General features: G+C 43.3%; 50 protein-coding genes and 3 pseudogenes. 33 read left to right on the forward strand and 20 right to left on the reverse strand.

The genetic code is table 11. The features are described 5' to 3' along the window. The 8 genes and pseudogenes from H6G96_RS32565 to H6G96_RS32600 form a co-directional block, all read left to right on the forward strand. A pseudogene (locus H6G96_RS32565) lies at positions 1 to 220 on the forward strand (hypothetical protein); the annotation flags it as partial. After that, a complete protein-coding gene (locus H6G96_RS32570) occupies positions 217 to 681 on the forward strand; it encodes a hypothetical protein (RefSeq protein WP_190917380.1) in 465 nt (154 codons plus the stop codon). The pseudogene H6G96_RS32565 and the gene H6G96_RS32570, both read left to right, overlap by 4 nt. A gap of 544 nt (positions 682 to 1225) precedes the next feature. Then, on the forward strand, positions 1226 to 1546 hold the full coding sequence (locus H6G96_RS32575; RefSeq protein WP_190917382.1) for a hypothetical protein: 321 nt from the start codon (positions 1226 to 1228) through the stop codon (positions 1544 to 1546). 204 nt (positions 1547 to 1750) lie between these two features. Next, the gene (locus H6G96_RS32580) at positions 1751 to 4273 is read left to right on the forward strand and encodes a tetratricopeptide repeat protein (protein WP_190917383.1); all 2523 of its coding nucleotides are present in this window, start codon (positions 1751 to 1753) and stop codon (positions 4271 to 4273) included. A 66-nt stretch (positions 4274 to 4339) separates the two neighbouring features. Next, complete coding sequence (locus tag H6G96_RS32585) at positions 4340 to 4636, forward strand: DnaJ domain-containing protein (RefSeq protein ID WP_190917385.1); 297 nt, start codon at positions 4340 to 4342, stop codon at positions 4634 to 4636. Positions 4637 to 4747: 111 nt separating this feature from the next. Then, positions 4748 to 5515: a nucleotide exchange factor GrpE gene (gene grpE, locus H6G96_RS32590; protein WP_190917387.1), complete on the forward strand. Its 768-nt coding sequence runs from the start codon at positions 4748 to 4750 to the stop codon at positions 5513 to 5515. Positions 5516 to 5565: 50 nt separating this feature from the next. Then, positions 5566 to 7323: an Hsp70 family protein gene (locus tag H6G96_RS32595; protein WP_190917389.1), complete on the forward strand. Its 1758-nt coding sequence runs from the start codon at positions 5566 to 5568 to the stop codon at positions 7321 to 7323. Between the two features lie 19 nt (positions 7324 to 7342). Continuing rightward, positions 7343 to 7822, forward strand: coding sequence for a tetratricopeptide repeat protein (locus H6G96_RS32600; protein ID WP_190917391.1), 480 nt, complete (start codon positions 7343 to 7345; stop codon positions 7820 to 7822). Between the two features lie 64 nt (positions 7823 to 7886). Here the strand turns inward: H6G96_RS32600 and rpsU are convergent, their stop codons facing one another. Further along, a complete protein-coding gene (rpsU, locus tag H6G96_RS32605; protein ID WP_190917393.1) occupies positions 7887 to 8075 on the reverse strand; it encodes a 30S ribosomal protein S21 in 189 nt (62 codons plus the stop codon). A 131-nt stretch (positions 8076 to 8206) separates the two neighbouring features. After that, the gene (locus H6G96_RS32610; RefSeq protein ID WP_190917395.1) at positions 8207 to 8515 is read right to left on the reverse strand and encodes an RNA-binding protein; all 309 of its coding nucleotides are present in this window, start codon (positions 8513 to 8515) and stop codon (positions 8207 to 8209) included. Positions 8516 to 8926: 411 nt separating this feature from the next. Between H6G96_RS32610 and H6G96_RS32615 the strand changes: the two genes are divergently transcribed. The 5 genes from H6G96_RS32615 to H6G96_RS32635 all read left to right on the forward strand — a co-directional run bounded on the left by H6G96_RS32615 (position 8927) and on the right by H6G96_RS32635 (position 12351). Next, the gene (locus H6G96_RS32615) at positions 8927 to 9652 is read left to right on the forward strand and encodes a ParA family protein (protein WP_190917397.1); all 726 of its coding nucleotides are present in this window, start codon (positions 8927 to 8929) and stop codon (positions 9650 to 9652) included. Then, positions 9649 to 10074, forward strand: coding sequence for a hypothetical protein (locus H6G96_RS32620; protein WP_190917399.1), 426 nt, complete (start codon positions 9649 to 9651; stop codon positions 10072 to 10074). Before H6G96_RS32615 ends, H6G96_RS32620 begins: the two co-directional genes overlap by 4 nt. A 119-nt stretch (positions 10075 to 10193) precedes the next feature. Beyond that, entirely contained in the window at positions 10194 to 10439 is a 246-nt protein-coding gene (locus tag H6G96_RS32625; protein WP_190917402.1) for a UPF0175 family protein, read from the forward strand. Continuing rightward, a complete protein-coding gene (locus H6G96_RS42955; RefSeq protein WP_190917405.1) occupies positions 10436 to 10933 on the forward strand; it encodes a DUF3368 domain-containing protein in 498 nt (165 codons plus the stop codon). The genes H6G96_RS32625 and H6G96_RS42955 overlap by 4 nt, the downstream gene beginning before the upstream one ends. A 392-nt stretch (positions 10934 to 11325) precedes the next feature. After that, positions 11326 to 12351, forward strand: coding sequence for a tyrosine-type recombinase/integrase (locus tag H6G96_RS32635; protein ID WP_190917407.1), 1026 nt, complete (start codon positions 11326 to 11328; stop codon positions 12349 to 12351). 75 nt (positions 12352 to 12426) lie between these two features. On the opposite strand, the gene H6G96_RS32640 is transcribed toward H6G96_RS32635, so the two are convergent. Beyond that, on the reverse strand, positions 12427 to 13659 hold the full coding sequence (locus H6G96_RS32640; protein ID WP_190917409.1) for an alpha-1,2-fucosyltransferase: 1233 nt from the start codon (positions 13657 to 13659) through the stop codon (positions 12427 to 12429). A 33-nt stretch (positions 13660 to 13692) separates the two neighbouring features. Further along, entirely contained in the window at positions 13693 to 14991 is a 1299-nt protein-coding gene (locus H6G96_RS32645) for a glycosyltransferase (RefSeq protein ID WP_190917411.1), read from the reverse strand. A 75-nt stretch (positions 14992 to 15066) separates the two neighbouring features. Between H6G96_RS32645 and H6G96_RS42960 the strand changes: the two are divergent. Next, positions 15067 to 15240: pseudogene (locus tag H6G96_RS42960) on the forward strand (integrase); the annotation flags it as partial. Between the two features lie 134 nt (positions 15241 to 15374). Here H6G96_RS42960 and H6G96_RS41760 read toward each other — a convergent pair. From H6G96_RS41760 to H6G96_RS32680, 7 genes are all read right to left on the reverse strand, one after another. Beyond that, positions 15375 to 15695, reverse strand: coding sequence for a hypothetical protein (locus H6G96_RS41760; protein WP_242063488.1), 321 nt, complete (start codon positions 15693 to 15695; stop codon positions 15375 to 15377). A 400-nt stretch (positions 15696 to 16095) separates the two neighbouring features. Next, positions 16096 to 16938: an alpha/beta fold hydrolase gene (locus tag H6G96_RS32655; protein ID WP_190917413.1), complete on the reverse strand. Its 843-nt coding sequence runs from the start codon at positions 16936 to 16938 to the stop codon at positions 16096 to 16098. A gap of 321 nt (positions 16939 to 17259) precedes the next feature. After that, on the reverse strand, positions 17260 to 17931 hold the full coding sequence (locus H6G96_RS32660) for a response regulator transcription factor (RefSeq protein WP_190917415.1): 672 nt from the start codon (positions 17929 to 17931) through the stop codon (positions 17260 to 17262). A 208-nt stretch (positions 17932 to 18139) separates the two neighbouring features. After that, a complete protein-coding gene (locus H6G96_RS32665) occupies positions 18140 to 19963 on the reverse strand; it encodes a hypothetical protein (protein ID WP_190917417.1) in 1824 nt (607 codons plus the stop codon). Next, positions 19960 to 20538, reverse strand: a complete 579-nt coding sequence (locus tag H6G96_RS32670) for a hypothetical protein (RefSeq protein ID WP_190917419.1) — start codon at positions 20536 to 20538, stop codon at positions 19960 to 19962. Before H6G96_RS32670 ends, H6G96_RS32665 begins: the two co-directional genes overlap by 4 nt. 156 nt (positions 20539 to 20694) lie before the next feature. Further along, a complete protein-coding gene (locus H6G96_RS32675) occupies positions 20695 to 21366 on the reverse strand; it encodes a hypothetical protein (protein ID WP_190917421.1) in 672 nt (223 codons plus the stop codon). Between the two features lie 8 nt (positions 21367 to 21374). Then, entirely contained in the window at positions 21375 to 21818 is a 444-nt protein-coding gene (locus H6G96_RS32680; protein WP_190917423.1) for a hypothetical protein, read from the reverse strand. Here H6G96_RS32680 and H6G96_RS32685 point away from each other — a divergent pair. Then, positions 21817 to 21975, forward strand: a complete 159-nt coding sequence (locus H6G96_RS32685) for a hypothetical protein (RefSeq protein ID WP_190917425.1) — start codon at positions 21817 to 21819, stop codon at positions 21973 to 21975. The genes H6G96_RS32680 and H6G96_RS32685 overlap by 2 nt on opposite strands. 199 nt (positions 21976 to 22174) lie before the next feature. Here the strand turns inward: H6G96_RS32685 and H6G96_RS32690 are convergent, their stop codons facing one another. The 5 genes from H6G96_RS32690 to H6G96_RS32710 all read right to left on the reverse strand — a co-directional run bounded on the left by H6G96_RS32690 (position 22175) and on the right by H6G96_RS32710 (position 26368). After that, positions 22175 to 23743: a reverse transcriptase domain-containing protein gene (locus H6G96_RS32690; protein ID WP_190917427.1), complete on the reverse strand. Its 1569-nt coding sequence runs from the start codon at positions 23741 to 23743 to the stop codon at positions 22175 to 22177. 662 nt (positions 23744 to 24405) lie between these two features. Continuing rightward, entirely contained in the window at positions 24406 to 24681 is a 276-nt protein-coding gene (locus H6G96_RS32695) for a hypothetical protein (RefSeq protein WP_190917429.1), read from the reverse strand. Next, complete coding sequence (locus tag H6G96_RS32700; protein WP_190917431.1) at positions 24678 to 24923, reverse strand: hypothetical protein; 246 nt, start codon at positions 24921 to 24923, stop codon at positions 24678 to 24680. The genes H6G96_RS32695 and H6G96_RS32700 overlap by 4 nt, the downstream gene beginning before the upstream one ends. Then, positions 24920 to 25153, reverse strand: a complete 234-nt coding sequence (locus tag H6G96_RS32705; protein ID WP_190917433.1) for a hypothetical protein — start codon at positions 25151 to 25153, stop codon at positions 24920 to 24922. Before H6G96_RS32705 ends, H6G96_RS32700 begins: the two co-directional genes overlap by 4 nt. A 3-nt stretch (positions 25154 to 25156) precedes the next feature. Next, positions 25157 to 26368 carry a hypothetical protein gene (locus H6G96_RS32710; RefSeq protein WP_242063489.1) on the reverse strand — a complete coding sequence of 404 codons (1212 nt, stop codon included), beginning with the start codon at positions 26366 to 26368 and terminating at the stop codon, positions 25157 to 25159. A gap of 143 nt (positions 26369 to 26511) precedes the next feature. Between H6G96_RS32710 and H6G96_RS32715 the strand changes: the two genes are divergently transcribed. The 6 genes and pseudogenes from H6G96_RS32715 to H6G96_RS32735 all read left to right on the forward strand — a co-directional run bounded on the left by H6G96_RS32715 (position 26512) and on the right by H6G96_RS32735 (position 34705). After that, positions 26512 to 26691: a hypothetical protein gene (locus tag H6G96_RS32715; RefSeq protein WP_179076071.1), complete on the forward strand. Its 180-nt coding sequence runs from the start codon at positions 26512 to 26514 to the stop codon at positions 26689 to 26691. Between the two features lie 224 nt (positions 26692 to 26915). Further along, positions 26916 to 27638 carry a hypothetical protein gene (locus tag H6G96_RS32720; protein ID WP_190884685.1) on the forward strand — a complete coding sequence of 241 codons (723 nt, stop codon included), beginning with the start codon at positions 26916 to 26918 and terminating at the stop codon, positions 27636 to 27638. A gap of 277 nt (positions 27639 to 27915) precedes the next feature. Further along, on the forward strand, positions 27916 to 28155 hold the full coding sequence (locus tag H6G96_RS32725; RefSeq protein ID WP_190917435.1) for a hypothetical protein: 240 nt from the start codon (positions 27916 to 27918) through the stop codon (positions 28153 to 28155). Next, positions 28155 to 31322, forward strand: coding sequence for a primase-like DNA-binding domain-containing protein (locus H6G96_RS32730; protein ID WP_190917437.1), 3168 nt, complete (start codon positions 28155 to 28157; stop codon positions 31320 to 31322). Before H6G96_RS32725 ends, H6G96_RS32730 begins: the two co-directional genes overlap by 1 nt. A gap of 7 nt (positions 31323 to 31329) precedes the next feature. Then, positions 31330 to 31467, forward strand: a pseudogene (locus tag H6G96_RS41765) (efflux transporter periplasmic adaptor subunit); the annotation flags it as partial. 64 nt (positions 31468 to 31531) lie between these two features. Beyond that, a complete protein-coding gene (locus H6G96_RS32735) occupies positions 31532 to 34705 on the forward strand; it encodes an efflux RND transporter permease subunit (protein ID WP_190917439.1) in 3174 nt (1057 codons plus the stop codon). Between the two features lie 135 nt (positions 34706 to 34840). On the opposite strand, the gene H6G96_RS41770 is transcribed toward H6G96_RS32735, so the two are convergent. After that, positions 34841 to 35044 (reverse strand): HNH endonuclease signature motif containing protein, encoded by a 204-nt coding sequence (locus tag H6G96_RS41770; protein WP_347242304.1) that lies wholly within the window; start codon positions 35042 to 35044, stop codon positions 34841 to 34843. A 495-nt stretch (positions 35045 to 35539) separates the two neighbouring features. Here H6G96_RS41770 and H6G96_RS32745 point away from each other — a divergent pair, with 495 nt between their 5' ends. After that, positions 35540 to 35986 carry a cyclic nucleotide-binding domain-containing protein gene (locus H6G96_RS32745; protein WP_190917441.1) on the forward strand — a complete coding sequence of 149 codons (447 nt, stop codon included), beginning with the start codon at positions 35540 to 35542 and terminating at the stop codon, positions 35984 to 35986. A gap of 369 nt (positions 35987 to 36355) precedes the next feature. Here the strand turns inward: H6G96_RS32745 and H6G96_RS32755 are convergent, their stop codons facing one another. Next, positions 36356 to 36580 (reverse strand): hypothetical protein, encoded by a 225-nt coding sequence (locus H6G96_RS32755; protein ID WP_190917446.1) that lies wholly within the window; start codon positions 36578 to 36580, stop codon positions 36356 to 36358. A gap of 263 nt (positions 36581 to 36843) precedes the next feature. On the opposite strand from H6G96_RS32755, the gene H6G96_RS32760 reads away from it, so the two are divergent. From H6G96_RS32760 to H6G96_RS32775, 4 genes are all read left to right on the forward strand, one after another. After that, positions 36844 to 37005, forward strand: coding sequence for a hypothetical protein (locus H6G96_RS32760; RefSeq protein WP_190917448.1), 162 nt, complete (start codon positions 36844 to 36846; stop codon positions 37003 to 37005). 205 nt (positions 37006 to 37210) lie between these two features. After that, positions 37211 to 37633, forward strand: coding sequence for a hypothetical protein (locus H6G96_RS32765; protein ID WP_190917450.1), 423 nt, complete (start codon positions 37211 to 37213; stop codon positions 37631 to 37633). 322 nt (positions 37634 to 37955) lie between these two features. Further along, the gene (locus tag H6G96_RS32770) at positions 37956 to 38471 is read left to right on the forward strand and encodes a hypothetical protein (protein WP_190917452.1); all 516 of its coding nucleotides are present in this window, start codon (positions 37956 to 37958) and stop codon (positions 38469 to 38471) included. 862 nt (positions 38472 to 39333) lie between these two features. Beyond that, on the forward strand, positions 39334 to 39540 hold the full coding sequence (locus H6G96_RS32775; RefSeq protein WP_190917454.1) for a hypothetical protein: 207 nt from the start codon (positions 39334 to 39336) through the stop codon (positions 39538 to 39540). A 290-nt stretch (positions 39541 to 39830) separates the two neighbouring features. Here H6G96_RS32775 and H6G96_RS32780 read toward each other — a convergent pair whose 3' ends face one another. Continuing rightward, positions 39831 to 40001 carry a hypothetical protein gene (locus H6G96_RS32780; RefSeq protein WP_190917456.1) on the reverse strand — a complete coding sequence of 57 codons (171 nt, stop codon included), beginning with the start codon at positions 39999 to 40001 and terminating at the stop codon, positions 39831 to 39833. A 486-nt stretch (positions 40002 to 40487) separates the two neighbouring features. Between H6G96_RS32780 and H6G96_RS32785 the strand changes: the two genes are divergently transcribed. The 4 genes from H6G96_RS32785 to H6G96_RS32800 all read left to right on the forward strand — a co-directional run bounded on the left by H6G96_RS32785 (position 40488) and on the right by H6G96_RS32800 (position 42138). Next, entirely contained in the window at positions 40488 to 40703 is a 216-nt protein-coding gene (locus H6G96_RS32785) for a Nif11-like leader peptide family natural product precursor (RefSeq protein WP_190731390.1), read from the forward strand. Positions 40704 to 41000: 297 nt separating this feature from the next. Then, positions 41001 to 41231: a hypothetical protein gene (locus tag H6G96_RS32790; protein WP_190917458.1), complete on the forward strand. Its 231-nt coding sequence runs from the start codon at positions 41001 to 41003 to the stop codon at positions 41229 to 41231. A 320-nt stretch (positions 41232 to 41551) separates the two neighbouring features. Continuing rightward, entirely contained in the window at positions 41552 to 41743 is a 192-nt protein-coding gene (locus tag H6G96_RS32795) for a hypothetical protein (RefSeq protein WP_190917460.1), read from the forward strand. A gap of 188 nt (positions 41744 to 41931) precedes the next feature. Then, positions 41932 to 42138 (forward strand): DUF6009 family protein, encoded by a 207-nt coding sequence (locus tag H6G96_RS32800; RefSeq protein ID WP_190917462.1) that lies wholly within the window; start codon positions 41932 to 41934, stop codon positions 42136 to 42138. Positions 42139 to 42734: 596 nt separating this feature from the next. Here the strand turns inward: H6G96_RS32800 and mobV are convergent. Beyond that, positions 42735 to 44555: a MobV family relaxase gene (gene mobV, locus H6G96_RS32805; protein WP_190917464.1), complete on the reverse strand. Its 1821-nt coding sequence runs from the start codon at positions 44553 to 44555 to the stop codon at positions 42735 to 42737. A 67-nt stretch (positions 44556 to 44622) separates the two neighbouring features. Between mobV and H6G96_RS32810 the strand changes: the two genes are divergently transcribed. The 3 genes from H6G96_RS32810 to H6G96_RS32820 form a co-directional block, all read left to right on the forward strand. After that, a complete protein-coding gene (locus H6G96_RS32810) occupies positions 44623 to 44994 on the forward strand; it encodes a four helix bundle protein (RefSeq protein WP_190917466.1) in 372 nt (123 codons plus the stop codon). A gap of 33 nt (positions 44995 to 45027) precedes the next feature. Next, positions 45028 to 45228 (forward strand): hypothetical protein, encoded by a 201-nt coding sequence (locus H6G96_RS32815; protein ID WP_190917468.1) that lies wholly within the window; start codon positions 45028 to 45030, stop codon positions 45226 to 45228. Between the two features lie 171 nt (positions 45229 to 45399). Next, the coding region (locus H6G96_RS32820) for a ParM/StbA family protein (protein WP_190917471.1) at positions 45400 to 46575 on the forward strand (1176 nt) is incomplete at its 3' end.

Consider the following 46575-nt stretch of genomic DNA (forward strand, 5'->3'; position numbering starts at 1 on the left):
AGATACGTATAGCAGTGTTTACGAGAGAACTGGTCAATACATCCCCAAAGACGACAAATTGCCAATGATACCGATGGTTTGGGGTAGCGGTTTTATAACTCAGGTGCAAGAAACTTTTAATTTAGATTCAGAGCAAACGTATAGATATAGTACATCAGCGCGTCTGGTGGACTGCTTTGGGATGTTTGATTATTTGTTGGGGATGGAGACAAGTCAATGAACCAAAGCAAAAAGAAACGCAAGTCTCTGAGTTTGCGGCTTCAACCTTATGAGGGTGATGTTTTAGCGGAGGTGGTTGATTACTTGAACTCGTTGCCCAAGGATGAGGCACAGCGTAAGGTGGCTGATATTTTGGTGGCTGCTTTCTTGCCAGTGGCGCGATATTCAAGCGGTAATTTTACGCCAGAGCAGATCCGTTTTGCTTGTTGGGAAGCGCAGGACTCCTTGAATAAACACGGTAGTTATATGCGTTTGGCACTGTCGGTGGAACAACCGCAGTTTGTGGTGTCACAGCCAGCGTTGACTGCACCAGTTGTAGCGGTCAATGCCCCAAGTTACAAGAGTAATGCTTTAGAGTCGCCTGAGCTTGAGGCGGAAGCGGCTGATTCAATCAGACCTGCTTCAATAGTTCAAGGTCAGGCTTCGTCTCAAGAATTGGATGCGATTTTTGGAGGAGATTGAGCGAAGAATATCTCAACAATAGCCGCCGCAGTTGTAGCTGTTAACTGTTAGGCGGCTTTTGTAGTGGCTATGTATTTTTCAGTAGTATTTAAAGTTTATTCTTGCTTTTTTTAGTTTTGGCTCAAAAAAACTGGGCCAAACTTTTTTGCGTACTGTGCGTAAGTTTTGGTCAGGAATTTTTGGGGGAGAAATCAGAGAGGTAAATGAGGTTTTTGGGGTCTAAATCCTTATATTTACCTTATATTTACCTTGTAAATACCTTGGAGATGCCATTGCAGTACCTTATTTTGGGCAAAAAAGAAGGATTTTGTAAAAAACGGTGATTTTCAGTGTAAAAGGTGCAAATAAATCCTTATATTTACCATTGGTATGCCATTGAAATGCCATTGCCAGACCTTATATTTGCCTTTTTAAGAAAAATCCTTGTAAATACCTTATAAATACCTTTTGAGTTAAATAATGTTTAGTATGCGAAGTTTTTCTGAAGCCTTGATAAAATCAGGAGCGGGAAAAAAGTTCATTGATGATGAGCCAGGGGTAAGCGATGGAAGCCAAAAGCGAAGTGACAATAAAATTTAGCGGCTCACTGCCAACAGCTACACCAGCTGAGAACAAGAAAGTTGCAATCGAGTTCACTGACCAGAACGGTATAGTCTTCACTGCTCAAGTTAATGCAAAAAGCTGGCGGAAGGCTGAAACTAGCGCCTCGGAATTTGCAGACTGGGCTGGGGCTGTATCGGGCAAGCTTGGAGTGCGAACAGAAAACGGGTTTGAAGTGATTGACGCAGGAATCCAAATTTTCGAGAAAAAAGCAAAGGAAGTCAAACCAGATGTAGCGGCGGCTGAAGCTGGCGCAAGTTCATAGATGCGTGGTAGTAACATCTGAAGATGGTGACAATTGGCTGACAATTGGCGGCTTTAGCGAGGAGAACAGCATTCAGAGGAAAACGTTATAGAGGCTTGTAAAATTTCTGCTCCCCGGCCCACTAATATTGAAATTAAGAGAGTAGTTGGAGCCGCCCTTAACTATGAGGGTGAAAATAATAAAAACAATTAGGAAGAAAGCCCAGTGGCTAAACATCAATCCAAACAGCGCTCACAACAACACGTCTCTAACACAGGGACAAAAGTTGCTGAAAACTCTTTCCAGATGCAACTGCAAGAATTACTGAAGCAGAAAAAATATCGGCAGGCATTGGAAGAAATCAAAAAAAATCAGCGCTTGCATCCTGATATTGAATTCACTCCCAAAGAATCAGAGATTTGGTTGCTACGGGGTCAGCAAGAATTCCAAAAACAAGATTTTAAACAGGCAGAAAAATCCTTTGTCCGCGCTCTAGAATTTGGTTTGGTTGGAGAAGTTCATTATTGGCAAGCTAGATGTTTGCTGGAGTTGAAGCAATTAGATGCGGCGCTGAATTTGCTCAGAAATGCTTTTGAGGTAGGCACTCTATCGAAAGAGTACAGCATCTGTTACCTAAAACTCCTGTTACTCAAAGGAGATACCGCCACAGTTGAGCAGTTAATTAACGAACAATCCAAACGCTTTAGTGCTGCCCAACTCCACTGGGTACGAGGTGTTCTGGCGCTAAAAAATGGTCAACCAGAAGCAGCTTTGACATCTTTTCAGAAAATTAAGCAAGCCATCACCGATGGAGACTCGCCAATAGCTTGGATTGTTTACACTCAACAAGTCATCGGTCATTGGGATACTGCCGCTAATATTTTGGGGTTGAAATCATCTGGAAGGTCATCCGACTTGATGAACTATGGCGAACCAAAGTATTTGGAGCATCCAATTTTAAAGCGATTGGCGACTTTCCAGCAAGGAAAAACGGGACAACAACTTCTACAATCTAGGAATCCGCAAAAAACAGTAGATAAAATTACCCAAGAGGCATTAACGGCGTTGCGAATGCTGCAACTGATTGACCAAGGCGATCACCATGAGGCCGCACATCTGCTGTTGAAGATAGAGCAGCGTTCCACACGCTTTCTAGAAATAGAAAGTCTCCGTCCACTGCTGTTGACCCTAGCCGGACAACAAGCACTGAATCAAGGACAATTAAACTGTGCTGAACTATTCTGGCAGCTTTTGTTGACAGAGCAACCCTTTAACCCCCACTTGGCAATCAATCTCTTAGAAGTTTTGGATGCTAATGATTCCGATCAAGAACGCCCACGTCTGTTGACCCGTTTTTTGAAGTGGTTAGAGCAGGAAGCAAAACAAAAACCTCAAGAATGGCCTTCACAACGATTGAAACCGACCCAAGCACATCTCCACTGCTGGATGGCAGATGCTTACATGGCAATAGGTCGGGAACGCGCCGCTTTAGGATCTTTGCAACAAGCAGAACGCATCTGTCCCACATCACCAGAGTTACTGGGGCGTAAGGGACTAGTTGCGGCAATGGAGGAAAATTATACTGAAGCGATCGCACTGCTTACCCAAGCATTAGAAGGTGGATGTCGGTATAACGAAGTTTACGGCATTTTGTTGCGATGTTACGAGGAAATAGGAGATAAACTTGCACGTAATGAAGCTCGGCGTAAATTTGGCAAGCACTTTGGCGACCTGAGCATTGAAACTGAGGTGGAAACAGTACCTTGGATAGATGCTTTATCTACGTTAAGTTATCCCTTATTTAGCCGTTTAGTACAGACAGCAGATAAAAAAGATCCTGCTATAGGTGCTTGTCAGGGATTCGTGAATTCAGTGCAGAGTCAGCCCAATTCCGGCGGACGAGTTTCATTACACCAAAAAGCAGCAGTTGAAAGATGGGACGCTCTCCTGAAAAAATTATCTGGTGAAGAACAAATTCCTGTATTGCAGGCGATCGCTCTTTCTATCCACCTCTTCGCCAAACGTGAAAAAGGCATCGCCGCTTTAACAAGCCAGTATCTACAAAAATTATTCAACTTATCAACAGAATACCCAGAAGCTAGAGTTGCTCATTTAGTTGTCTTAGCTGTCAAAGAAAGTAGTTCCCAAAAACTAGAAGTTCCTCTACGTACCTACCTCGACACCATGCCACAGCCAGGAAATGCTCTGGCAAATATTCAACTTCAAGTGCGCCGTTTTGGTGAGATTACAACCCTTGTACCTGTGCTGGAGTCAGCACTGCGTCGGGAACCTCAGAATCCTTTATTACTATTAGCTAGAGCCACTACCTACCATGTTGATCACCCAAACTATGAACAATTAAAGCAACAGGGATTTGAATTAGCCCGTCGCTTACAAGATGCCAAAGCATTACAAGCATTTCGGGAAGAACAGGCTTTTCTCTCTGCTCAAGAAACGACTAGCATAATGCCAGACCCAGAGGAATTTGACAACCTGGATATGTCAAATATTGATGACTTCTTATCAGGGATGCTTCAAAAATTACTTGGCAACAAAATGCCCAAAGCTGAGTTTGAACGGATGCTTCCAGAACTCAAGCAAAAGATGTTAAACAGTATGCCTAACTTCGATGAAGATGATGAGTCAGAAGAGTCAGACTTAGACTTGATCTTTGGAAACTTACCGCCTATGCGTAAGAAACGAAAGGGTAGAAGAAAAGGTGGTTTTCAGGAATTGTTTAAAAGTTAGTTTTGAGTAAGTTGTACTTAATAGTGACAAACAATAAATAGTAAATTTTTAATTTGGAATTATTTGATGACTGACCACTACGAACGCTTAGGTATTTCTCCAGGAGCTACTGCCGCCGAAATTAAAGCGGCCTATCATGCCAAACTGCGGGAATTTCCCGCTCATACTTATCCAGAAGAGTTTAAGAAAATTCGAGGAGCTTACGAGGCAATTCGCAAAGGAGAAACAACTCAGCATGAGGATTTCTTAAAATTTCGTCCACTAGAAGCAGAACTGAACCCAGAGATATTAAAACAGGTGCGAGAAAAAGCGCTTGCTCAACTAGAAGTTAGCCTGGATGATTTAATTCGTGCCACATTTTAAATAATTCGTAATGGGCTACGCTCTAAGCAAAGCTATGCCGCAGGCTTTACGTAATTCGTAATCGTTAGTTACTGATTTTTCTAATGTCCGCTAACTATTGACAAATGACAAATGACTAATAACAAAGAAGCTTTATTTGCCAAACTTCTAGATTATTTACACTCAGAACAACCAATCCCTGAATATCTGGGTGAACCACCAGAATCCGCTAATTCCTTTGACCCCTATCAAATGGTGGCAGAATGGACTGCCCTGCGCCATGAAGTTAAGCAACAGGGTAAATTATTGCGTTCTACTCAAGATGCTCTTGTGCAAGCATTGGAAGTAACTCGCACAGATAAAGAACAGTTGCAAATACGTCTGGAAGAAAGCCAAAAACAGGCATGGGGACAATTTGAGCAGCAGCAGGAGAAACTGTTAAAAGATTTGCTGGGTATCCTGGATGCTTTAGATCAGGCTTGTACTTACTGGCAAGAGGAAATAGAAGCATTATCTGCTACTTCAAAACAAAAACCAGCAACACAGAAAAGCTTCTGGGAGAAACTAGGACAGTGGTTTACTGGCAAGGAATCTCAGTCAATAGTGTCTGAAAAATCACTAACATCATCAGATTTAAGTGAAATTTTAACCAGCAATCAACAAGGTGTGGAGTTAATTAGGCGATCTCTTTTAGAGTTACTACGACAACGGCGTGTTGTTCCGATTACATCTATGGGAAAACCTTTTGATTCCCAGACAATGTATGCTGTGGGACGTGAGTCTAGAACAGATATTACAGACAATACCGTAATTCAGGAAGTAGTACGGGGTTATTTATGGGGCGAACGCATTCTGAGGGAAGCACAGGTGATTGTAGCGGCACAAGGGACTCTTGATTAGGGACGCTTGGACTGGGGAAATTAGTGCAGTTTACTTTTTAATCGAATTTTATGAAAGCAGTTGGTATTGACTTAGGCACAACAAATTCCGAAGTAGCGATCGTCGAAAACGGACAAGTGCGGGTATTACCAGGAGAAGATGGCGACCTGATTTTACCTTCCTGTGTGGGATTTAGCGATACAGGTAAACTGCTAGTGGGACGCGAAGCACTCCGTCAGTATGCAGCAGCACCTGAACGCACTGTGAAGTCAATTAAGCGCTGGATGGGAACTGACCACAAAACCACTTTCGGAGATAAAGAATACTTACCTCATGAAGTTTCCGCTATTATTCTCCGCGCTCTGAAACAACGGGCTGAAAATGCTTTAGGAGAAACAATTACCCAAGCAGTGATTACGGTTCCAGCCTACTTTACGGACGCTCAACGGCAAGCAACTAAAACTGCTGGCGAGATAGCTGGTTTGGAAGTACTGCAAATTATCAACGAACCAACGGCGGCGGCTTTAGCTTATGATTTACGCTCCGAAGAGACAGAACGAGTTGTAGTTTATGACTTGGGAGGTGGTACTTTTGACGTGTCGGTAGTTGAAATTACAGGCGAAGTGACAGAAGTACTAGCCAGTCATGGTAATAATCGCTTGGGTGGAGACGATTTCGACAGACTTTTACAACTGTATCTGGCGGATTTATTCCGCAAACAGCATGGTGTCGATGTCCCAGATGATGCAGCTACCCAGGCGCGTCTCCTGAGAGCAGCAGAGCAGTTAAAAATTGACCTGAGTCCCCATGCTTTTGCTACAGTCCGGGAAGCCTTTTTAGGTAGTAAAGGCAAGACTGCACTACATCTGGAGACAGAAGTAGCACGAGCAGATTTTGAAAAATTGATTCGCCCACTCTTGGCAGAAACCCTAGAGGCAATTGACCGCGCCCTAACAGATGCCAGCCTGGAACCCAATGAGATTGACCGGATTATTTTAGTTGGTGGTTCTACACGCATTCCTTTAGTACAACAAATGATCCAAGAGCATCTGGGACAAAACCCCACCGATGGCATTCAACCAGACCTTTGTGTAGCATTAGGAGCAGCGTTACAAGCTGGGGTGCTGGTAGGTGAATTAGTGGATGCCATTCTTGTAGATGTGATTCCTCATTCTCTGGGCATTGCTGCGGCTGTGCCTACACCAATGGGTATTATGCCAGGTTACTTTAGTGTGATTATTCCCCGCAACAGCGTTGTTCCCGTTTCTCGCTCCCATGTTTATTCCACCGTGTTTGATGAACAAGAAGTGGTAGAAATTGAAGTTTTTCAGGGAGAAAATACGGTTGCTGAAGAAAATGTTCCTCTAGGTTCCTTTAGAGTGGAGAACTTACCACCCAAACCAGCAGGAGGTATTGAAGTCGAGGTTCACTTTGACTTTGACCTGAATGGCATTCTCACTGTCACCACTACTGAGAAAGGCAAAGGACAACAAGGAACGCTAGTAGTAAATAATGCAGGTATCCAGAAACTTTCTAGCCATGAATTGAAGCAAGCAAGGGCAGATTTAGATGCATTGTTTGACAGTGATGAAACAATTGAAATCTCCGCAGAAGATTCAATCGAGTCTGTAGAAATCGCTCCAGAATTGGCAGCACTTTTAGACCGCGCGGGGCAAGCACTTCTTACGGTAGACTCTGAACAAGTTCTTGAATTACAAGACTTATTAGAACAGATTGAAAGTGCGATCGCTAACAATAGCCCAGAACTACCCCAGTTAGAAGAAGAACTCTCAGATTTTCTTTACTACGCCAGTACGAATGATGAATAGGGAATAGAGAGTGGTAATTATGAAATGTCCTGTCTGTGGTGCAGTTTATCGTCCAATAAAGGGGAGCAGAGTCGGGATTGAGCAGCACAATAATGATTACAAGGAAGAAACTGCTACCATATCTGCCTCATCTTCTTCATCTCCCTTACTCAGCACTGCTTCTTCCTCCCCAACTTGCAGACGCTGCAAAGTAGACTTGTCTGACTTGTTCCGTCTGCACGACCAAGCCATCTGGTATCACAGACAAGCACTGCATTTATTGTCAAAAGGGCGTTATCCAGAAGCAGCAACGCACAACAATCAAGCTCTAGCTTTGTATTACAGCAATGCAGACTTCCATGCCTTGGCTGGGAAATTATCGGCATTGCAAGGAGAATGGAGAGAAGCGATCGCATCTTGGCAACAAGCACTCAAGTTTGACCCACAAAATGCCATTGCTTCTGATTCTCTACAAATGATCAAGCTTATGGCAACTCTCACCGCTAACCGCAAGCGGTGAGAGTTGTCACAAAAAAAGCCCTCAGAGATTTTATGAGGGCATTGATTAATATCTATGTCATTTCTCAATTGCGGAAACTTCTTTTACTCTGCCTGTGCTTGGCAATTTCTTTACGCTTGCGTTTTTCAATAGGCGTTTCAAAGTGACGATGCTTCCTCATATCTGGAAAAATCCCAGCCTTGGAAACTTCTCGCTTAAACCGACGTAAGGCTGACTCAATGTGTTCATTGTCACCCACTATTATTTGGGTCATTATCTCTCCTGCTAAATTGACTTACTTAATGGCTGATAGTGGTAAGCCGCCCAGTTAACTAAAGTGTAAAAAAGCCAGACTCTTTGTCTGGCCTGAAAATTCGCTCTCTCTTTCTTTCAGCTTTCTTCCGCTTAGTAGCGGTTACGTCCACCGCCCCCATCGTATCCCCCCCGATTACCACCAGACGAACCTCTGTCTTCTCTGGGCTTGGCTTTGTTAACTTTTAGGTCACGACCCATCCACTCAGCACCATCAAGACCTTCAATGGCAGCTGCTTCTTCTGCATCTGTTCCCATTTCTACAAAACCAAAACCGCGTGGTTGTCCTGTTTCACGATCAGTAGGTAGTTGAACACGCTTTACAGTACCATATTCAGCAAAAACACCCTTAATATCATCTTCCTTAACTTCGTAAGAGAGGTTGCCTACATAAATTGACATCGATTATCTCCAAAATTATTAGTGTTTGGAGATTTAAATTTCAGAGAAAAGTCTGTAAATATCAAAAGGGAAAAGCCTGTCAATACTAAAAACAAAGATACTCACCGAATTAACTCTCCTAGTCTAGGATGACATAAAAGCCAATTCTCTGCATTTAGTGATGTAAGACGCGGATGCGATTAAACTATTAGACCTTCATGGTATTAGTCAGCCAAAGGAGCTTGCTTCTACATTCTTGAAGAGTCGTCCGCAAGTATAAAAAGCAAACATATTAAAGTATTAGACCTTCATAGTATCTACAAAAGGTGATCGCCCCAACATAATTAAAGTCATAATATGTTTAAATATATAGAGGTATTAAAGTATTAGACCTTTATGGTATACACTGATTAACGCTTTAGTCTTTTTAAAATGATTGTTATCAGTGTATTCAACTTTAAAGGCGGGACAGGTAAAAGCTCTACTGCCCTGAACTTAGGGGCATTTCTAGCATCTCCCAAACGCCAAACCCTGCTGATTGATTTAGATGGACAGCGTACTCTCTCGTTCGGTCTAGGCATGGATGGTACTGAGCCAACAACCCTTGACTGGCTAACTAGTAAAGAAACACTCATACCCAGAGAAACCCAAGTAAAACACCTTTGTCTGATTCCAGGTGATATAGGTATGTTTCGCCTGACATCGGAGGATAACTTGTTTGTTCCAGCGCTGTCACGACTTTCTGGGTTTGATGTAGTTTTAATGGACTGTCCCCCAGGACTATCGGTGGCATCAGTGCAGTCCATCCTTAGCAGCGATCGTATTCTTATCCCCACAATGAACGAACCTGCTTCCCTTAAAGGGCTTTCGGAAGCCGTGGAGTTAATTCGAGGGGAAAGGGCAGATATTCCCATTGATGTTGTTAGAACTCGGTATAAGCCCCGGTTAGTTCTGACTAAAGAGGCTGACGATTTGCTAATTGAGGCAGCAGTGGAGTTAGGTTATCGACTATTGCACACAACTATCCCTGATAACATAGCTGTTGCTGAATCCATCGCAGCGCAACAACCAGTTAGCACTTACGCCCCCAAGTCCAGTGGTGCTAGAGCTTACCAATCTTTAGCTAAAGAATACATCAAACATTGGGGGACGAAATGACCAAAAAGAAAATGTCTGGCATGAAATTAAGCCAGTTTTCTGGAATTAAGAGCCAATCAGAGCCAGAGATTACCTCTGATACCACCGAAGTAGAACCAACTTCCCCAGTACTTGAGAAAATGCCTATAACATCACCAGCCCCAAAGTCAGCATTAGAAGCGCCTACTGCATCACCAACTTCTCAAGCAGTAGTTAAGGAAAAGCCCGTGACGATCAATATTAAAATTACTCGCACACAGCATAACTGGTTAACGGATACAGCCCGAACAGTGCGGGACAACAACACAGAAGCAGTTCCCCCTGGTGAGCGGGTTTACCCTCAGCACCTAATCGGAGTTGCCATAGAACTATTGCTTTCTTGTGAGGTTGACTGGAGCCAAGTCAAGAATGCTGAAGACCTCAAACGATTACTAAACCTATAAGCTGATTAAGGTATAATTGCTTTAAATTATAAAGGTCTAATACTATAAAGGTTTAATAGATTTTTATTGCCCAGCATGACGGAAGAATTAGAATAAACTATGAATTGGAGTTTTCCCTTATGAGCGTCATAATTCCCGATGACATCCTCCGAGCATCAAACATGACTGAGGATGAACTGAAATTAGAAATTGGCATCTTGCTTTATCAGCAAGGTAAAATTAGCAGTGGCAAAGTCCGAGCCTGGACAGGAATCACAGTACTTGAATTCCAGCATGAACTGGCTAAACGCGGTTTACACATCAACTATGATGTAGAAGACTTCCAATCCGATGTGCGGACACTGCAATCAATGGGCTTGTTGTGATTATAGTTAGCGACACATCACCGATCACAAACTTAGCAGCGATTGGTCAGTTAGATTTACTGCGTCAGTTGTATAGTCGCGTTATCATTCCCCAAGCCGTTTATAACGAGATGGTAGGTGTAGATAAAGTTGTCCCTGGGGCAGTAGAAGTACAACAGCTATCTTGGATTCAGACGATAGCTGTTGTTAATTCTCAACAAGTTACAGAAATTCAGGAAAAACAGGACAATATTGACTTAGGAGAAGCCGAAGCAATTATTTTATCCAAAGAACTGAAAGCTGACTTGCTATTAATGGACGAACGCCGAGGACGAGCAGTCGCTACAAGTTATGGACTAAATGTAACGGGTCTGTTGGGAGTCTTGCTACAAGCCAAAAAACAAGGGCTAATTCCAGCTATTAAACCATTAATTGATCAGTTAATTGCTACTGCTGACTTTCGGGTTAGCCAAAAGTTGTATGCAATTGTCTTGCAATCTGCTGATGAGGGTTAAAACTTTGATAGAACAAACGCCTTAAATCCCGTGGCTCGAACAATTTTCAACAGAGTAAAACGAAAACAACCAGACACTGCGTTGAAAAAAGTACGAGTAGGTAATATTAGCCTACTTACCATAGAGGGCAGCAGTTTTTGGGTGTTGGCTATTTGAACCGCAGGCATCGCTTTGGGGCAGATTCCCCAGTATTCTTGTGCTACCAAAACTGATATCAATTTCGATATCAAAGCAGCAATTTTACAGACTACACACAGCGCTTATGATACTTAGTGACTTCCGCAACAAGTGGCTATTGCTATATCTTGTGTAAACGTTTTGGCAAGAACATTGTATGTAATGATGAACGTTATTGGAAAGTTGTATTATCAATAACGAAGCTGTAAGCACTTATGCCTAACGAGCCAATATTTGGTGAGCTAGTTAAAGTTGAATTGGAGGCGTGTTTAGATGCACCGATCGCCAGATATTTTGACGCACAACTTGATAAAGACCCAGATGTGTTGACGCAGCTGTTGGCAGATAAGCGCAACCCCAATACTCGACGGGCTTATGAAAAGGATTTGAGAGATTTTTTTCTGAAGATGACTTTATTACCGCCAACTGGTGATAGTGTGCTGGAGTTTTTGCACTTGCAGCGAGAGCAGGCGGTGATGGTGGTGTTGAAATACAAGGCGATGTTGATTAAATCTGGGCTGCGGGAGGCAACCATCAATCGGCGGCTGGCGGCGATTAAGTCGCTGGCGAAGATGGGGCGGAAGTTGGGAGTGTGCAACTATTCCCTAGAAGATGTTTCAGGAGAGAAGGTCAAGGCGTACCGAGATACACGGGGTGTTGATAGCAAAGCGATAGCAGTTGTGATTCAGCAGTTTGATAGAGAAACGTTAATTGGCAAGCGCAATTATGCGATTTTTCTGGTGCTGTGGGGTTTAGCTTTGCGTCGCCAGGAGATATGCCATCTTAATGTGGGCGACTTTGATTTTTATGGACGCAAGTTGAGGGTTTTGGGGAAGGGGAAGGGAACGAATGAAGAATATTTGGATATGTCAAAAGATGTGGCGGCGGCGATAGCGGATTGGTTAATTGCTAGGGGGGATTTGAATGCTAATTTACCGATATTTACGGCATTGGATTTTCAGAATTCCGGGCATAGATTGACTACGGATGCCATCTATAAAATAGTGGCTACTGCTTTTAAGAGGGCGGGAGTCAAGAAACCCATGTCACCTCACAGGGTAAGGCACTCGGCGATTACGGCGGCACTCGATGCCACTGATGGGAATATCAGAAAGGTGCAGAAGTTGAGCCGTCATGCTGACCCGCGAACGCTGATGATTTATGATGACAACCGGAATAAAGACCTGTGGGAGATGTCGGAGTTGTTGACTGGAATGTTGAAGAATTGGTATGAAGAATAATTAATAAATTGAATAATTACAGTACATTACTCTTATCCAATTACTGTGACTTTTATCGTCAATGATATAGTCCGGTTATTTCCACATGGAACGCCAGCCTAATGTGTAAAAACAGGTTTTAAAAACGCCAATTATACCTTGAATTTTGTACGCTAAGTATACTCTTATTCCCCATCCTTTTAGCTTGCTTTTAGGAAGATAGATGAATATACATTTGAACATTGCTGTTATACCTTGGGTTACATAAGTAACATATAAAATATCAAAAAAACTTTTGAAAAATTTCGTCTTTTTATCCCCTAGCCATAACAATGGTTCACTCTTCCAAGGGTCAAAAACTGTAAACTTAGTAGAGAAATCCCAATGGGGTCTAACAAATATTCTTCCACGCTCATTCAACATACAGGCTATAAAGCTGAAGTTGCTATTACTAATACAAACTACTTCGCAGTTGCTTAAAATAAAGAAGTCAATGTAAAACTCTATGTTTAAATCTTGCATACTTTCTGGAAGCTTTACTTCCAAATCTCTCCAAATCACAGGAGAAAATTTTTTAAATTCAGGAAGAATACTGTCAAGATCATCACTACACAGAAATAGAACTGGGTTGTCTAATTCGTTCCATATCCCGTCAAGCCATTCACAATACCATTTTGCTGGAAACGCCAATGTAAAGCCCACTTGCGGTTCCGTAATATAGTCACCTCGTCGAATGTGAATTCCAACTATCGTTTTTCCTTTAGAACGAAGAATATTTAGACCATCCTCCAAAGGAGATTTTAGCTCGCTAACGGGCTGAAACAGTGATCTAAAGTATTCTTTGTATGGTGCGAGTAATCGGGTATGGAATTGAAAGAAACCCCATATATCAACGTTAGTAATACCATGTTCAAGAGCTTCTGAACCCACGCGATAACTTTTAGCATCCGCTATGTTTTCAAGATAAGGAATGAATTCAGGAATAATATCAAACAAACTTTCTCCCACATCCAAACATTCAATTGCGGGAGGTAATCGTTGAGAAATAGGTGCGTCTTGGTGTCCAAACAAAGTCTGACCAATCCAAGATGGACACTCTACTCGTGAGCCACTTTTTTCTGCACAGATTCTCAAGAAAGCATACTGAAACAGTTGGTTCCCGAATCGACCTAATTGCCCAAGACAGGACATTGTTAGAACTGGCTCAACGGAAGTAGTAGTAGCGTCTGTTGAAGTAGCAAGAGTGTTCACTGCATCTTTTTGGAAAGTATCAAAGACACTGAAAACCCTTTCTGTTTCGCTTTTGGTCGAATATTTAGATTTTTCCATTGTATTGAGGGATTTTCAAATTTCAGGTTGTCCTCAAAGCGTCAAAGACCTCTGCTGTGTTGACGCTATTACAGGTAAACCTGTGGATAAAACTTGCTCAACTATATCAGCAGCTCGGCTAACTCCCCCTGCTGTCTTAATTGCGTTCTGCAATCTAAGAGCATTCTTTTGATAGTTTTCTTCTGTCAACACCTTTTGAATGGCTGTTCTTAGCTTAGAAACGGTTACTTTCTTAATGGGTAAAGCCTCACCACATCCTGACCAAACTATGCGGGAAGCTACTCCTGGTTGGTCATTAGTAATAGGAATCGCCACCATTGGCACACCATTTGTTAAACTTTCCAATGTGGTATTCAACCCTGCATGAGTGATGGTGAGATTTGCTTTTTGCAACAACTCCAATTGTGGGGCATATTTAACAACTAAAGGTTGACCGGGTAGGCCTTGTAGAGCCTCTGGACTTGTAGAACCACCCAAAGAAATTACTAATTGAGCATCCAAATCTTGACAAGCTTCAGCAATAGATTGAAAAATTCCCAGCAGCCGATTTTGTATAGTTCCCATTGAGGCGTAAATTAAGGTTTTTCCTGTCAATTTTTCAAAAGGAAAATCAGGAACCTCCCGACCGATGGAACTATGAAAAGGGCCTGTGAAGTGGAAATATGGAGGTAAGTTCTCTCTGGGAAACTCTAGTTGGGCTGGTTGTTGACTGATTTGTGCTAACTGAGAATACCGATCATTGGGGGTAAGGTAGGGAGGTAAATTTTGCTGTTGACGATATTCATTAATAATTTCATTGATGGGTTTAGCGACACGATCTAAGGCTTTATAGCCTAATTTATTACGCAATCTTGCCCACCACGCTGGGTTATAACCCCAGTTAGTTATGTAGGGTGGAATACTAAGCTCTCGATTAATGACTACAGCACTACAAATAGTAATAAAGGGAAGCCCTAGAACCTCTGCAATAGTTCCTCCTTCAAGGTTGAGTTGGTCTATTAACAGTGCTTCTACTCCTGCATTTTTGATCACCGATGGTGCATCTCTCAGCCTCACCGTTGCCCCATCTTTGAGTAACTCAACAGTGTATTGCAATGCTTCCCGCCCACTGAGTTGACCTAATTTAGCCAAGGTTTGTGCATTGATACCAGGGGGAAATTCAGTTTCACCAATGGCGCAATATTCTAGTCCTGCTGCTACTGTACTGGCTTCGGCATCACGAAAACCAAATAAAGTAACACGATGACCACGCTGTTGTAGTTCTTTCCCTAAAGGGAGCATCGTGTTGAGATGACCTGTTGAAGCCGGGCAAATTAAGCCATAATGAGTCATTTTATTTATTGGTAATTAGAAGTTGATGTAATATATACCAGAAAACTGCCATATATTCATATAAACGTGTGCAAAAGGCATTCAGCGATTACGACGGCGCTTGATGCGACTGATGGGAATATCAGAAAGGTGCAGAAGTTAAGCCGTCATGCTGACCCGCGAACGCTGATGATTTATGATGACAACCGGAATAAAGACCTGTGGGAGATGTCGGAATTGTTGACTCTTATGTTGAAGGATTCCAAGTGAGAAAAATTAATTAGCTGAAGCCAAAATATTTCTCGGAGTGCTTTAAATCCTTGGACAGGAAATCAATCATGATTATTGATACATGAATTTTAGTAGTTTTAAGTATCAAGTGACGAAAAGGGAATTTTGACTAATCAGTGTCGATCGCGTTCCAAGTCGTAGATGACCTTCTCTAGGTACCAATTATCTGATTGACCTGGCTTGCGTCGCCTCTGTTGCAATAAAAGGCGTTTTGCTGTGGCTACATCACCTTTAAGCAATGTGAGTAAATCACTTTGCAATGCTCTGTTCCTTGGGTCGCTACGGTATGATTGAGAAACTTTGCCAGATGGTTGGCGTGGGCGTTCTGCGTCAGGTTTGCGCCACTCAATGTATATCAGTTGTAGTATGTGGATGACTGCCAGTAGCACCAATAAACAGAAAAACGCTACTTGAATAATGATTAGAATTTCCATAATGAATTGAGTTGATAGAGCAACTCATTCCACCATCTACGGGTTCCATTGATGCAAGCATCAGGGGATACCCGTATTTTCGCTCTAATTCTTTTTTGTATTTTTGAGTACTAGTATTTATAGCCTGCCTCCAAAATTGCTAGAGTGAATCCCCACACAACACTACACTTGTCCATAAAAGATTCTTATTATCGACAGTCTACTACGCCAAGATCCCCATTACTCCGTTGAGAGTCGCGCCACTCAAGAGTAATTGCGAATACTTATCAATTGATAAATACGTCCATCTTGGGGCAACGTCAAACAAGGCGTGATAAAGATCGCGCAGCGCCTTCTTACGATCGCGGTGATGATTGCTGACTGACTTAAGCTCTGTCTACGCCGTCTACACGACTAGACATTAGGCAACATCAGCTAAAAAGTCTAAAACTAGCTGATTGAATTTTTGTGGATGCTCTATTGGACTCCAATGCCCACACGACTCAATGATTTCGAGTCGCGCTCTAGTCAGATTTTTGGCAGCGTTGTAAGCATGGCTAACAGGAACCATCTTGTCTTGTCTACCCCAGATAATTAATGTGGGAGCAGTGATGGTATTTAATTTCTCAACAATCGGCTGATAAAACTGCCCCCAGACATTGAAATTTTCACGACCAACACTGAGCATGGCTTCTTTGGCTCTTTTAATCGTCGCCATTTGGTAAAACTCTTCGACCACCTCATTGGTAATCAGTTTTGGGTCGTAGACAGCCTGCTTGCACAACATTGCCAGACCAGACCGACTTGGAGAACCTAATAACTCACCTAAAAGTGGAATCGTTGGCAGTCGCAATAGCCAGCTTACTTCTTTTCCTAAGCCTGCACTGCCAACGATTACCAGCTTATCGACCCTGTTTGGAAATTTGAGCGCGAAAGTTAACGCCACTCCTCCTCCGGCGGAGGCTCCAATCAAGTTGGCATGAGGGATATTCAAAGCCTCCATCAAAGAGTGTGTAAACTTCGCCATGAAGTCAAAGGTATATTTGGCATCAGGCTTATCTGTTCGACCTGCACCAACCATATCGAAAGCATAAACACGGTGATGCTTGGCTAGCTCAAAAATATTGTACTTCCACAACTCAATATAACCGCCACCACCATGCAGCAAAACTATCTCGCTTCCTTCTTCACCAAGTTGCCAATATCGGGTATTAACAGAACCGACTTTGATGTACTGATCTTGAAGATGCTGGGTGAAACTCATGCTAAATACGTTCAACTTTTGTTGACAAGGCCTATTCTAAATCTGACAAGCACACCAACAACTGGGATAAGGATTGCAGTCGCAGTGTATACATCGTCCCCTTAATTTTTTGGCTAAACAGTCGCTTCAATTCCTCCTAACTGAACCGTTGACCTTTTACCTTAAAGTTGGGCTGTATCTCAATAATGATTGCCGATGTTCTGACGGTGCGCTCTGGGCGTATTGCAGCAACGATTGGGCTTGTTAGGGATATAGAAATTTTGTACAAAAATAAACCCCACCAATACCCGACTTAATTCTTTCGGTCTCCTCACCAATAAATCATTCATTCACAATCAAGTTATAGTCTATATAACCAAGCATCGCCCCTCTTTTTATTGCCTCATAACGGTTTTTTACGTGCCATTTACTGTACAAATCACTAGCATAATGTTTGACTGTACTAACAGAGAGAAACATTTCTCTGGCAATCTGTTCAAAAACTAACCCCTGCGCCAGTAATCGCAGGACTTGTATTTGTCGCTCGGTGGGAGAGTCAAGCAAGTTTTTGTCAGCAAAATTAGGGTCGATATATCTGTTGTGATAAAGGCTTTCTAACAGTTTTTTAGCCAGCTTCGGGTCAAGTAGACATTCATTAAAGTAAGCTCTCTTGATGGCTAGTTCAATCAATTCTATATCAGCACTTTTGAGCATATAAGAATCAGCCCCATGACGGAAAGCTGAGTTAATAAAGTCTGAATGAGTCTGATTAGTAAAAATCACCACTTTACTATTAGTTTTCCTTTTGATTGAGCGAGTCAGTTCTAAACCACTCATGTCGGGTAATAATAAATCAACTAACACAACATCAGGGTTCATCTGTTCAATTAACTTAAACCCCAGCTTTCCAGAAGTGGCATCACCAGTTACTTCTATGTCTGGAGATTGTGAAATAGCAGCTTTGATGCCTAAGAGAGTGAATATTTCTGGTTCAACAATTACTATTTTCAGCATGATTTTATTAATCCTCTAATAATAAATGGCTGTTTATTGGCGGACTTATTATTGATGCTTCTGCCGTGGATGTCCGTGCTGCCGTAGCAGTGCCGTAGGCTACGACCTATACAGGGTGGGGATTGCCGTGATTGTGCCGTATGCCGTGGACACCGAGAAAAGCCCGTAAAACATCCCTTATTATGACCACGGCATCACGGCAGGACTTTCACCAATCAGGCAGGGAATAGCTATCAGGAGCGTCAGAATTTACCTTCTCCCTCTTAACTAATTCAGCTACTCCATCAATTAATTCTGACTCTGAATAACCAGATAACCTGTCTGCTTTCTTCAAATCACGTAATGTTTTTGGCGTTTTCGACTTCACATTCTGGAAGTATTCATAAATCTTTTTAGCCACCTCAGATAATGGTTTGGGATGTATCTGGTGAGCCGGACTTAAATTAAATTCTAGGTCAAATACTCTATCTAGATATTCCTGCTCCGAAGCAATCGGGTTGACTTGATTAGATAATTTTGGCATTAATGCCACAACAAAACCACCAACAGAAGCAATCATAACTGGACGCAAGTTTTGATAAGAGACTGCTTTAATATCCAAGTATTTAGATTTAATTTGCTCTCGCTCTTGCTTACCTGGAATAATGTCACCTCTATTTAAAATCAGTTCCAGCACCCCATAAGATTCTTGTTCCCTTCCATTCTTGATATACCTGTTACCTAACAGCAGTAAATTGAGACAGAGACGAGTTTGAGCATCCATCTTTTCAATGCCCAATGCTGCCAGATTAAAAGACTGTAGGGAAGCAATAAACTTAGTATTAAACTCTCGACCAATCAGCAGAACATCAAGCAGTTTACTCCCATAATTCCAATCAGAGTAAAGCTTGCTTAATGAGTCAGCAATTACTAGCCAATCATCCAGAATTAGAATCAATGGTGGTAAGGATTCGCGCTTTGATTCTGGTAGCTGTTTACGTTTTTTGTAGTCGGTGTAAAAGTTGTCAATTACCTCTTTGGCTTCGTCTGGGTTTTCCTGATCAAAAACAATTACCCTTTCTTTCTCTCGTAAACCGCAAAAACTATCATTCTTAGCACTAATTACCCAGATATCTGCACCTGGGGAATCTGCCAAGATTTTCTGAATTAAGTAATTGAGGGTAACTGATTTACCGCTTCCGGGTGCGGCGACTAAAGCAGTAGAACTATCGGCTCTGGCCAGGGCTTGCAAAGTATTTAGGGCAAGAGCTTCTGATGGATCAAGGCTAATTGCAGTATTTTGTTGTAATGTCTGCTGTTGAGAGCCGGTCACTTTATCGTCACCCCTGGCGATATCCTGCATTGATTGCCCTGGTAATGCTGCGGCTGGTTGACCCGTTGCCTGTTGCAGTTGCACCCGTGCTTCTGCCTCTGCCCTTAATCTCACTTGCTCCTGAAATATGGCTAACTCTTGCGGTGTCATTTTTGACAACTGTGCTGCTCTGACCCGTCGATTCTCTGACCATTGGTGAAACTCGTAGTCTAGCTGTGCGGTGTAACTTTCCTTGTGGAGTCTCAAGCCTGACCAAAGTTTAGAAATTAACCAGTTGCTACGAATTTCTTCCCTAACTGAAGGCATTAGTTGGATTAATCGCCATTCCCTAGCTTTAGATAACCCATAAGCTCCACCAACGAATAGCACTGAAGCTAATCCCCAAAGCGGTTTATCAGGGTTGCTTGGTGGAATAATTCTTAATCTGGTTGCTTTGGTAGGCAGGAAGTTATCACGCTGAAACTCTGGGTTAGCTGGTGTGTAAGCTTCAGCATAAAATTCCGACTCTGGCATTATGTAACGCTTGTTGGGAGTGCAGTACCTTTGACGGTTAACCGGCTTGGTGAGCGTTGAGGGGATGAAGCAATATTCAACCAAAGTAATTTGAGTTCCTGTAAATGACTTTGCCCCACAAATTAACCCAATGGTTGCCAGCACCCCCACAGTAATATTGTTGGCTGTTCCTGAACGCAAGTATTCTTCAAATTGTTTGCGTTTCATTGGTTTGTCCCCCTGACGATTGCTGCAATCACCAACAACACAAAAGCACCTACCCCAATCAAGCCCCAAGGTATTTCACTCTTGGGAGTTGGCTTAACTTCGTAGGTTTTAACCTCCTGATAGAACCGTGTCTTACCTGTATTAGTTGCTTCTGACACTGCCCTATATTCATCAAAGGCAATCCACAACGAAGCCCCTACACTCACCGTCTGAGCAGTGGCTACCATGAAGTCTTTACCAATGTGGATTCTGCCGTCATAGTGAATTTTTGTTAGGGTATCAGCGAAAAATAGCCCTAGTACAATGCTGCTTAAAGTGCCAGAAGCGATCGCGGAAATTCCCAAACTCGTTAGTAGGCTGACTCCAGCATTGGCAGTAAACACACCCAGAAATGTAGCCAGTGCTTTGTTTAGCAGTTGCTTGTTACTGAAGACATCACGAATGGATTGTTCTAGCCGTTCGCCGTCTTCGCTCTCTGGGGTCGGTTTTTCTGAAATAGTTTCACCCCACATTAACGGTGTGGATTGTTCGCTGGTATTTTGGAACTGCGATAATAGGGAATCAATTTCATTCATGTTTACCTCGCGTGGGTGAAACAGAAAAAGCCAGAGTCTAGAAGAGGCTTCGGGGCTTCGGGGCTTCGGGGCAGAGGAGAGGTTACAAGTCCATTCCCCCCTGCTCCTCTGCTCCCCTGCTCTCTTCTGTCTGCTGGCAAACGACTTACTTATGAGTTAAATGCCCATGAAGTTGCGGAACCACTGCCCTACTCGGCTAATGCCAGCAGTGCGCGAGTAATTCGGCTTGGGTATGCGGTCGGTTTTCGCTTCACTACCGTTTGTCCACAGTGCGGTAGTTACGGCGTTTTCATAAGCGCGATCTGCTGCGTCTTGGGCTTCTGGGACTTTGTTAGAAGCTTTGATTAAATCAGCCTCATATTTTGCGATCGCCATCAAGTCGGCAGTAGCCCCAGATATCTGAATCAAGGATGAGCGTTGAGCGTGACGGGTGGCCTCGGCAGTAGTAGCATTGACGTGTTCTGCCTGCATCTCGGACATCTCATTTTTGAAACGCTGCTCTCCTGTCTTACTAGTGTTGATAGCCTTTAGTGTTTGCGTTCCGTGCTTCTGGGTGAGTTGCACAAGTTCGGCGTAGGCAAGGTTAACATCGCCAGTTGTTTCAATAATCTTCCGATATGCCTCCAAAGCTTTAGGCAGATTAGCCTTAGCTGTGTCAGACAGTCGCGCCATGTCTGCAATTTTGGTGATTACCGTTTGGTCGCCAAGGAGGGCTTTGTTGAAGTCCGATTCTGAGACATCAAACAGTCTGCCCATTGCCCCTAAAGTACCTGGGGCATTATTGGGAATATGGTTTTTGAGTTTTGCTGCTCCAAAATTACGTGCCATTTAATCTCCTAATAAGGTATGTTGTCGTAGTCGATATTGCTGGATGATTGGGGCAACTTATCCCAGTAACCCATCTCTTCAAATCGGCTATAAATTCTCGTTGCTAGTTGCCTTATGGGGTCGTCAAAATCTTCAGAAATTAAATCAAATCTTTTCTCACCAAATGCCAAAATATTTGCAATATCAGGGTCAATCCCATTACCCAAGAATTGACCAAATGCAGCAGAGTATGGATGGTCATCGATGGTTGAATGAGTTGCTAGAAATTCCGTCCCGGTGAAAGGTGGGTAATCTTCACTCTCGAAGATTGGTGTGTCAAGCGCCTCAATATCTGCTGAGATCATTGCTGCCCATTCTTCAGGATTTTCTACTTTGAATTGCTGCTTTCTTAGGGCGGAGTCGGTCAGAGGTGATTTGCCCCAATCGTTGGGATTTTTGTAATCGAGTGCCATGCTGCTAAGATCCTTATGTACTTTCGTTTTTGCGGCGAGAGATACGTCCCGGAGTGGGGCGATTGCAATGATTGGTCGTCGGTGCAATCGCTTCATCATCAGTTCTCACGAAATTCAACAAGTTCAAAAACCTCCCTTTGCACTTGGTTTTGGTTGAGTCGATGGGAGGTATTATCCTCCGCACCTCTCAGTTAGAACCGAACGTGAGACTTTCACCTCATTCGGCTCCCGATATTCTTAGACAAGGTAATTATTCCTGTGTTTTTGCCTATCCCAGAAAGTAAAGCCGCTTTTGGTTTTACTTTCTTAACTGGTTAACGGGTTTTCGCGCTAGGGGATACTCGAAATACTTTCCCTTATCTTTTGCCCATGTGGTGATAATCGTGGCAGCTTTCGTGTATAGCTAGAAGGTTCTTAGCCTTCCAATTGTTGTGATTTCCATCTACGTGGTGTAGGTGTACTCTCTCATCACTTAGCAGTTTTAGTCCACAGTATCCACAAGTATGGTCTTGACGCTTGAGCGCCTTAGAGGTTTTGCCGTCATATAATTTACTGTTCCTTTCAGTCCAGTAAGCTAAGTCTCCGTCAAAGGGTGATTTATTCCCTGTAACGTTTATGTGGCTGTTCTCGGAGTAAGGAACTTTTGGGAATGCCTTTGCTATCAACTCAGTGGTTGATTCTTTGGTATTCTTTGATTCCTTATTGAATACTGTCCAAGTTCTGTGATTGATGAACCAGAGGGAATCCCTGGAACTGCTCATGTCACAGAATTTATGGTAGTTTCTCCAGCCTCTAACGATAGGTGCAAGCTTTTCCGCCTTTACCTTAGACCCATAATTCGAGTTGTTTACGATAGCTTTTACTTTCTTACGGAAAGCTTTAAAGTTGTCCACTGAGGGAGTGCTTTTGAACTTTCCGTTTTGCTGTACTTTGAAGTTCCAGCCGAGGAAGTCAAACCCATCTGTCGTAGCGGTTATCTTCGTTTTCTTCTCACTAACCTTCATTCCTCTTTCAGCTAGGAACTGGCTTATCTTGTCGAGTATTTGCTCTGCATCGTCTACGGGTCGGAGTATGATTACCATATCGTCCGCATAACGGATTGATGGCTCGATGATATCCTTGGCAGGGGTGTTATTAGTGATTCTTCGTCCCTGTATGTTGTAATACCTGTGTATACTTTCGATTCCGTTTAGGGCGATGTTAGCTAGTAGTGGACTGACCACCCCGCCTTGAGGTGTACCTTGTTCTGGAAACTCAGGATTTATCCCAGCCTTGAGGCAACGGAATATTCCAAGTTTCAGGCTCTTAGGAGCAATCAGGTTATCCATGATGGTGGTGTGGTTTATCCTGTCGAAGCATTTCTCAATATCAAGCTCGATAACTCTTTTATTGGTTCCATTAGCGCTAGAGCTAAGATTACTGTAGATGTACTTTTGTGCATCATGGGCAGAGCGCCCAGGTCTAAATCCGTAACTTCTAGCGTGGAAAGTTGCTTCGTGCGCTGGTTCAAGTGCATATTTTGCGAGGCATTGCCAAGCTCTATCTGCGATTGTTGGGACTTTTAGCATTCTGGTGGAGCCATCTTTCTTAGGTATGGGTATCTCTCTCAACCCTGAGTGATACCAAGTGGTTTGTTGTTTGAGGACTTCTTCGAGATTGAATCTTTCCTCAAACGTCAGGGACGCTTTACCATCAATGCCAGCCGTCTTTTTCCCAGCGTTTAGCTGTGTTACTTGACGAATTGCCAGAAACCTAGCCGCACGGGATTTCAGAATTAGCCTTTGAAGTTGCAAAGCTTTGCGCTTGTTTCCTTCTCGAATGGCTTTAAACACTCTTCTTTGTAGGCGGAAAAGGTTCGCTCGAAATTTCTTCCAAGGTAGTGATTTCCAAGATTCACTTGTAATTTTGTTACAGTGCCTAATCATGCTTTACTCCGTTTTGTGTTTTCTGAATACCTTGCAGCAATTACGCCGCATCCTACCCGAATCAGAGGAGTTCCGTAGCTCGTCTTACCTACTTGGGGTTCGACCGTCCCAAGACCTCTGACTCGTTTTTATTCGTTCCCTCAGATGATTGATTGTTCCGTTAGGTGTAGCCAATTTGACCATCAGAAACCCTAGATTCTTGCAACTTCCTAAACCGCAGAGTTGCGGGTTTTGACTCTGATGAAGTCGGGGGGTTTTTAGTTATGCCCCGCTTAAGAATAGGTCACTTTTATAGGCTCGGTTTCACCGTAGGAACTCCCTGTTAGCGCCAGTGTCAGCCCATAACAGCCGTCTGATTGCGCCCTGTTCCCAGCTTCACTCTATAGATAACGAGTCTACTCGGTGTGGGCAGATAAGGATTCACGCTTGAATCTAGCGGGTGGGACTTTCACCCACATCAGTCTGAGAGTTCAGTGCTAGGATTGCTCCTAGTTTTCACTGACTAGGCTATATGCTTATTAAGCATTTTTACTTAGTAACGAATCGCACGGCTTAATTCTTTTCGTCTACCTTTCGAGTCATTGAATATGAAAGGGGCATTGACTCGACAATTAGACCGATGGCTGTAGCGCAGTTGTTGACCACGGAATTCGTACAAATGATTACGTTGCAAGGCTGTCATTGAAAGCATAAGGTTGTCCCTCAACTTGGGAATAAAACTCGATATTTAGGATTGCTTCGTGAATCTCCATCAAGGCTTGCACAGCATCACCCAGACACAGGTCATTCGATGTGCTGAACCGTTCGGACGCTTCGATTTGCTTGTAATTGGGAGATGCTTGCACAAATCTGAGAATCTGTTCACAACCGAGGATGATGGTCATTATTTCGGTAGTTGTTAGCGATGGTTGTGTCTTTTGGGTGTCTTGGTCGTTCATGACTTTTTCCCTTTCCTTTGGGCTTTTATCGGTGCGGTTGGCGCTTCTGGCTCACTGTTTGGCGCTTGTGGCTGGTTCGGTTTTTGAAGTACATAGCTGATGGCCCCTGCACCCCCGACAGCCGCAGCGATCGTGAACATATTGTTTCTGCCAAAGTACTGGACTCCGAAATAGCCAACTGCTAACGCTGCTGCTGTTGCTCCAATGCCTAAAACCGTGTTTCTGAATCTGGTTCTGTTCATGCTGCCCCTTTGAAATTAGTGACCATTGCGCTAAGTGCTGATTTATTAGGCTGTGTAGATGGCGCTGTTTCAACTTTGGGTGATGCTTGCACATTGCCATGTTGAAAAATCAGCTTCTCTACACCTGCTGAAAGTGCTTGTGTCGGTGCATCTTGGGGTAAATCAAAAATCTTGCACAATTCAATTACTGCTAGGTAGGAGATGGTTATACGCCGAGATTCATAATTCATTGATTAGGCTCCCTCTGCAATTTGAGTTAATAGTTTCAACCCCAAGGCATTGATGAATTGGGGATTATTCAAGACCACAAAACCTAAATCGGCTAGGTTCTGATCCACCACTGGCAAGGAAACACCCCCACCCCAGGCGACAAGGTATTTAGCGCGGTCTAGATAATTACCAGCAGTCACAAAGTTGGCGAATTTCTCAATCCTGGTACTCCACCACTGATCTAGACATTGGCTGTACTCGGTTTCAAACTTCTTACCTGTCAGGTGGTTGCCTCCATAAGTGAAAGTGGCTTCAATAATCCCTTGGTTCACCAAACTGGGCGAGTGCTTCACATCCTTGGACAGCAGACTTACTCGGTCGTTTCGTTTGTCGAGCGTTTCTGCAATCATGCTGTGCAGTTCACCGGCTCCACCTTCAATCAGGTGACGGTCAATCACTGCACCACTGCCGTTGAACACGGTAATCAACCAAGTTGATGAACCGATATCGAGTGCGATCGCTAATTCTGAGGGGTCAAGTACCAGGGATGCTTCACCAAATAAGCAGTGGGCAATGCTTCCAAATCCTTCGGGATAAATGCCTGTGACAACAATCTCAACTGTCTTGGTGACAATGGAACGAGTTACAGGATGCAGATGCTCAAAGGTGTGAGTCCCTTCAACCCTGCGTTTAATCTCTTGGCCCCAGCGTTCGGGGTTATGGTTGCTCAAACTAATTTCTAGCTTGACTCCATCGGGAATATTCAAAACTGATAAGTCTGCAAGAATGCTTTCTAGTGCCAGTTCTGCTTTTTTGGCTTTGTCCTCGTGCAGCAAGGTATGGTCACTTTGAGCTAGAGCCGCACTGCCCCAAAAGAATTGAACATCTTTTAAGTCCAGCCGCGTTCCTTCTACATACCGCACCCAGCAGCCATCTTTTGAGATGGTTTCGTGGTGCATGATGTTGCGATTGCGAACAAGTGAGTATGTGGCTGGCATCATGATAGAAAAATCACCGATGATTGCCTTGCCATACCCTGCACCTGAGTCTTTTCCGGCGATAAGGTCAGTTAGCCCTGATTTGGCTAACAACTCCGCTTGGACGAGCCAGTTTTTGGCATTGGTGTATGTGGTTGTCATGGTTCTGTTGTTTGTTAAAGTCTTGTTTTTTCTGGCTTGGCGTTGATTTTTAGGCAAATCACTATAAATCCAAATATCCAGTTTGGGGCTTGCCATCACTTCGCTTTCCGGCTTCTATCACCTCTGTTCTGCGTCGTTTTTTGGCTTGCTAATGTTATGTTAACGCAATATTGTGCTGTTGCAACAGCGTGTTAAATGATGTTTTGTTATTGCAACAGTAAAATGAAGCAATAAATCTTATGAGTAATGGCATGGGGAGACGTAATAATCCAGACTATTCACAAATAACCGCTTTAATATCAAAAGATATAGCTAAAAAGTTTCGCCTCTACTGCACGGATCAGGAAATTCAGATTACAGACGCGGTTGAAGAAGCAATTAAAGAGTATCTGAGTAAAAGAGGTGTCTCACTAACTTGATGTTGCAACATTGCGCTAAAATCGCTGTGAAGCTGAAAAGCGATCGCAGAACATAAACAGACTAATCAAAACAAACCAGTATGACGATGACTATATAAAACGTTTGATACTGCCTGCACTGGATAAAGAGTCTAACAAATGGCTATTAGTTCAGAAATGCAGTGTCAAGCATTAGTATCAGTACAGCCCGTATTAATTTCACATCATTAATTTTGATGCTGCCAATGTTAGCCGTGAAAGACCCACAAAGCGATTTTCAACTCCCCCTGCATAACGAAGCAGCATTAAAGTGGATTAGGGAGACGAAAAATTACTACTCCACTGTTGCTCTAGCAGTTGGTGGTACTGCGCTGGTATCTGGCAGCTTCATTAATCCGGCTGCCTGGGCTGCTTTTGCATTGGCTTACAAACCGTTGGTGATCATTCAAAAACTTGCACGGTTGGAAAAATTAACCGACCTACTTTTACAAGAGTTTAAAAGCCAGGGGATAGAAATCTTTCCATTTCCGGGAGGAGAGAAAAACCCTATTGACTTGTTTATTAGATTTCCACGAACAACTCACCTGTTTATCTCCATTCGTTCGATAGGAGATAGGGAGGTAGTCTACAACGAAGCCAGGGAAGCTTTACAACTCAGAAAGAAGGATAAGAATGGTTTGACAACCTGGAAACCTTGTCCACTACTTGAGTTGGCTGATTACGAAAAGTGGCTTAACAAAAACAGAGACTTGTTCGCAATGTCTTCTCGTGAAGCTACAAAAACGCCAACAGCAAAAGTTTTAGCCCTATGGCCTCCTACTAGAGCGGCTTCAAATCTCAATGAACATTTATATTCGTCCGTGGGAAGTATGAGAATTCTGGCTCTTAGGAGAAAAGGTACTATGTTTGTGATTCAAGAGGGGGAGGTAATCGAGTTTGTTAGGGCTTGGTTAGCCCAATACAAATAGGCTAAAAGTTGAAAACCCCTTCGTCCAGTGTGGACAACGGGGCTTTCAAAATTAATTCCATTGGAATTGGGGATTGGGTTTCGCAGCCTAATTAGTATCCCTAATAGTAATTTTATCTTACACGATCAGGTGTAAAGCCAATGTAATACTGGCTCACCAGATGTAAAGAGTGTTTCAAGAATTTTAGCAAAGCGTGATTTTTGAACGTTTGTACTAGAAAATTACTGCCACGGGATAGCTCCAATTCCTCCAACACACATAATGGAGGATTTGTAAAGTGTCAAAAAAACAGCTATTTCATACTGATACTACCAGCAAGCTGCTATTCGCAACTATTGCTAACGCTTGCTCCCACTGCGGTAAACCAGACTGGTGCTACTCAATAGAAGAATTTACAGTCTGCGATCGCGATCGCTTTCATCAGCCTAACTATGCACTGGCTCAACCGAAACAATCGCCAACTTATGTATTAAGCAATTGTCAAAAATTAAATAATGTTCAAGGAGGTATCGCGTAATGGTTGCACAATTCCCCAATCAACAGGCGTTCTCCTCCTTCGACATCCGAAATTTTCAAGATCAGCTCTCACCGTCCAAAGCTAAAAATAAGTTTATTTGTCCAGTTTGTGGCGGGAATGACTTATCTATTGTCCCAGAAACCGGGAAGTACAGATGCTTCAATAATTGTGAGTGTAAGGACATCAGAGAGGCGATTAAACCCTGGGCTGAAGTGGTGGCAGAAAGGGCAGGGGCTAATTACACTCCATCCCTAAACCGTTTGGCAGCAAAGCCCAAGAGAATCTTGCCCAAAAGTGCGCCAATTCCAGATGGTGAATTAGCACTGGTGATGTTGACCGAGCCTGTAACAGATATTCCCCAACCTCAAAAGTTAACGAGTAGACCACCAAAAGATGTTGAGGGCAGTGCCACCGAAACAATTTATCCTTACTCAGAGTCGCAATGGATAGTTCGCTACCAGTGGCTAGATGCCAACAAGGAGAAAGGTTACAGCAAGACCTTTCGGCAATGGCATAGGCTTGCAGATGGCACACCCCAAATGAAAAAAGGCGATTTTCCTTGGGGAGCATATCGCATTGATGAAGCGATCGCTGCTGCTAAATCTGTGACGGGAACCCCGGCGCTACTCCAGCATGAAGGTGAGGGATGCGTAGAAGTTGGTCGGGAGCATGGTCTTGCTGGGATTACGTTTCAAGGCAGTGCATGGGATAAGAAAACAATCACACCCCAATACCAACTTATCAAAGATTCAGGTATAGGATTAATCGTTTTTCTGCATGACCCCGATGACACTGGCTTGAAAAAACTCCAGACGTGTTCTGAATGTGCTGCCGAAGTAGGAATTGCATTTATTGGAATTAGCCCCAATAGCATCTGCCCCGATTTACCATATAAATCAAGCGACATTAAAGAAATTTTGGGGCAAATGGAAGTACCAGAGTTTATCCGCAAGCTAGAGCAGGAGATCCACGCAGCTGTGGCGCAGCGATCGCTTGAGTTGGCAGAATCTGAAACTATTGAAAAAGAAGTTACGGATTTATCTAATTTCAGTATAGATATTGACCCAGCAGACCCGGAGGCATTCTACAAATCCGTCTGCCAATCCATGAATTTACCCTACTCTAACTGCGTAACGGCGGGTACTTTTGATGGCTGGGCTTACCGAAAAATCTTTCCTCAAACTGAATGGATGGTACTGAATTCATCCTTTTACAAGTGGTCACAAGAGAATAACCAATGGCAACACCAAGATGATAATAAAGCTTACAAGCTCCTTGCTGACGCTGGAGAATCCGCTTACAAGCTCTCTTACACAAAAACATTTGGTTGGAGAATAACCAAGCCTTACGAAACTAACGCACACAAGGAATCTGCCTTTAAATATTGCCGCAGTCGCTTAGAACCAGCAGAACCACTGCCAACCAATACTCATTTATTAGGGTTTAACAATTGTGTTGTTGATTTGCGAACTGGCGAACAAATGCCTCATCGCAAAGATTTTTACCTCACTAATATCATTCCCCACGATTATGAAGCCAACAAACCATGCCCAGAAGTTTTTCTCAAATTTCTAAATGAGAGCTTTGGGTCAGAATTGGTTGAAGTGATTCGGGCATTCACAAGTATGTTTTTAGACCCAACTGCCCCTTATGGTCGGTTTCCCCACTTAATTGGCTTAAGTGGTGGGGGCAAGGGGACGCTAGGACGGTTTTGGAGTAGTTTATTTGGCGAATCCGGCTCTAGTAGCGCTTCACACTTTGCGGATATTTCTACACCTGAAGGACGGCATCAATATTTAAGTGGAAAGCGGATATTTGGATTCCCTGATGTAGGAGGTTATGCCGAAGGAGTCCGAGCTTTTTACGAATTAGTTGACAATGGGGCAATGAGCGGACGCGCTTTATTCAATCCAGTGGCTTATTCAATCCAGTGGTACATTCGGTTTTGGGTTGCCTCTGTAAGTCATCTACAGATCGAAAATGCTGGCGACGGCTGGATGCGTCGAGCTTACCCAATCCCAGTAAAAAACCGAGATATAAGCCCTGACCCAGACTTGTGGCTGAAGCTACAAGAGGTGAAGTCGGACATAATCTCTTGGGCTTTAGCAATGCCACGAGCAGAACGCGATCGCATTTTGTTATCGCCACCAAGTTCGGATCGGGCAAAGAATTTGGCACTAGAGGCATCTTTGTACGGGGACTCGACCAAATCCTTTGTAGACTTGTGCTTACGCCCCTCATCGTCCGCAACATTTATCCCACAAAGTCGTTTACACAGTTGGTATGTACTTTACTGCCGGGAACATGGTTATGCTCCTTTGGGGATGTCCAAATTTATTAGCCATTTAAAAACAGTCTTGCCCCAAAACTTCAAGGAACGTAGCTGGACACCCACGGTCAACGGAAAGCGTGAAAGAATTCAGTCCCACTTTGCATTCATTGAACCACTGGCTGGGGTCTTTGAGATGAAAGTACCGGAGGGGCCACCGGATGGTTCACAATCCAGGGCGGAATTTTGGTATTGCTTTAAAGATAAATGCCTTGAAGGGGGAATAGAAGAATTCGAGGAGTTTTTTCACCCTACCAAAACGCCAGAACCCTTACACAGCAGGACTGTCCACCCTGTCCACCCACTAAATACCCTTCGATTTGACCCTGGACAGCCTGAAAGCCTTACACAGCAGGACTGTCCACCCTGTCCAATTGTCCCCCCCCAAGAATTAGCATTGCAAAAAAAAGATGAGTTAAATTCTGATTGTGGAGTTAATCAATTTGTCAATTTAACTGATAACCCTTCAGTCCCCCTAGACTTGGTGGACAACGTGGACAGCCTTACTGTGACTGGGTTTGAGCCTGTCCAACAAGTTAATCTTGCCGAAAACTCCTTGGACAGCCTGGACACCCCTGCTGTAGCTGGGTTTTCTCCTCGACAAGATGGTGAATTGATAAATACACGAGAAAGCGAATTATCTCGCCCGGAATTGAAGAGGGGGGATAAAATTGAGTTTTTCAACGACAGTGTTCGCAAGTGGCAAGTCGGAATCATTAAGAGCGTTCAACTAATGGAAACATATTTTTGTAGCGCAACAATTGATTATCGAGGCTTTAACGGTCAATTATGCTCCATAGAAATTTTTAGGAATGATTGGATAAAATTTCTGCATTAGGGCGTTAGAAAAATCTCCCCAAGGTGTATGCCAACAAGTAGCTCGGCAAAAGCCAGTGAAGCTAGGTGAAATCAAAGATAATAAAGTTATTATCTCAGGGCTGCTCAATCTCAGGGATGGTGTTGCGAAGGCTCCAGAATCTTAATAATGGATGCAAAATTGTGGTATGTTCCTGCCAGCATACTACCAAATACCTACCACCAATCCCCATGTTTGTTGATTTCTTTATTAAGCGACCTGTATTTGCAAGTGTTTGCTCCATCATCATTTTGTTGGTAGGAGCCATTAGTATCCCGACACTAGCCACAGATCAATATCCAGAGATCAGCCCGACTCAAATTAACGTTACTGCTAACTATGTCGGTGCTAATGCTGAAGTTGTAGAAAATACCGTCACGACTATCTTAGAGCGGCAGATTAATGGCGTTGAAGGCATGAAATACATGACTTCAAATAGTAGCAACAATGGCAATAGTACGATTACAGTTACATTTGACGCATCGCGCAATAAAGATATTGCAGCAGTCGATGTGCAAAATCGTGTGTCAATCGCCCAACCGCTCTTACCAGAAGTTGTGCAGCAAACTGGAGTCACTGTCACTAAACAGTCTAATAACATTCTCTTAGCGATCGGGCTGTACTCCGATAATAAAGAATACGACAACGTTTTTTTAAGTAATTATGCTGACCTCTACATAGTAGATGCCCTCAAAAGAATCAAAGGAGTGGGTGAGGTGCAGATTTTTGGTGAACGCCGCTATGCGATGCGCTTGTGGCTCAACCCCAGTAGCCTTGCTAGTCGTAACCTCACCCCCCAAGATGTGATCGATGCACTCAATGAGCAAAACTTACAGGTGGGGGCTGGGCAAATTGGGCAGCAGCCAACATTACCAGATCAGATGTATCAAATCGATTTGCAAGCTATTGGCAGACTAAGTGGGGCAACAGAATTTGCCGACATGGTGATCAAGACATCTGAGAATGGCACGCTGGTAAAGTTGAAAGATGTGGGTCGGGCGGAATTGGGAGCAGAAAATTACAGTACTTTTCTGCGATTTAGAGGCAACGAAGGTGTGGGACTAGGGATATTTCCCAGTCCTGGGAGTAACGCTTTAGACGTTGCTAGGGCAGTTAAAAGCGAAATGCTGCGGCTGGAGCAAAGTTTTCCCCCAGGACTGAAATATCAGGTGGCGTTTGATACAACACTTTTTGTGGAAGCGTCGCTAGCAGAAGTAGTTAAAACGTTAATAGAAGCGATCGCTCTGGTCGTTTTAGTAATTTATATCTTCTTGCAGGACTGGCGGACTACGCTGATTCCGGTGGTTGTCGTTCCCCTAACCTTGATTGGTACTTTTGCCTTTATCAAGGTTTTTGGATTTTCGATCAACACCCTGACCATGTTTGGTTTAACTTTGGCAACGGGATTAGTGGTTGATGACGCAATTGTGATTGTAGAGAATATCTCTCGCTTAATTGAAAATGAGGAGATGTCGCCCCGCGAAGCGGCCTCTGAGTCAATGCGGGAGCTGTTTGGGGCAGTGATTGCAACTTCCCTAGTGATAATGGCTGTATTTGTACCCGTGGCATTCTTCCCAGGAGCTACGGGACAGATATATAAGCAATTTGCGCTGACGATCGCTTTTTCAATGGCGATTTCTACCTTTCTGGCCATTACCTTAACTCCTTCCCTCTCAGCCTTGCTACTGCGTCCAGGGCAAAGACCAGGCGGTTGGTTAGGCTGGATTTTTGAGCGGGTTAACAGGTTTATTGATTGGACACGCAGACAGTATGAGGAAATACTCAAGCGCTTGACACGGGTGAAAGCGATCGTAGTGGGAATATTTATATTGTCTTTGGGGGTGACGGGTTGGCTTTACATCAGCATACCTACAGCGTTTATCCCTGATGACGACCAAGGTTATTTCATCACCATTATCCAAGGGCCAGAGGGAGTTTCACTCAACTACACCAGCAAAGTGATGGCTCAGGTAGAAAAAGAAATCCTCAAATTGCCGGAAGTCACAGGTACTTTCGCCATCGGTGGCTTTGGTTTTAGCGGTAACTCTGCCAATAGTGGTGCGATATTTTCCACTCTTGAGCCTTGGGAAAAGCGTCACGAACCGGGACAGTCAGCACAAGCAATCATTGGTAAGTTGGCTGGAGTGTTTGGGGCAATTCCCGAAGCAAGAATTTTCCCGGTGAATCCACCATCTATTCAGGGTTTAGGCAGTTTCGGCGGTTTCCAGTTTGAGCTACAAGACAGAACAGGGAACAGTGGTTTGAATAACTTAGTGCAAGTTATGGGTCAGCTACTCCAACGCGGTAATCAGACGCCAGGATTGCAAGCTGTGTTTAGCACTTTTAGCGCAAATACACCGCAGATGTTAATTGAAGTAGACCGTAACAAAGCTAAATCCCTGCAAGTTGGAGTAAACGATATCTTTAATACCCTACAGTCTTACTTGGGTTCGCGGTATGTCAACGACTTTAATTTGCTACAACGGACTTATCGGGTGTATGTTCAAGCAGACGCTCAGTTTCGCTCTAACCCTGCGGATATTGGTAAATTATACGTGCGTTCTGCTAATAATCAGATGATTGCCCTGAGCAATCTCGTGAAAATTACTTCTGCCACCGGAGCGCAAACGATCAATCATTACAACTTGTTCCGCTCCATTGAAATCAACGGTTCCGCCGCTCCTGGTTATAGTTCCGGTGAAGCAACAGTAGCTATGGAACAACTAGCAAAGCAAGTTTTGCCAGCAAGTATGGGCTATGAATGGTCGGGGATCGTTGCTGAAGAAAAACAGTCTGGCGGTCTAGCGCCCCTGATTTTTGGATTGGGGCTTGTCTTTGTCTTTTTGGTGCTGGCTGCTCAGTATGAGAACTATGTAGACCCACTGATTATTATGCTGTCAGTTCCCCTAGCTATTTTGGGGGCTTTGTCCGCGCAGATGTTGCGGGGTTTAGCTAACGATGTATTTTGCCAGGTTGGTTTAGTAATGTTGATTGGTCTGGCAAGTAAAAATGCCATTCTGATTGTGGAATTTGCCAACCAACTGCAAGAGCGGGGTCTTTCAATTACCAAAGCAGCAGTGCAAGCATCACAAGAACGTTTACGACCTATCTTAATGACTTCCTTCGCCTTTATCTTGGGCATTTGGCCATTGGTAAATCCTGAAGGAGCAGGAGCAGCTAGCAGAAAATCTCTTGGTACTGCGATCGCTGGCGGTACAATTGTCTCTACTTTCTTGACTCTGTTTTTTGTACCAATTTTATATATCGTGATTGGCAAAATTCGCGATCGCTTGAGTCCACGTCGTCAGCCTCATGAGCTAGATGATAGTCAAAACAGCAAAGTTCCTTCTACCAGCCATCGCTAAAAAGTTAGGAGTTAGGTGGATGCCTAAGCCAGGAAGTCACCCTCCTGACTCGGCTACAAAACCGTGCATGAAACGTTAACTTCACACGGCTCCTCAGTGATTTGGTGCTTGTCAGGCATACCTATAAGTTCGGAGTTAAAAGGGATGAAAGTTGAGATAATCCTCATTTATCTTTTGAACTGAAACAGCAACTTTATCTGCTGCCGTTTTAGCATCATGGCAATATCCGTGAAGTAATTGAAGGTTGTCATAACTATGCTTACCGCCTTTTGAGCGGGGGATTTTGTGGTCGATTTCCATCAAATCTTCATCGCGGAAGAATAACCCACAATGAACCACTTGCCTTTTTGCATCTTCAAGAGTGTTGCTACTCTTGTTGGCGCTTCAGGATGTTTGCCCGTTCTGGAACTCCAGTAAACCCAATCACCATCAAACGGGCTACATGCTATTAAAATAAACATAAAAAACCCTGCATAGATGCCAACTCTATCGAGATTGCAATTTATCCAGGGTTGTAAAGTATCTATTTATGTCTCGTAAAAACGTAAACTTAGTATTCCCAAAAATTTTGGGATTTGAACATTAATAGTGGGTTCAAGACCATCGCGATCAAGGATAGTCATTTGACCGCGAACATACTCGATTAGCCCCGCCCTCTGAATAATAGAGGCAGCAAGGCTAATGCTACTCGCACACGATTAAATGTAAAGCTATTATGTTAGCTACCTAACATAATAGCTTTAGCTGTTACACAGCTTTAATATTCGTTAGATTGTAACTTGCTTAACGTGAGCATTGCTAAAAAACATTGGCAGTACACAACCACACCGTACTGTGTCACACTTGCCTAATACTAAAAACCTTCTGCTTGCTGCTTTGTCCCCTGATGTGTACGAGCATCTCAAAAACAACATGGAGCAGGTCGAGCTTTCATCCGGCTCGATACTTAACCGACCCAACGAAACCATCAACGAGGTCTACTTTCCTCTCACCTGCCTGATCTCGGTAACAATCACGATGATGAATGGCATGACGGTTGAAGCCGGAGTGGTCGGCAGTCGCGAGATGGTAGGGATCAACGCCTTCATGGGCGGTCGGGAGACGACGCAGACCCAGCAGGGCTTGTTGGCTAGGTTTTTAAATATTTCTGAAACCCTTGCTGTATATAAGTTTTTATTAGCAATCTTTGGTCTGATCGGATCAAGGTCGAACTGTAAGGGCAACCCCATCCACAGCCTACAACGATTTGACATCGATAAGCACCTTCCACAGAAATCGTGAGAAGGGATTTTTTCTATACCAATCCGAAATAAGGAACAATGAAGCAAGCAGTATTTTGAAAAAAAAATGATTACCGCAACCACACAAGGCAATGATTTCGCTTTTCCCTTACACTCAGACACCTCAATAAATCAAGGTGGGTTAACAAAAAGAGAGTATTTCGCATCCCAGATACTCGCTGGATTATTAAGCAACCCAAACGGAAGGTCAAGTGATATAGCAGAAGACGCTGTAAATCTCGCAGATAGTCTTATAAAGGAATTAAATAAACAGCCTCCAACCATGCCCAGCTAAACTTCCCAACCCTCTCTAAGACCCTCTAACACTTCCCCTTCCCTTCATCCCCAGATATCTGCTACCCCACTTAAATCACGAGTGGGGTAAGGAGTGCGATTTTAGTGGTGTGTATGGTGTTGGCTGTGGGATTCTACCTGAAAACTGGTGTAGGCGATTGTGGCGGCGGTGGAGAGGTGCGATTGAAAGGGGAGCGATCGCCCAATGACTAACACCCAATGCCCAATGCTCATAAAATAAATTGGAGGTTTTGGGGTTTTGGTAGTCATGTCCGGTAGTCACGATGATTTTGGTAGTCACGATGGTTAATATCTATTTATATAGAGGTCGTGACTACGGTATCAGAATTTGATACAAAATGCGGCTATTTTCAGTGGTGACTACCACATTTGTATAAAAATTGGCATTGGTAAAATAGTATAGGGATGAGGAGACGCGGCGAATACTTTTTTTTGGAGCGCGGCGGGAACCGGATTAAATGAGGTGATTTTGTTCGCGGTCAGAAATTGGAATTTCAAAAGTTACGCTAATTTTTCTGATATTAAAACTGGAGTTGGTAGGCGATGGCTACGCCCGCCGCAGGCATCGCTATCGTTACCATGCAATTTTGGAGTATCGCGGGAATCGTTAACTGTTCGGTAGGCGATCGCTTATTATTTTCTGGTTCTCACTACTGCATTCATTGCCTCTTTTGTCAATGCGTAAGTTCTGTAAGTATTGAATAATCAAAACATAAGTCACTTAATTATGATTTTAAAATAATTTTGAAACTATTGATAATTAATTCTGTAAATCTTATTCTTTAGAAAGTAAAAGTTGATTTAAACAACAACCAAGGGAGGAACACAAAATGAGTACAGCTATCTGTGGAGGGTAAACAAAAATAATCATTAATATAAGTATTGTTTTTTAATATCAAAAGAGAAAACTATGAAAACATGGCAAAGTTTTTTTATTTCCAGTGTTGCGATCAGCTTTTTTAGCGCCATTTCAACTACACTACCTTTTTCTTCAGTCATTTCTCAAGCAACAGTTATAGGTAGTCAAACTAAACCTGTTTCTAACCCCTCTCCTGATTTATATCTGAAAAATAGTCCTCAAAACCTTGTTGCTCAAGCTTTTTTGCGAACAGGTCCATTTAAGTTTCGAAATCGAGCCCCTATCTACTATTCCAATGGACAGGGAGTTTATTGTTGGTATCAATCTCCTCAGGATTATCAGAGATTAGCTGGTGGTGTTACCCCAAGAATTCAATCTGGTAGACTTAGTAATTACGCCGCAGTATATGTTGGAATATGCACAGGTGGTAAAAGTAGACCAGCGCCTCACCCAGATATTGAATGGACTACCTGATCCTTCTAATTGCATTCCTAGACTTCCCCACTCCCAACCCTTCCCTAGCCCGTACCCTCCAGAAAGCTGGGGAATGCCAGTTTTCATAACCTATTTTTTAATCATGACCCATTGTAATCGTCCGATCTACATCGCTTTCATGTGCGGTTGTAGGTTTTTTTAATCCCAAAGCGATGCCTAAAACTTTGGCAATAAGCAAGCGCTAATGACATTATTTTGAACTCTATTGAGAATCTACTTCGCTTATTGACATGATGCGGACGCCCTGGTGTTGCAGGTACTTGCTTTTCTTCCATGTTGTAATCCATAGTTGTAAAACATCATGAAAAAATATTTCTCATCTCCTCGATTGCTTAAAAAGATTGTCCATTTGAGTAGCATCTTTTTTACAGTAACCTCTTTGAGCTATTTAAATGTTTCACCTGCTACCTCTCAATCTGCCGAGGGATTTTATAAGCAGCGAGACCGTCCAGAAGTCTATCTAATCTTTAACAGCAGTAACGGTGGCTTTTACTGCCACGTTCAGAATGAAGACCAAATGAAAGCTTATGGTGGATTTGGTAGGGTTTCACCTCAAAACTCGTTGAACTTCTCTGGCAGATTTACTGGTGATTGTGGATGGCCTAATGGTTTTTTTAGACGCTCTGACCGACCAGCAGTGTATCATATGACTGGAAGCCTCGGTTCTAACGCCTTTAAAATCGGTGATCTCTATTGTCGCGTTCGCGATGAAGCTCAAATGGCAAGATATGGAGGGTTTGGTGTAGTCAGTGTTGTGTCACCAAGTTCAAATTTAGGAAGGGGAAGAAATTTTAGAGGAACATGTCCCAACCCATGATTTTCAAGTAACCGCTCAATAAATCGGGGCGAACTACCAGTTCAGGAACGAATTTACGCCATTGAGCCTTGTCACTGAGCGATTTACCCCGGATTATTGAGCGGTTACATTACATTTTCAAGGTGATCGCCCCTCCCCTCCTCCCTTCATCCCCAATACCCAATGCCCCATTTACAGCACAGTGAGGTAATGAGTGCGATTTTAGGGGTGTGTATGGTGGTGCCTGTGGATTTACATGAACTATAACCCCATACTTGCTGGATATCCACCCGCAGTTATATAACCCGTTCCAAATCCTTCCATACAATTCAAAAGGTTAAAGAATGTTAAGCATTCGTAGACTCCTTTCCTACATCACCGTTGCACGTGGTTGTAGGTTTTTTTTAATCCCCAACCCATTACACCCCAATACAAGCCCTTCCAATACACAAGCCTTGCTATTTAGCTCTTAGAAGCGATTTAGCAGGGCTTTAAGGTGTTCTGTTGTTTTGAATTGGATTAGCTGTATATTGCTTAATCACATTTCAATCTTCGGATATTGAATCTATAATTTCTAGACTTCAAAAATTCTTGTTTATACATAATTCAATGAATTATGTTTTAATTATTCAAATATTTACAGGAATTTTCAGGTGATTAAACCACAAAAAACGGTAAGTTAAACAGATAGTGATTGTCAAATTAAATCCCAGTATCTTACTTCAAATATTTGCGTGGTCGCGTGATTGCGGCTTGGTTAGAGAAGGCAATTTCTCTATACCCATTGTTAAATAAAAATTACTTTATTTATATTAAATTCTTAGATATATAAGCTGTTACTTGCCTTATATTAAATTTGTGCCAAACTCAGAATTTACTTACAATGACTCAAAGCAAAATTTTTAATTTAGAAGGCTACGTGAGCTTATCTGATGCCGAAGCTATGAAAATTAGTGGGGGCAGAACACCTTTTCAATACGGCGCTTACGCTTTGCTATACTACTATCCAATCTTCCCCAACCTTCCTAAACCTCTCCCCAACATTCCCCCAACCCAACCCAACCCTTCCAACCCCGTTAAACCCTCTTAAACATTCCCCAACCCTCTTAATCCCGTTACAACCCTTCCAAACTGTAAGCCCTGCTATTTAGTCTTTAACGTAGTGTTTAAAGCGATTTAGCAGGGCTTGCGGGTTGGGGAACAGGACAACTCCCATGTCAATATATAAATATAAACCAGAAATATAAGTTGTCCCGTTGGGAACCCTTAAGAACGATTTGGGGGCGAAAAGTAACTTCCCAACGGGACAACTCAACGAACGCTTGAGAACGCTTTGGTGGCGATCGCCTCTCCTCTCCCCTCATTTCCACAATGCCCCACTTACAGCACTAGTGGGGTAATGAGTGCGATTTTAGGGGTGTGTATGGTGCTGGCTGTGGGATTGTAACCGAAAACTGGTGTAGGCGATTGTGGCGGCGGTAGTGGTGCGATTGAAGGGGAGCGTAGCTTGCCGCCGAAGGCATCGCCCAATGCCCAATGACTAACATCCAATACCCAATCCTAGATGCCGAACGTACTACAAAGGGCTGGTTTTTTGGGGTGAAGCTATCTAAGTATAAAAAGCCAGTAATGTATAGCATTTGCATCAACCCCCTCTTGAATTTAAGTATTCAGTATATATTTAGGGGGGGATGATTGGCAATTAGCAATTTTTTTTCGCATTAAGCAAAATGCGGTTTTTGTAGTATAAGTGTATTATAAAGGTGAGGATTTATAGCCAGAGAGACGTGGCAGGGGTGGTAAGTGCGATCGCAGGTTTGAGGAGTTAACAAAAGAGTAGGTTTTTGGGTGGCATGAACCACCCGTTTACTTATAAGAAGGTGGTTTCTTATAAGCAAGATTCTGATAAATCAAGAGCAGCGCGTCGCGATAATCATCTTTCCCCCGAATCTTGATACCCTTGTGCTGCTAGTCTTAAAGAATATACTGCTGTTTTTCTTTATATTACGAGTAGCTAGCGAGGATCAAATTTTAAATATGGCTTTTGAGCAAATCGAAGCATTTTTAAAGAAAATGCAGTCTGAACCTGAACTTAAAAACGAGGTGCTCGCAGCATCAACCGCAGATGATGTTGCGCGAATAGCACTAAAGCTTGGTTTTGAATTTTCAGGTGATGAATTATTGAGAATGTCAGGTAAGAAAGTTGGCAGCATTACTGTTAGAAAAACTGATCTTCCTGGAGAGTACAACTAGGGGTCTGTTCCCTTTGGTCACGGGCAGAGGGCTGGAAGCAGTATTCCCTTCTGCCTTCTCCCCAGGACGAGGAATGGTTACGCCATCGCCTCTTGCCTTCAACATTGCTATTTTTTGAATAAACATTGGAAAAGAAGTATAAATACTTATTTTTTATAAGTTACCCGCACCACTTTTTAAGTTACCCGCACCAGTTCCGCACCACTACCCGCACCAAAAACAACGCAATATCAAGGGTTCCGCACCACCCGCACCACTTTTTCTTCTTTACAGGAAAATAACATTGAAGAGTCAGAAATGAAAATTCAATCGCTTCCTGTCCCAATGCAAAAAGAAGAATATGCCACCTCAACTGGTGCGGGTGATGCGGAACCCTTGCCAGATATGGAAAACTGCTGCGGGGAGTCCTGCGTCACTGGTGCGTCAAAGCTAGAAAGTGGTGCGGGTATGCCAACTGAGGATCAGGCAGTGAAAGACGCTCCAATTAGGGGTACAGCCGGGATACCTGCAAATTGGGACACGTTGTAAACAAATATTGCAGAAACCAATTTTGCAATTTACTAACTTGCCCAAAAATGGTATTGAGACATTCAAATCTTTGCACACTAAAATCAGCTCTTCACGCGATTCAGTTTCTCAAACTTGCCCATAAATGGTTGTTTTAGGGGATGTTTTCGCGGGGAGTGGCGCGCTCGAACTGGTGTTAAAACAACGCAAAATCAAGCATTTGCAAACATCTGCGTAACATAACTTTACAACGTGTCCCAATTTGCGCGTATCCCGGCTGAACCCCAATTACATCCGATACTGTTTCGGTAAAAGCTGAGTCTGAGTTCTCATACTCACTGTTGCAGATTGAAAAAGACGGCGGGGACATCGCAGGGTTTGTTGGTTGCCAAGTAGAAGTGCGATCGCTTAGTGGCACTGTCAAGTTCGCAGGTGAAATGATTAACTACGACTCCAAGAATGGAATTGTGACTGTGGCAACTGAGCAAGGGAACCGAGATGCAATTTTATGCGAGGCATTTGTAATTGACTAAGGAATATTCTCTATGAGCGAAAAAGCTAGATCCTTATCAGATGTTGAATTTGAGTCAAATATTGTTTGGCTAAAAGACATTAGCAATATTCCTTATGTTAGAGAACCTACAAGAAAAATTTGCTAGCAGAAGAAAAGGAAAGCTTAAATACGGTAAGTATCAGATTATTGGCTATTCCGAATTAGAAAGTGACGCTCCTAATAGTGGAATGCCTGCAAGTTTTCGCTCGTCGGGTGTTTTGGCTTGCCGATCATGATCGTTTTTATGACCCCAAAGGAGTTTATAAGGTTGGTTGCCCAATGGAAGCAATAGATCCGTTAACCGTTGCCCCAAAAGTTTTAGGAAAGATAACAGAAAGAGCTTGGAATGGAACACTGTCAAATGATGTTGACTAGCTTTCTTTATTAGTACCCCAACGCGATCGCAAACTTAACTTTTGTAAATGCTTGTGCCAGTTGTAATGCCGACCGTTTAGGCTGACCACTATCGTATTGAGGTGCGCGGTAGAAAGTTCGTCTGAAAAAACTTAGTATACGAACTAAAAATTTACCCCAATGGCAGAATTATGGCTTCTTTATGTATTATCAAAAATTGGCTCCCACTATGGCAAATTTATGGCACGCCAATGGCATCTCAATGGCAAATGAATGGAATTTTGAAAAGTTATTTCTCAACTAATTATCACTATTGAGAATTAGGGTTAAAACTGGCAGAATTATGGCATTTGAATGGCAGGATTATGGCACAGTAATGGCAAATCAATGGAAAATGCCAGAATTTCAGCATTTTCAAATGTCGTAGTGATATTATGCTCCGAGAAAAGAATAATATTATTTTTTGATGCACAGTACGCCATCTTTGGCGGAAAGTTTTTTTGGAAAAAAATGACGATTTAAGTAAATTTCAAATCACTTGAATCAAAATTAACTACTAAAAAACTACTTTTATGCTACAAACTTAACTGTACAGTTCACTACTAGAACGCTGACTATTAAAGACTCAATTCATCATCCTGCTGGCGTTGTTGCTGCTGCTGTTGCCTTAACTGCTGCCCATAATCGAGTAGCTGCTGATTCCAATCTGTCGCTTTGCACTTGAGCCGCTTGGACTGTGGCAGTAGTTCCTTGACAACTCGTGCAGCAGCATTACCAGCATCGTCCGGGTCAAAAGCCACTTGTACATTAGGAATATTCTGCAATTGCTCTACTGGTAAGCTTTTGGGATTATCTACCGCCATGTACAAAGTTCTATTGGGTGGCACGTCGCCTCTAAGCTGATATTCCAGCATGGCAAAAGACACAGCATCGATGGGCGATTTCAAAAGCACCACTTTCTCTACAGGATCTGTTGGCTGTCCGCCTAAGCGGAAGTGAAACCAGCCCTCACGCCTAACTGTTCCTTTCTCGTAGCCCTTAAACGTGTTGTTCTCGCCCCGTGTCCCCCGCAGGAATGCTCCTATTGCCTGGGGTTCTTCGCCAAGATTCCGCATGACGAACACAGCGTTTTGCTGGTCATCAGCGTAAACTAGCCCCCTCTTATGCAGAAGTTCCACAAAATTTTCAGGTATTCCCCGTTTCTGGGTCAGGTAGTTGGAGACAGAAGACCACTTGCTTTTATCCTCAACTGGTAGCCTGAATTTGTCGCGTGGTTCTAACTGGATAATTTCAGCAGTCACTTGACGACTTTTTGCTATTGCTGCTCGTTCTGCTCCAGCTTCGCCAAATCGCTCATGCAACCAGACGACCGCCTGCCGTAGATTGCACTGGTTAACGTGCATTACCAAATCAATCGCACCGCCTGATCCCTTTTGTTGATCGGGGGCGAAGTCGTAGAATTTTTCGCCATCTATATTAATGATGTGTCCGTGACCCTTCCATTTTTTTTCCTCATGGTGTAGCCCCAACTCCCAGGCGACATCAACAAGTGGCAAGTCACGCAGTTGATTGGTCTGCTGCCGCCATTGAAAGTTTTCTGCTTCTAACTCCAAAACACGTTGCTCAAGCTGTTGCCGCAACTTGTCGGAGGCGATTGCTTTTTGTTCGGCGCGGTGGGATTGCGAAAGTGACAGTCTGCGGTCAGCCAGTTGATGATTAATATCTTGAATGGCTCTATCAGCTTTGATGCGTTCATACAATTGCTGTGCCGTCTCGTCAGTCCGGGGTGCAAGTCGATCAAGTTCCAAGCTCAGAGGTTCGCTATTAACCGCTTGGTAATATTCCTTTACTTTGGTATGGGTGGCCTTACTGCCCTTAACCCCTCGTTCAATGCCCAAAGGAGCAAGTGCAGCAGCATAGCTATCTTGGAGTTTCGATAACTTAATGCTGGCAGCGCGACCATTACCCCCAAACATTTCTTTGTGGCTTAACTGCTTAGTTTTCTCGTTGATGGGTACAACATAGGCATGAATGTGGGGAGTCGCTTCATCCAAATGCAATTCTGCCCTAACGCACTTATCACCATAGTTGTTGACTAGCCAACTGCGAGAAGCCTTAACAAAGTCCAACATTCGGGGATTATCCCATTCGCCCGGCTTTGATGGATCATCAGGGCGAAAATATTCTGGGGATGCCGAGAGAAAAATATCGCTACACAGCACGGCATCCTTGCGCGGTTTGTGTAAAGTTGTCTTGGCTATTTTGTTTTTCACCAAAACTTCAAGCAGTGAATCATCTTCCATGCCAATCAGTCTGATATTTTTTTTAGTGGTGTCGGCATTTGGGGTATCTTGTAAACGTGCGGTATGCTTCTCGCTGCCGCCAATGTTGCCGAAAGACTTGAGTTTTTCAACGCGCAGAATCGCTAAAGCCACCATTGTTTTTTCAGGAGGGTGTAGGGTGTAGGGTGTGGGGTTTAGGGGGATGAGATAAAGGGAATTAGTGATGAGTAAATCTCCAATACAGTCTTATCAAGATTTACAAGTTTGGCAGGAGGGGATGAATTTAGCAGAAGCCTGCTATTTTGTCACAAAATCCTTTCCAAAAGAAGAAACTTATGGGATGACATCACAAATTCGTAGAGCAGCAGTATCTATTCCAGCTAATATTGCTGAAGGTTATGGACGAAGAAGTAGAGGAGAGTATCTTCAGTTTTTATATATAGCGCAAGGTTCACTTAAAGAATTGGAAACCCACCTAATCTTATCTAAACGAATAAAACTTGCAGAAATCCCAACAATTGATCCAGTTCTTGCTCAGTGTCAATTAGTTGGTAGGCTACTCCAAGGTCTTATTCGCTCTCTGGAAAACAAGTAAACCCTACACCCTACACCCCACACCCTACACCCTGTGCCAAACCCCCGCAGGGGCGAACGTAACTTCTGCGTCTTGAGCGAAGCGAAAGATGGGCGCAGCCCACCCGCAGGGCGCAAAAGTGTAGTAAGTACACCACCAACATGGTACACCGAAGCGAAATTCTGCGGCAACAGCACCCACTCCCGCTACTCGCGCGACCTCTTGGCACAAATATGGAGCAACTTAGCACAATAATTGTGCAACTTGGCACAATTTGGTCAGCCGAAATCAGCATTTAGGGTGATGAGCCGAGGTGAATCACGAGTGCCAGATTGTGCTAAATTAGTGCAATATCTGCACTAATGCAGTGCCAATCTGCTCTAAATCTGCACTAAGATCAGATTATCGTTTTAACCAGCTTTTTGCATGACTGACATTTACCTCAGCGTAGACGTTGGTGGGTCACAAACTAAGATAATTTATCAAGTGGATGACCAGACTAAACCACATTATGTTCTGCTGCCGCCAGCGATAGAAGAGATTACTAAGGATAAACTTAATTTTTTCATGGAACGCTTGGGCTGGATTGGTAGCCCCTCACCAGACCAACAACTGTGGGTTGAGTGGAATAACAGAGTGGTGGCGCTGGGTGAGTTCGCGGCTAACTTTGATGCGCTTGACCGCATTAAGGAACTCAAATATGAGAATGCCTTGTGGAAAGTATTGAGCGCTGTTGGCTTAATTGTTGAACTAAGCAACGTAAAGGTGACGGCGAAAAAACAAATTCACTTGGAGTTGGCGTTACTTCTGCCGTGGAATGAGTACAGCGATCGCCGTCGCTTTGAAGAACAGTTACGGGTGATGCTGGCTAATTTTACGGTACGCAAACAATATTTAAAGGTGAACTTAGAGCGTTTCTTGTGCCGTCCTGAAGGTGGGGGATTAGCAGCACTGCGAATCAAACAGCAGGGGGTAGATTGGTTACGCACTTCCCAACTGGCGGTGTTGATGTTTGGTCACAGGAACACGACAGCACTTTATTTTGACCGGGGGCAACTGAAGCTGGGGGATAGTCCACTGTTGGGCTTTGCCAATATGTTGGATATCGTGCTGGATATGACGAGCGGTTTAGACCGAGAGCGTTTATCTTCGGCAATATTTGATGCACGCTACACGATTATTAATAAGGTCTACAGCAAAGACCGTAATTGCTCGGCACGCCCTGATTGGATAACTTTTGACCGAATACAAGCCCTAGCAAGTGCGAAAGACCCCACTTTAAGACAAAAAGAAATTTCTCATATTGCTGATGCAATTAGAGTGGCAACAGCCCAATATTGGGATAATCTATTGCGGTGGATGGACAAAATATTACCCAGACCGTTGAACGAAGTAATCATCGGTGGGGGCGCTGCTTACCATGTAGAAGTTGAGTTGGAGAAGTATTTTAATTGTGCATGGCAACTCAAGAAAATAGATACGTATAGCAGTGTTTACGAGAGAACTGGTCAATACATCCCCAAAGACGACAAATTGCCAATGATACCGATGGTTTGGGGTAGCGGTTTTATAACTCAGGTGCAAGAAACTTTTAATTTAGAT

The sequence above is a fragment of the Nostoc sp. FACHB-892 genome (assembly GCF_014698795.1).
Classification (GTDB): Bacteria; Cyanobacteriota; Cyanobacteriia; order Cyanobacteriales; family Nostocaceae; genus Nostoc.

Bases quoted from the DNA above. Each gene is read 5' to 3' on its own strand.
- mobV (WP_190917464.1), bottom strand. From the start codon at position 44,555: ATGGTGGCTTTAGCGATTCTGCGCGTTGAAAAACTCAAGTCTTTCGGC.
- H6G96_RS32645 (WP_190917411.1), bottom strand. From the start codon at position 14,991: ATGACTCATTATGGCTTAATTTGCCCGGCTTCAACAGGTCATCTCAAC.
- H6G96_RS32575 (WP_190917382.1), top strand. From the start codon at position 1,226: ATGGAAGCCAAAAGCGAAGTGACAATAAAATTTAGCGGCTCACTGCCA.
- H6G96_RS32680 (WP_190917423.1), bottom strand. From the start codon at position 21,818: ATGGCACTCGATTACAAAAATCCCAACGATTGGGGCAAATCACCTCTG.
- H6G96_RS32810 (WP_190917466.1), top strand. From the start codon at position 44,623: ATGAGTAAATCTCCAATACAGTCTTATCAAGATTTACAAGTTTGGCAG.
- H6G96_RS32655 (WP_190917413.1), bottom strand. From the start codon at position 16,938: ATGAGTTTCACCCAGCATCTTCAAGATCAGTACATCAAAGTCGGTTCT.
- H6G96_RS32770 (WP_190917452.1), top strand. From the start codon at position 37,956: ATGAAAAAATATTTCTCATCTCCTCGATTGCTTAAAAAGATTGTCCAT.
- H6G96_RS32635 (WP_190917407.1), top strand. From the start codon at position 11,326: ATGCCTAACGAGCCAATATTTGGTGAGCTAGTTAAAGTTGAATTGGAG.
- H6G96_RS32620 (WP_190917399.1), top strand. From the start codon at position 9,649: ATGACCAAAAAGAAAATGTCTGGCATGAAATTAAGCCAGTTTTCTGGA.
- H6G96_RS32790 (WP_190917458.1), top strand. From the start codon at position 41,001: ATGAAAATTCAATCGCTTCCTGTCCCAATGCAAAAAGAAGAATATGCC.
- H6G96_RS32685 (WP_190917425.1), top strand. From the start codon at position 21,817: ATGCTGCTAAGATCCTTATGTACTTTCGTTTTTGCGGCGAGAGATACG.
- H6G96_RS32690 (WP_190917427.1), bottom strand. From the start codon at position 23,743: ATGATTAGGCACTGTAACAAAATTACAAGTGAATCTTGGAAATCACTA.
- H6G96_RS32700 (WP_190917431.1), bottom strand. From the start codon at position 24,923: ATGAACAGAACCAGATTCAGAAACACGGTTTTAGGCATTGGAGCAACA.
- H6G96_RS32720 (WP_190884685.1), top strand. From the start codon at position 26,916: ATGTTAGCCGTGAAAGACCCACAAAGCGATTTTCAACTCCCCCTGCAT.
- H6G96_RS32600 (WP_190917391.1), top strand. From the start codon at position 7,343: ATGAAATGTCCTGTCTGTGGTGCAGTTTATCGTCCAATAAAGGGGAGC.
- H6G96_RS32570 (WP_190917380.1), top strand. From the start codon at position 217: ATGAACCAAAGCAAAAAGAAACGCAAGTCTCTGAGTTTGCGGCTTCAA.
- H6G96_RS32735 (WP_190917439.1), top strand. From the start codon at position 31,532: ATGTTTGTTGATTTCTTTATTAAGCGACCTGTATTTGCAAGTGTTTGC.
- H6G96_RS32675 (WP_190917421.1), bottom strand. From the start codon at position 21,366: ATGGCACGTAATTTTGGAGCAGCAAAACTCAAAAACCATATTCCCAAT.
- H6G96_RS41760 (WP_242063488.1), bottom strand. From the start codon at position 15,695: ATGGAAATTCTAATCATTATTCAAGTAGCGTTTTTCTGTTTATTGGTG.
- H6G96_RS32615 (WP_190917397.1), top strand. From the start codon at position 8,927: ATGATTGTTATCAGTGTATTCAACTTTAAAGGCGGGACAGGTAAAAGC.
- H6G96_RS32705 (WP_190917433.1), bottom strand. From the start codon at position 25,153: ATGAATTATGAATCTCGGCGTATAACCATCTCCTACCTAGCAGTAATT.
- H6G96_RS32610 (WP_190917395.1), bottom strand. From the start codon at position 8,515: ATGTCAATTTATGTAGGCAACCTCTCTTACGAAGTTAAGGAAGATGAT.
- H6G96_RS32625 (WP_190917402.1), top strand. From the start codon at position 10,194: ATGAGCGTCATAATTCCCGATGACATCCTCCGAGCATCAAACATGACT.
- H6G96_RS32670 (WP_190917419.1), bottom strand. From the start codon at position 20,538: ATGAATGAAATTGATTCCCTATTATCGCAGTTCCAAAATACCAGCGAA.
- H6G96_RS32730 (WP_190917437.1), top strand. From the start codon at position 28,155: ATGGTTGCACAATTCCCCAATCAACAGGCGTTCTCCTCCTTCGACATC.
- H6G96_RS32595 (WP_190917389.1), top strand. From the start codon at position 5,566: ATGAAAGCAGTTGGTATTGACTTAGGCACAACAAATTCCGAAGTAGCG.
- H6G96_RS32760 (WP_190917448.1), top strand. From the start codon at position 36,844: ATGGCTACGCCCGCCGCAGGCATCGCTATCGTTACCATGCAATTTTGG.
- H6G96_RS32660 (WP_190917415.1), bottom strand. From the start codon at position 17,931: ATGCTGAAAATAGTAATTGTTGAACCAGAAATATTCACTCTCTTAGGC.
- rpsU (WP_190917393.1), bottom strand. From the start codon at position 8,075: ATGACCCAAATAATAGTGGGTGACAATGAACACATTGAGTCAGCCTTA.
- H6G96_RS32640 (WP_190917409.1), bottom strand. From the start codon at position 13,659: ATGGAAAAATCTAAATATTCGACCAAAAGCGAAACAGAAAGGGTTTTC.
- H6G96_RS32710 (WP_242063489.1), bottom strand. From the start codon at position 26,368: ATGGCAAGCCCCAAACTGGATATTTGGATTTATAGTGATTTGCCTAAA.
- H6G96_RS32665 (WP_190917417.1), bottom strand. From the start codon at position 19,963: ATGAAACGCAAACAATTTGAAGAATACTTGCGTTCAGGAACAGCCAAC.
- H6G96_RS32785 (WP_190731390.1), top strand. From the start codon at position 40,488: ATGGCTTTTGAGCAAATCGAAGCATTTTTAAAGAAAATGCAGTCTGAA.
- H6G96_RS32775 (WP_190917454.1), top strand. From the start codon at position 39,334: ATGACTCAAAGCAAAATTTTTAATTTAGAAGGCTACGTGAGCTTATCT.
- H6G96_RS32715 (WP_179076071.1), top strand. From the start codon at position 26,512: ATGAGTAATGGCATGGGGAGACGTAATAATCCAGACTATTCACAAATA.
- H6G96_RS32765 (WP_190917450.1), top strand. From the start codon at position 37,211: ATGAAAACATGGCAAAGTTTTTTTATTTCCAGTGTTGCGATCAGCTTT.
- H6G96_RS32695 (WP_190917429.1), bottom strand. From the start codon at position 24,681: ATGAACGACCAAGACACCCAAAAGACACAACCATCGCTAACAACTACC.
- H6G96_RS32585 (WP_190917385.1), top strand. From the start codon at position 4,340: ATGACTGACCACTACGAACGCTTAGGTATTTCTCCAGGAGCTACTGCC.
- grpE (WP_190917387.1), top strand. From the start codon at position 4,748: ATGACTAATAACAAAGAAGCTTTATTTGCCAAACTTCTAGATTATTTA.